The organism is uncultured Sphaerotilus sp. (genome assembly GCF_963924895.1).
Classification (GTDB): domain Bacteria; phylum Pseudomonadota; class Gammaproteobacteria; order Burkholderiales; family Burkholderiaceae_C; genus Sphaerotilus.
Window position 1 is genome coordinate 1 of sequence record NZ_CAWURG010000033.1, and the last position, 41,034, is coordinate 41,034.

Here is a 41,034-nt window from a genome sequence, read left to right on the forward strand (position 1 = left end):
GTCGTTGGTGAACTCGCGCGCCACCGTCTTGCCGCCCGCGCCCTTCACGCCCTTCTCGAACTCGTCGGCCACGCCCTGCCCGTACGCCGTGCGGTCATCGATCACCGCGATCGACTTGCCCTTCAGCTCCTTGGCCGCATAACGACCCAGCGTGCCGCCCAGGTGCACGTCGTCCGCCACCACGCGGAACGTCGTCTTGAAGCCCTGGCGCGTGAACTTCGGGTTCGTCGCCGACGGCGAGATCTGCGGAATGCCCGCGTCGCTGTAGATCTTCGAGGCCGGGATCGAGGTGCCCGAGTTCAGGTGACCCACCACGCCCGAGACCTTCGAGTCGACCAGCTTCTGTGCCGCGGCCGTGCCCTGCTTCGGATCGCCACCGTCGTCTTCGGCCAGCAGCTCGAACTTCACCTTCTTGCCGCCAATCGACACGCCCTTGGCGTTGAGTTCGTCGATCGCCATGCGCGCGCCGTTCTCGTTGTCCTTGCCCAGGTGGGCAATGCCGCCGCTGGTCGGGGCAACGTGGCCGATCTTGACAACCTCCTGGGCGCTGACCTGGGTGGCCGCTGCCAGTGCAACTGCGGCGATGACGACGTTGAGCTTGTGATTCATGGATGCAGACTCCGACTAGGAACTGGGGATGAGAGGAACCGGGGAACCGTCTGCCAGCGACCTGGGGCCTTGCGCTGGCAAGACCCTCAGTCTTTCAAGATGCGTGCCAGCTTGGCCTGAGGCTGGCTGATCCGGGTTTGCCCGTATCCGGTGTGCGGGTGTGTCGGTGCAGTTCTCTCCCTGATCTGTCCTGGCTTCTTCTGTGGCCCGGCTTTGCGTGTGCCCTGTCTTCCTGGTGTTCCGGTTCCGGCGGGTGTCTGTTCTGTCCTTCCAGACTTCTTGTTCTTCTCTTCTGTTATTTATCTTTTTATAGATAGTACATAGTAGTAGAGGGGGCTGTTTTTTGTGCACAACCCTGTTTTTCCTTTATGAATCAAGCACTTGAGCTGGTGAGAAGTCTGTGTGTGACCCAGTGGAGCAGCGCGGGAGTCAGAGGGATCAACTTTCCGGGAGGCCGGTTTTCCATGAACAACTCCACACCTGTTCAACGCTTCTCCACAGAGTTGTTCCGTGCAGCCGGTCACGGACCTTGTCCACAGCCGCGCGCGCGGCCCGGTGACGGCAACCCGTACCATCCACCGCTTTCACGATCGGGGATCCGTCCATGGGCACGCCTGCCAACCCTCAGAAGTACGCCGTCCTGGCCGCGCCCAGTCCGATCGAGGGCACCGGCGCCTTCGCCGGCGAAGCGATTCCGGCCCGCCGCAAGATCGGCGAGATCCGGGGCGAGATGATCAGCGTCCACGAGGCGTGGGAGCGCGTGAAGACGATGGAACGCATCATGATGGTGGAAATTTCGCCCAGAAGAGCGATTGATGCGTCCAGATCGAGCGATCCGCTGCGCTTCACGAACCACTCCTGTGCGCCCAATGCGGTGCTGCGCATCCGGCAGGGACGCATCGAGATCTACGCGATGCGGGCGATTCCCGTCGGTGAGGAGATCACCTGCAACTACGGGGAAACGCACCACGAAGGCCGGCTGGCCTGCCGCTGCGGGGCGGTCAACTGCGTGGGAAAGCTGTGAACAACCGGTGAGGTACCGGTGAACAGCCGGTGAACAGCCGGTGTGCAAGGCCGCAGGGCGGTGCACAGGGCTGTGGAGAGGCAGTGGATATCAGGTGCGCAGTTCGCGGCGCAGGATCTTGCCGACATTGCTCTTGGGCAGGTCGTCGCGGAACTCGATGAACTTGGGCCGCTTGTAGGCGGTGAAGTTGTCCCGGCAGTAGGCGGCGAGGTCCTCTTCGGCGAGGGCCGGGTCGTCCTTGACGACGAACAGCTTGACCGCTTCGCCGGTGCGCGCGTCCGGGATGCCGATCGCCGCACACTCGAGCACGCCGGGGTGCAGGTTGACCACCTGCTCGATCTCGGTCGGGTAGACGTTGAAACCGGACACCAGGATCATGTCCTTCTTGCGGTCGACGATGCGGACATAGCCGCGCTCGTCCATCACGCCGATGTCGCCGGACTTGAAGTAGCCGTCGGCGGTCATGACCTGGGCGGTTTCGTCGGGGCGCTTCCAGTAGCCGGCCATCACCTGCGGGCCACGGATGCAGATCTCGCCGGGCTGGCCGGTCGGCACGTCCTCGCCGTCGTCGTCGCGGATGGCGATGTCGGTCGAGGGCACCGGCAGGCCGATGGTGCCGGTGAACTCCTTCAGGTCGATGCGGTTGGCAGTGGCCACGGGCGAGGTTTCCGACAGGCCGTAGCCCTCGGCGATCGGGCAGCCGGTGACCTTGAGCCATTTCTCGGCGGTGGCCTTCTGCACCGCCATGCCACCGCCGTTGGAGACGACGAGCTGCGAGAAGTCGAGCCGCGCGAACTCGGCGTTGTGGGCCAGCGCGTTGTAGAGCGTGTTGACGGCCGGGAACATGTGGATGCGGTGTCCCTTGAGCGCGCCGATCAGCGCCGGCAGGTCGCGCGGATTGGGGATCAGGATCAGCCGGTGGCCCAGGCGCGCGCCCAGGAAGTAGGACACCGTCAGCGCGAAGATGTGGTAGAGCGGCAGTGCGCACACACTGGTCATCTGCTGGTCGCCGATGCGGCCGAGCATGGGCTGGAACCAGGCTTCGCTCTGCAGGATGTTGGCCACCACGTTGCGGTGCAGCAGGGTCGCGCCCTTGGACACGCCGGTCGTGCCGCCGGTGTACTGCAGGAAGGCGATGTCGTCGGGGCCGACCGCGCTGCGTGCAAGCTTCAGGCGGCTGCCTGCGGCGACGGCGTCGTTGAAGCGCGTGACGCTGTGCCCCTGGCCCTCCGGCAAACGGAACTCGGGCACCATCTTGCGCACATGGCGCACCACGAAGTTCACCAGGTGGCGCCGCCAGGGCGGCAGCATGTCGCCCATCGCGGCGAGCACGATGTGCTTGACCTGCGTCTGGCGGACCACCTCGGCCAGCGTGCCGGCGAAGTTCTCGAGGAGGACGATGGCCTCGGCGCCGGAATCGACGAGCTGGTGCTGGAGTTCGCGTGGGGTGTAGAGCGGATTGACGTTGACGACGATGTAGCCGGCGCGCAGCACGGCGGCAATGGCCACCAGGTACTGCGGCAGGTTCGGCATCATCAGCGCCACACGTGCGCCGCGGGCCAGCCCCCGGGCCTGCAGCCAGGCGCCCAGTGCGGCCGATTGTTCGTCGATGGTGCGGAAGCTGATCGGCTGTTCGAGGAACAGGGCGGCCTGCCGGCTGGCGTGCTGGCGGAAGCTGGTGTCGAGCAGATCGACCAGCGAGCGTTGCGTCCCGGCATCGATGGTGGCGGGCACCCCTTCCGGATAGCTCTGCAGCCAGGGGCGGGTGGTGGTGTGCATGGGGGGACTCCGGGTCGGGCGGTTCATCAGAGTCCCGATTGTTCAGCTGCGTGTCAGGTTCGGTGCTCGGTGCTTGCCCGTAGCCACAGCAGAGGATTGTCCCTGTTGCGACAGGTACGCACCGTGTGGCAGCCCTCAGCGCTGATTCAGGATGGTACTGATCATTCCTGCAATGATCTTTCGATGGACTCCGAATTGACGCTGGACGCCGTGGACCGGCGCATTCTTGCCGCGCTGCAACTGCAGGGACGCATCACCTATGACGAACTCGCCGCCCAGGTGCAGTTGTCAGCGTCTGCCGTGCTCCGGCGGGTGCGCCGGCTGGAAGACTCGGGGGTCATCGCCGGCTATGCCGCGATCGTGCCGCCGCAGAAGCTTGGCCTGGGGCTGTCCGCCTTTGTCGAGGTGCAACTGCAGCGGCCTGCCGACACGCCGGGGGTGCGGATCGTCGAGCGCTTCCGCGCTGCGGTCCAGGACTGGCCCGAAGTCATCGAGTGTGTCTGCCTGAGCACGGAGATGAGCTACCTGCTGCGGGTCGTGGTGACCGACATGGCGCACCATGGCCGGTTCATGATGGACACGCTGCTGCAGCACCCGGGTGTGCAGGAGTGCAGGACCAGTTTCGTGCTCGATCAGATCAAGCTCCAGCACGCCTTGCCGAACTGAAGCTATTGGCTCTGTGGCGGGCTGAATGTCCGCCACGCCCTGCCCCATTTCCGGGATGGACTCGCCATGTGATATTTTGTAACTTCCGTGTGAGGCGGCGATGTATACAAAATGACTTGGCTGAGCAATCTCCTGAAGTCGACCCTGGTGCTGGCACTGCTGCTGGTGCTGCTCGCCTACGCACTGCCGGACCGCCACCTGATCGAGCGGCAGAAACTCATTCCGGGTACCCCTGACCAGCTCTGGCCGCTGCTGGCCTCGCCGCGGCAGTGGGCGCGCTGGTCGCCCTGGCATGCCCGGGATCCGCAGATGCGCAACGGCTATGACGGACCCGAGTCGGGTCTGGGGGCCCAATGGTCCTGGGACAGTGCGGTGCTGGGACAGGGGCGCATGCGCTTCGATGAGGTCCAGAAGCCGACCCGGCTGGGCTACACGGTCACCTTCGAGGACCTGGGATCGGGAGCCCGTGGCGAGTTCCGGCTGGAGCCTTTGGCTGCGGGCACCCGGGTGACCTGGACCCTGGAATCGCAGGCCGGCTCGAATGCCCTGCTGCGCTGGCTCAGCCTGGTGAACGACTACCGGCTGGCGCGGGACTTCGATCTGGGACTGGAACGTCTGGCGGCGGCCGTGGACCAGCCTTGAGCGGCTCAGGCCAGGGTGTTGTCGATCAGGCGCTGCGCCGCGGGGGTCGACAGGGTCAGCAGCGTGGCGAGTTCTTCCAGTTCGTCCAGCGTCGGTGTGGCGGTCGGGCCCTCCTGGTCCAGCCGCTCGGCCAGCGTCAGCGCCAGGGTCAGCAGGCGGCGCTGGGGTTGCAGCAGCACCTGGCTGCGCTGGTCGTCGGGATCGGTCAGCCGCAGCAGCGTGGACGGCAGGCCCCAGTCCTGGGCCAGGCGGTGTTCCAGCGGCGCCAGGGCGACATTCAGCACCTCTTCTTCGAGCGCGGCCGCATCCCGTTGCGGATCCTGTTCGCGGCGCTCCTGCAGCGTCTGCGCCAGGGTCGGTGCGTGGCACCACAGCAAGATTTCCGCGTGGCCGTGCAGCAGCGCGGCCTTCTGCAGCGCGCTGGCATGGCTGTCGGCGTGCAGCAGGGCGAACTCGGTCACCAGACGGGCTGCGCAGAAGGAGCGTCGGATCCGCCGGTGGATGCTGGCGATGGCCTGCGGGTAGTCCTGCAGATGGTCGTCGAGCACGGGCAGCGGCAGGAACGTCCGGAAGAACGGGCCGATGCCCATCAGCACGACGGCGGCGGTCACCGTGTCCACATCGGTCACCTGGCGATCGGCCCGGTGCCGCGACGCATGGGTGAGCACCCGCAGGGTCATCAGCGGGTCGTCGCCGATGGCGTTGTTGATCAGATGGGCATCGACCGTGCCGTGTCGGGCCTCGATCTCGGCCAGCAGGCCCAGTTCTTCCTCCGTGTCGGACAGGACCGGGATCGGCCGGCTCGTGAGATACCGCGACCAGGCATCGAGATCGGGCAGGGGCTGCGCGAGCATGTTCGGCTCCGGGGAAGATGGATATCGGCCTTATCGGCAGCACCAGCGCGGGACTTGAGTCCTGCGCTGTCCGCCATCCCTGGCGCGGCCTGTCAGGGTTCCTGCGCCTGTGCCTGCACCTGGGGCTGCGGCAGCAGGCAGATCAGTTTGCCGTTCCGGTAGAGCGCCCCGTAGCACTGCCCGTCGAGTTCGACCGAACCCAGGGACACCTCGGCGCCTTCGTCCGCACAGGCTTCGAGTGCCGCCTGTGCGCGGTCGAAGTGCCAGCGCGCCCGGCGCTGGCGCAGCGTCTGCAGCCAGGTGCCGGACGCGGCGCCACCGGGCGGGCGCTTCATCAGCGTGGACAACGACGTCAGCGAGGTCAGCGACAGGTGAGCGAACAAGTGGGGCATGGCCGGCTTTCATCGAGAGATCAGGGGTCGCGGGGTCTCAGGCAATGGCGGTACATCGACCACCGGGGCAGTTTCTTCATGAGGGTCATTCCGTAGAGCAGGGAAGTCCATGCCGCGGCGCGCCTGGAGCGTCGGGGGCAGCACGGTCCAGGCGTGACACGGGTGGGTGTCGGGTCAGAGGGAATGTTGCTCAGATGATAAACGAATGTTTATCAATCTGTGAAGACCCTGCCGTTCGTTCTGTCGATCGGTCGGTCGATCGGCCGGGCCTGCGCGGTGTTCAGCGCTTCTTTTTCAGGGGCGCGATGCTCTGGCGGGTCTGCGCCCAGAGTGCGGCATCGGCCGCCGCTGCCGTGGGCAGCGGTGCGGGCGGTGGCGGCGGGGCTGGCACGGGCGCCAGCACCTCGCCCAGCAGATCCAGCAGCCGCTGGCGGGCGCGCTGCGGGTTGCGGCGGTAGTAGGTCAGCACCAGTTCGGTGATGAAGCGTTCGTCCTCGTCGCGTGGCTTGCCGGTGTCGGGGGCGCGCGTGGTGGAACTGGTCGGGTGCGCTGCCGCAGCCGGTGCGGCTGTTGTGGCTGGCGCGCCGTGCGGGTGGTCCAGCCAGCCCGAGGGCTTGCCGCAGCGCTGCTCGAACTGGCGCGCCAGCCGCTCGCCGATCTGGCGCGAGCGGCCCTTGATCTGGCTCCAGTAGCTGGGCTGGATCTCGATGCGCTCGGCGAAGCGCCGCTCCAGTCCCCGCAGGGCAGCGGCGTCGGGGGCAGTGCTGGCGGCGGTGCGCACGAATTCGTCGAAGAGGGCCAGCGCATTGAGATAACGCTGCGTGGCGGTGTCGTGGCCGGGGGAGATCATGCCGGGATGATATGTCCGCGGCGCCTCGGGGCTGGCACGGGTACCGCTGGAGCGCTTCTGGCTCTAGCATCGGGGGCATGAATGCGCACGCTGTTGTCCCCTCCGCCGTCCGGTTGCTGCGCCCGCTGCAGGCCATGACCTGGCTGGAACGTTCCTGGCATGACATCCGTCGGGTTCCGGGTGTGAGTTTTGGCCACGGGGCCTTGCTGGCGGGTCTCGGGCTGCTGCTGATGGTGTTCGCCAGGGACCGGTTCTGGGTGCTGGCGGGTTCGCTGTCCGGTTTCCTGCTGGTCGCGCCCATCCTGGCGACCGGGCTCTACGCCGTGAGCCGGGCGCTGGAGCGGGGCGAGGCGGCTGGATGGCCGACCGTGGTGGCCGTCTGGCGGTCGCTGGACCGGCGGCTGGTGGTGTTCGGCCTGCTGCTGGCGGCCGCTGGAACCTGCTGGGTGATGACCTCGGCGGCGCTGATCACGCTGCTGGCGCCGCACCGCATCGACACGCCGGTCGATTTCCTGCGCTACGTGGTGGCCAACCGGGACTCGTGGCTGTTCGAGCTGTGGCTGGCGCTGGGCGGGCTGCTGGCCGCACCGGTGTTCGCCTCCAGCGTGGTGGCGATTCCGATGATGCTGGACCGGCCGGTCGGTGTCTGGGAGGCCGTGCTGGCGAGCTGGCGCACGGTGCTCGACAACCCGCTGCCGATGGCGGTGTGGGCCGCGCTGGTGATGGGCTTCACGTTGCTCGGGCTGGGGGCGATGCTGGTCGGACTGGTGTTCGTCGTGCCGATGCTGGGCCACGCGAGCTGGTACGCCTACCGGGATCTGTACGCGGCACCTTGACCGTTGGCGGTGCGTGCGTGCGGGCCAGCGGGCTTGCGCTGGATCAAGTCCCCGGCCGTGGTGGCCGCGGTGTCGCCGAGGGCTCTGCGCTTAAGATCGCGGCGCCCTTCTCCCCTTCTCCCCTTCCCCCACTGCACCGCGTCCCGCACCCCTGCCCATGTTCGGCTACAACGAGGAACAACTGGCCCACTTCGGACTGACCGTCGGCGTCGGCTCGTTCATCCTCTACATGCTGTTTGTCATCGCGCAGCTGGCGCGCGAGGCGAAGGCCGGCCGCTTCGGCACCTTCGTGCTCTTCGTCGTGCTGGCCTTCGGCATGGTGGGCTTCGTGGCCAAGAGCGTGATCGCCTGGCTGCTCGACATGTGAGTTCAGAGCACCATCTTCACCATCGGGTGCGTCGTCAGCGTGCGGTACAGCTCGTCGAGCTGCGGCCGGCTGGTGGCGCGGATGGTGATGGTCACGCCGAGGTAGTTGCCCGCCTTGCTCGGGCGGGTCTCGATGGTGCTGGCGTCGAAGCCGGGGTCGAACTGCAGGGCCACGTGCGCGATGGCGGCTGCGAAGCCCTCCACGTTCGCGCCCATGACCTTGATCGGAAAGTCGCAGGGATATTCGATCAGCGACTGCTCGGGCGGAATGTCGTGCGGGCTGCTCATGTCCGGCTCCTGCTCAGCGCATCCACAGGCGCAGCGTGTCCCAGGCGCGGCCGAACATGCCCGCCTGCTCCACCGGCTCCAGCACGGTCACCGGAATCTCGCTCACCACCCGCGTGCCCGACAGCACCTTGAGCGTGCCGATCTGCTGGCCCTTGGTCAGCGGCGCGATCAGCGGGTCGGTGCGCACGAGCTGCGTCTTGAGCTGCCCGCCTTCGCCACGCGGCACCGAGACCACCACCGGCGCCTGCGTGCCGAGCTTGGCGGTGGCGGCTGCCCCCTTCCAGACTTCGACCTGCGTGATGACCTGGCGGGCGTCGTAGACCTTGACCGAGTCCCAGGCGCTGTAGCCCCAGTTCAGCAGCTTCTGGCTCTCGACGGCGCGGCCCTCCTTGGAAGACGCCCCCACGACCACGCTGATCAGGCGGCGCGGGCCGTTGGGGAAGTCGCGCTTGGCGGTGGCGATCAGGCAGTAGCCGGCGGCGTCGGTGTAGCCGGTCTTCAGGCCGTCCACGCTCGGGTCGCGCCACAGCAGCAGGTTGCGGTTCTGCTGCGTGATCTTGTTGAAGGTGAATTCCTTGAGGGCGTAGTAGCGCACGTCGCCGGGGAAGTCGACCAGCAGCCGCGTGGCGATGGTGCCGAGTTCGCGCACCGTGCTGACGTGGCCGGGTGCGGGCAGGCCTTCCGGGTTCTTGAACTGCGAGACCTTCAGCCCGAACGCTTGTGCCTGGCGGTTCATCATCGCGACGAAGTTTTCCACCGAGCCGCCGATGGCCTCGGCCAGCAGCACGGTGGCGTCGTTGCCGCTCTGCACGATCATGCCCTTGATGAGGTCTTCGACCTTCACCTTGTTGCCGACCTGGATGTACATGCGCGACGCGTCGGTCATGCCGGTGCGCCAGGCGCGCTCGGAGACGGTCAGTTCCTGGTCGAGGGTGAGCTTCTTGTCGCGCAGGGCCTGGAAGACCAGGTAGGCGGTCATCAGCTTGGTGAGCGAGGCGGGCTCGACCGTGGCATCGGGGTTGCGGCCGGCCAGGGCCTGGTCGGCGCTCAGGTCGAGCAGCACATAGGCCTTGGCGGCGATCTCGGGCGGCTGCGGCGGGGTCTGGGCCAGGGTATGCGGCAGCGCCAGGGCCAGCGCCAGGGAAGCAAGGAGTCGTTTCATCGGGGGAGTCGGTTCAGGTGCAGGGGTCAGTGCCAGCTGCGCACGATGAGCTGGCGCAGGCGGGGCAGTTGACCGTGGAAGAAATGGCCGACACCGGGCATCACGGTGACGGGCAGGTGTTGCGGGCGGGCCCAGTCGAGCGTGGCGGTCAGGGGCACGACGTCGTCGGTCTCGCCGTGGATGACCACGGTGTCCTCGGGCACATCGGCCGGCCGGGCGCGCTGCGTGGAGGGGCCGACCAGCAGCAGGCGCTCGGCCCGCTCGGGGCCTTCCAGCCGGGCCGCTGCCAGCGTGGTCACGTAGGCGCCGAAGGAGAATCCGCCGAGCACCAGCGGCAGGCCGGCGCTGCGCTGGGCGGCGACCACCGCGAGCAGGTCGTCGCTCTCGCCACGGCCCTCGTCGTGCACGCCCTCGGTGCTGCCGACGCCGCGGAAGTTGAAGCGCACCGTGCGGTAGCCCATCTGCAGGAAGGCGCGCGCCATGGTCTGCACCACCTTGTTGTCCATGGTGCCGCCGAACAGCGGGTGCGGGTGGGCCAGCACGGCCACGCCGCGCGGCGTGTCGACGCCCGGCGGCTGGTCGACGGCCACCTCGATGGCACCGGCCGGTCCGGCCACGTGCAGGCGTTCGGTCTGGGCGTTCATCGGCAGCCCGTCCGCTCAGCGGCCGACATCGGCTGGCAGCACCAGGCGTTCGACGACCTGGCCGTTCTTCAGGTGCGACTCGACGATCTCGTCGATGTCGCTGTCGTCGACGAAGGTGTACCAGGTGGCTTCCGGATAGACCACGGCGACCGGCCCGCCCGCGCAGCGGTCGAGGCAGCCCGCCTTGTTGACCCGGACCTGCCCGGGACCGGCCAGTCCGGCCGCCTTGACCTGCTGCTTGCAGCGGTCGAAGCCGGCCTGTGCCTGGTGGTCACCGCAACTGGACTGGCCGTTGTCGCGCTGGTTCAGGCAGAAGAAGATGTGGCGCTGGTAGTAACTGCTCATGCTGCTCATGCCGGGATTGTAGGAGTCAGGCTGTCGGGGGCATCGCTGGCGGGACATCCGGGGGGCGCGGCCGGGGGGGTGTGATGACCTGGATCATCAGGAATATCAAAGCCGCCAGCGGCCATACCCAGCCGATCCACTGCGCCAGACCATGGAAGCGGATGAAGCGTCCCTGCTCCCAGGCTTTCAGGCTGAGGGCGAAATACGGGTCTGCGCTGGTCTGGTTGATGAGCGCGATCAGGATGGTCAGCAGGACCAGCCCGATGGCCGCGACCACCCGGCGGTACATGAACGCCAGGGCGCATCCCAGGATCATCCCCATCAGCACGCCCGGAATCACCGGTGGCGCCAGCCAGGACATGGCGTGGTCCGGGCCGAAGTTCATCGCCGTGGACAGGGCCGTGGCGCTGATGCCCAGCACGCAGGCGCCGGCCAGCGTGACCAGCCGGTGGCGGGCGCGGCGCAGCATCACGAAACTCACCAGACACGGCGCCAGCAGGCCGAGTGCGGTCACCAGCGCTTCGATGCCGGGCGCGAGCGTGCTGCCGGGCGCTGGCAGCGGCACCCAGCCGGCGAAGAGCGTGTCGGCCAGCCAGCCGTCCACCAGCGTGGCCAGCCGCACGAGGCCCTGGCCCGGACTCAGCGGCACCGGCGTGGGGAACAGCAGCCCGATCGGCCAGGACAGCAGCAGCATCAGACCCAGCGTGCCGTGCGGCACGAAGAGCACGTCGCGCAGGCGTTGCCAGTACGCCAGCAGGCCCAGGCGCTGCAGCACCAGCGCGAGCACCGCCCCCGTCAGGGCGCCAGCGCTGTTGAGCCCCCAGTCCACCCGCGACGGCACGCGCAGCGGCAGGAAGTACTGCGTCCACTCCATCGCCAGCGACAGCCCCACGCCGACCAGCGTGGCCTGCAGACCGGCCCGCCATGGCGACATCCCTCCCCGCAGCCAGGCCAGCCCGAGCAGCAGTCCGAGCGGCTGGTAGGCCAGGTAGTTGGACCAGAAATCGAAGCGCGTGTAGCGCGACATCGGCAGCCAGAGCAGGTCGCGCCAGTCCTGTCCGGGCAGGAACACCGGCCATTGCCAGGGCCAGAAGGGGTGCAGGCTGGCGTAGACGATCAGGCCCGCCCACATCCAGGCAAGCGGCCAGGAAGAGGATCGGTAGGCGGGCATCGTCCGTGCGATGCGTCAGAACGGCTTGAACACCACCAAGGTGACGATGGCCGCGAAGAGCAGCACCGACACCTCGTTGTAGACGCGGAACCAGACGTGGCTGTGCTGGTTGGCGGCGTGTTCGAACTTGCGCAGCAGGCGCGCATTGACGTGGTGGAAGCCGATCACCGCGAGCACCAGCGCGAGCTTGGCGTGCAGCCAGCCGTTGCCGGGTCCGCGCCACAGACCGTAGCCCAGCCACAGCCACAGGCCGCTCGCCAGGGCGACGACCATCAGCAGCGTCGAGAAGCGCTGCAGCTTGCGCGCCATCAGCAGCAGGCGTTCGCGCTCGGCGTGGCTGTCGGGGGCGACCATCGCCAGATTGACCAGGATGCGGGGCAGGTAGAACAGCCCGGCAAACCAGCTGGCGATGAAAATGATGTGCAGGGTCTTGACCCCGAGATAGAGCGTGTCCATGGCGGCATCATAAGGACCGCCCGGCCCCGGCGCGGCCTGCACACCGGTCGAGAGGGGATCAGCCGGCGGCGGCGTCCTTCACGCACTTCTTCATGAAGCTGTTCTTGGCGGCACCCGCCAGCTTCTTCTCGGCGGCCTTGGTGTCGCAGGCGTTCTGCGCGGCGCCTGCACCGGCTTCGCGCTCGCACTTCTTCATGAAGCTGTTCTTGGCGGCCCCCGCCAGCTTCTTTTCGCCCGCCTTGGTTTCACAGGCAGCGTCCGCGGCGTGGGCTGTGGTGGCCAGACCGGCCAGGGCGAGGGCCAGCACGGTGATCAGTTTCTTCATGGTCGATTCCTTTGGCATGTTGAGCGGACAGCAAGTCGCCGATCGCGTTGTGCATTGAAACCGGACAGATCCCTTTCGGCAAGAGGGGATCAGAGGATGCGCCGCGGATGCGCCAGCGCCTCGTGCGCGGCATGCAGGCGCCGCACCAGCACGCGGATGAAGGCCTCGTCGAAGAGGTGGCGGGTCTGCGGGCTCAGCCGCGCCAGCGTCTCCGGGGTGAAGGAGATCGCGGTGGCGGACTCGGTGACGACGATGTCGGTGCTGTGGCGGCGCAGCTCCGGGTTGGGCGCGAGGTAGGCCATCTCGCCGACCGAGGTGCCGGCGCCGAGCTGCGCGACGCGGCGGGCGTCGCGGTAGACCTCGACCGCGCCGCTGGCGATGATGTGGAAGGTGCGCCCCTCCTCGCCGCGGTTGTAGAGCGCATGGCCGACCGGAAAGCGCTGCCAGCGCGCCCGGTGCACGACCTCCCACAGCGCCACATCGCCGAACTGGGTGAAGAACTCCAGCGTGCGCAGCAGCGTGAAGCGCTCCGAGTCGAGCACGCCCTGCGAGGTGCCGCGCGGCACGTGGTGCATGGTGATGAGCTGCGACAGCGCCTCGCCCACCGCGTCCCACGAGGAGTAGCGGTCGTCGGCCCGCTTGGCCAGACAGCGCTGCACGACCTGGTCCAGCGCCGGGGTCACGCCGGTGCGCAGCCCGACTAGGCTGGGCGCCTGCACATGGCAGATCTGGTGCATCAGGCTGGCCTGGCTGGTGGCCTCGAAGGGCGCGCGTCCGGCGATCAGGTGGTAGAGCACCGCGCCGAGGCCGTAGATGTCGGCCCGCGCGTCCAGCTCGCTGCCGTCGAGCTGCTCGGGCGACATGTAGGCCAGCGAGCCGACGCGGTGCACCTGCGTGGCGTCCGAGGTCAGGTTGAGCGCGCTGCCGAAGTCGGTCAGCTTGATGTCGTGGATCTCGGTGTCGTGGCCCTGGGTCAGGGTCAGGATGTTGGCGGGCTTGACGTCGCGGTGGACCAGGCCTTGCCGGTAGCAGTAGCCCAGCGCCATCGCGCACTTGAAGCCGATCTCGACGAGCTGCTCCAGCGGCAGCAGGTGGCCGGGCTGGCAGAAGGCGCGCAGCGTGGTGCCGGGCACGTACTCCATCACCACATAGGGGGCGACCGGGTCGGGCACGGCGTCGAAGATCTCGACCACGTTGGGGTGGTGCAGCCGGCCGGCCAGCGCCGCTTCCGAGGCGAAGAAGCGCGAGAACATGTGGCCGTCGTTGGTGTCGCTCAGCACGCTGGCGCGCACCTGCTTGACCGCGACGGGGCGGTCATTGAACTCGTCGTGGCACAGGAAGACCTCGCTCGTCGTGCCTTCGCCGAGGCGACGGATGACGCGGTACTTGCCGATGCGCTGGGGCAGAACCGGTGCGGTGCAGTCGATCATGGGAGGGTCAGAGGGCAATCGCCGATCTTTTCACTCCCGGGCTGCCGGAGCAAGTGCGGATTGCGCGCGGACCCGCCCCGTAGAATCCGCGCATGATTCAAGCCAAAGAGCAACTCCTCGCCGCGCTCGGCGACGCGCTGGCCGAGATCGCGCCCGGTGCGGCGGTCGAGCCTGCCTTCGAGAACCCCAAGCAGGCCGCCCACGGCGACCTCGCCTGCACGCTGGCGATGCAGCTCGCCCGCCCGCTGAAGCAGAACCCGCGCGCGCTCGCGCAGGCGCTGATCGCGGCCCTGCAGACGCGCCCCGCCGTGCAGCAGTGGGTCGAGGCGATGGAGATCGCCGGCCCCGGCTTCATCAACATCCGCCTCAAGCCCGCCGCCCGCCAGCAGGTGGTCGCGCAGGTGCTGGCCGAGGCCGGGCACTTCGGCGTGCGCCCGGACAACGGCCGCAAGGTGATGGTGGAGTTCGTCTCGGCCAACCCGACCGGCCCGCTGCACGTCGGCCACGGCCGGCAAGGTGCGCTCGGCGACGCGCTGTGCAACCTCTATGCCACCCAGGGCTGGCAGGTCCACCGCGAGTTCTATTACAACGACGCGGGCGTGCAGATCGGCACGCTGGCCACCTCGACCCAGTGCCGCCTGAATGGGCTGAAGCCGGGCGACGCTGGCTGGCCCGAGTCGGCCTACAACGGCGAGTACATCGGGGACATCGCCGACGCCTTCCGCCAGAAGGCCACCGTCCGGGCCGACGACCGCGCATTCACCGCGTCCGGCGATCCCGCCGACCTCGACAGCATCCGCCAGTTCGCCGTCGCCTACCTGCGCCACGAGCAGGACCTGGACTTGCGGGCCTTCGGCGTGCGCTTCGACCACTACTACCTCGAGTCCGGCCTCTACAGCAGCGGCCGCGTGGCCGAGGCGGTGCAGAAGCTGGTCGACGCCGGCAAGACCTTCGAGGAGGGCGGCGCACTCTGGCTGCGCAGCACGGACTACGGCGACGACAAGGACCGCGTGATGCGCAAGTCCGACGGCACGTTCACCTACTTCGTGCCGGACGTGGCGTACCACATCCACAAGTGGCAGCGCGGCTTCGACAAGGTCGTCAACGTCCAGGGCAGCGACCACCACGGCACCATCGCCCGCGTGCGCGCCGGTCTGCAGGCGGCCGGTGTCGGCATCCCCACCGGCTGGCCCGACTACGTGCTGCACAAGATGGTCACCGTGATGAAGGGCGGCGAGGAGGTCAAGATCTCCAAGCGCGCCGGCAGCTACGTCACGCTGCGCGACCTGATCGACTGGACCAGCCGCGACGCGGTGCGCTTCTTCCTCATCAGCCGCAAGGCGGACACCGAGTTCATCTTCGACGTCGATCTGGCGCTGCAGGCCAACGACGAGAACCCGGTGTTCTACGTGCAGTACGCCCACGCGCGCATCTGCTCGGTGCTGGCGAAGTACGCTGACGAGCACCGTGGCGATGTGTCCCCGGCAGCGCTGGCGGCGGCGGACCTGTCCGGGCTGACCGCGCCGACCGAGGTGGCGCTGATGAACAAGCTGGCCGAGTATCCGGAGATGCTGGGTCGGGCGGCCGCCGATCTGGCGCCGCACGACGTGGCGTTCTACCTGCGCGACGTGGCCTCGGCGTACCACAGCTATTACGCGGCGGTGCGCTTCCTTGATGGTGACGCTTTGGCGATGCCGGCGCGCATGGCGCTGCTGCAGGCCACCGCGCAGGTGTTGCGCAATGCACTGGCCGTGCTCGGCGTGAGCGCGCCGAGCAAGATGTAGGAGATTTTTGATGGCATCGAATGCAAAGACACAGCGCGGCGGCTTCGGCGTCGGCGTGGTCGTGGGGCTGCTGGTCGGCCTGGTGCTGGCGCTGGGGGTGGCGCTCTATGTGACCAAGGCGCCGATTCCCTTCCTGGACAAGGTGCCCCAGCGCACGGCCGATCAGGACGCGGCCGAGCTGGAGAAGAACAAGCACTGGGATCCGAACTCGCCGCTGCACGGCAAGAACCCGGCCAAGCCCGCGCCCGGACGCGCCGACAGCAGCGCCCCCAGCGCGGCGGTCGCGGCCCAGGATGCCGTGGCGAGCGCGGTCGCGAATGCAGCGGCTGCCGTGACCACGGCGCCCAGCGCGCCAGCGCGTTCGGCCAGCGCGGCGGCGGCCCGCGCATCGGCAGCGGCGGCCGCGTCAGCCAAGCCGGGGGCTGACGCGTTTGTGTATTTCGTGCAGGTCGGCGCCTATGTCAGCACCGACGATGCCGAGCAGCAGCGCGCCAAGCTGGCGATGGTGGGCCTGAAAGCCCGCATCACCGAACGCGAACAGTCCGGACGCCTCATGTACCGTGTGCGCCTGGGCCCGTTCGAGACGCGTGATGATGCCGAGCGGATGCGCGACCAGACGACGGCGTCCGGTTATGGCGAAGCGGCGCTGGTGCGCGTGCCGCGTTGAACCTTGCTGCACGGACCCACTCTGATCCGTCGTGATCATCGAAAGGAAACATTGCATGAAGCGTCGTGAGTTTGTCGTGGGCAGCACCGCCGCCCTCGCGCTGGCCGGTGTCAGCCCCCTGGTCTCGGCCCAGGGTGCGTTCCAGGAAGGCAAGCACTTCGTCCGCCTGTCCCCTGCGGTTCCGGTCTCGGCACCGGCGGGCAAGATCGAGGTGATCGAGTTCTTCTGGTACGGCTGCCCGCACTGCAATGCCTTCGAGCCGACGCTGGAGGCGTGGATCAAGAAGCTGCCGGCCGACGTGGCCTTCCGGCGCGTGCACGTGGGCTTCCGCCCCGCGTTCGAGCCGCAGCAGCGCTTCTACGCCACGCTGGAGGCCCTCGGTCTGGTCGAGCAGATCCACCGCAAGGTCTTCTACGCGATCCACCAGCAGGGCCAGCGGCTCGACAAGCCGGAGGCCCTGATCGAGTTCGCGGTGCAGAACGGGGCCGACAAGGCCAAGTTCACCGAGATGTACAACTCCTTCGGCATGCAGAACAAGGTCCGCCAGGGCAAGCAGCTCTCCGAGGCCTACAAGATCGACGGGGTGCCGGCGCTCGGCATCCACGGTCGCTACTACACCTCGCCGTCGCTGGCCGGCGGTGACAACACGCCCGAGCAGGAGGGCCAGGTCCGCGCGCTGGCACTGACCGACCAGCTCATCGCCAAGGTGCGCAAGGTCGGCTGAGCACGCGCCGCAGGCACCCAGGACCGACCACCGGGCCCGCGACAGAAGATGTCGCGGGCCCGGTCGCTTCTGGCTAGAATGAATGCAATTTCCATGCCTTGACCCCAGGGCTTTCCGGGGACCGTGTTCCATGCTGCCTGCCGTTTCCGTGCTGTTGTCCCGACATTCCGGCCTGATGCTCTTGCTGGGCGCCCTGCTGGCGGGGTTCGGCCTGCCGGCACATGCCGAAAAGGCCGACAGCGAGCAGGCGCTTGCTTTTGACGCAGGCCGCATGGTGCTGGACGGCAAGCGCAAGATCCGCACGCTCAGCGGCGGTGTCGAGATCACCCGCGGCACCCTCGTGCTCAAGGCGGCGCAGATCGAGCTGAAGGAGACCGCGCAGGGCCAGTTCGCCACGGCGACCGGTGCCGCCGGACAGGTCGCCACCTTCCGCCAGAAGCGCGAAGGGCTGGACGAGATCGTCGAAGGCCAGGCCCGGCGCATCGAATACGACACCGTCACCGAGACCGTGCGCTTCATCGACCAGGCGCAGGTGCGGGTGCTGCGCGGTGGCGTGCCGGCCGACCAGGTCACCGGCCAGACCATCGTCTACAACCATGCCCGCGACGTGTTCGAGGTGCAGGGCGGCGGTGTCGCTGGCGCCGCTGCGACGGCAGCGGGTGGCGGGCGCGTCAAGGGTGTGGTGACGCCGCGCAAGTCCAACAGCCCTACCAGCCCCGCCAGCCCGGCACCCGAGTCCACCAGCCCGGAGGCCCCCCGTTGACCGACACCCGCAGCTGCCTGGAAGCCGAGGGCCTGCAGAAGCGCTACGGCGCCCGGCTGGTCGTCAAGGACGTCCACCTCTCGGTGCGCAGCGGCGAGGTGGTCGGGCTGCTCGGGCCGAATGGCGCTGGCAAGACCACCAGCTTCTACATGCTGGTCGGGCTGGTGCGGGCCGACGCGGGCAGCATCCGCATCGACGGTGCCGAGGTGCAGCGCCTGCCCATCCACCAGCGGGCGCGGCTCGGGCTGTCCTACCTGCCGCAGGAGGCCTCGATCTTCCGGCGCCTCACGGTCGAGGAGAACATCCGCGCCGTGCTGGAGCTGCAGCACGACGAGAACGGCCGCCCGCTCGGCGCCGCGCGCATCGAGGTGCTGCTGGACGGCCTGCTCCACGACCTGTCGATCGAGCGGCTGCGCGCCAGCCCCGCCCCGGCCCTCTCGGGCGGCGAGCGCCGGCGGGTGGAGATCGCCCGGGCGCTGGCCACGCAGCCGCGTTTCATCCTGCTGGACGAGCCCTTTGCCGGGGTTGATCCGATTGCGGTGATCGAGATCCAGCGCATCATCGGATTCCTCAAGGCGCGTGGCATCGGCGTGCTGATCACCGACCACAACGTGCGCGAGACGCTGGGCATCTGCGACCGCGCCTACATCATCAGCGAGGGCCGTGTGCTGGCCGAAGGGACGCCGGCGGCGATCGTCGACAACCCGGACGTGCGCAAGGTCTACCTCGGCGAACACTTCCGCATGTGACTCCGACCCCGGTCCCGACCCCATGAAACCATCCCTGCAGGTCCGCCTGTCGCAGCACCTGGCGCTGACGCCACAGCTGCAGCAATCGATCCGGCTGCTGCAGCTCTCGACACTGGAGCTGCACCAGGAAGTCGAGCAGATGCTCGAAGCGAATCCCTTCCTGGAAGTCGATGAAGAGGGTGTTGCCCAGGACCGGCCCATGGCGGATGCCACCCTGGCTCCGCCCGAGCGCAGCGCCAGTGCCAGCGACGACTGGGATGGCGGCGACAGCACAGCCACCGCGACCAGCACGACCTCCGAGGCCGAGACGCCCGGCGTCGACCAGCTCGACTTCAACAGCAGCGCCAGCGACAGCAACGACTGGGACTCCGGCAGCGAGCGCGAAGACTACGACAGCCTCTCGGACGTGTCCGGTGCGCGCAGCAACGGCGTCGAGGACGAGGACGGCGACTGGAGCGAGCGCTCCAGCCTCACCGAAAGCCTCAACGACCACCTGCGTGGCCAGCTGCTCGGGATGCGGCTTGCGAACGAGGACATGCTGCTGGTCGAAGCGCTGATCGACTCGCTCAACGAGGACGGCTACCTGGCCGACGCCCTGGAAGACATCGCCGAGCGGCTGGCCATCGAGCTGTCGATCGGCGACACGCCCGGCGACGAGGAAGCCGCTGCGCTGCGCGAGGAGCTGATCGACCGGCTGCGCTGCGCCCTGGGCTGGCTGCAGAACCTGGAGCCCTGCGGTGTCGGGGCCCGCGATCTGGGCGAATGCCTGGTGCTGCAGCTGCGCGAATGCGACCGCACCGAGGCGCAGCGTGTGGCCATGCTGATCTGCCAGGGCCACCTGGAGCTGCTGGCGCGGCGCGACATGAAGAAGCTCACGGCCGCCACCGGCGCCGACGAGGACGACATCCGCGACGCCCAGTCGCTCATCCTCACGCTGGAGCCCAAGCCGGGCCGGCGCTTCGCCCGTGCCGAGGCCAACATCGTCGTGCCGGACGTGATCGTGCAGAAGGCCGGCCGCGGCTGGCGCGTCGTGCTGAATCCGGACGTGATGCCCAAGCTGCGCATCAACGACCTCTACGCCCAGGTCCTGCGCCAGCACCGCAGCCAGCGCCAGGGCGACGCCGGCGGCGCGACCCTGGCGGTGCGCCTTCAGGAGGCGCGCTGGTTCGTCAAGAACATCCTGCAGCGCTTCGACACCATCCAGCGCGTCTCGCAGGCCATCGTCGAGCGCCAGAAGGGCTTCTTCACCCACGGCGAGATCGCGATGAAGCCGCTGGTGCTGCGGGAGATCGCCGACGAGCTGGGCCTGCACGAGTCCACCATCTCGCGCGTGACCACCGCCAAGTACATGAACACGCCCTTCGGCACCTTCGAGCTGAAGTACTTCTTCGGCTCCTCGCTGAACACCGAGGCGGGCGGCAATGCGTCGAGCACGGCGGTGCGCGCGCTGATCAAGCAGTTCGTTGCCGCCGAGGACCAGAAGAAGCCGCTCTCCGACAGCCAGCTCAGCACGATGCTGGAAGAACAGGGCATCCAGGTCGCACGCCGCACGGTGGCCAAGTACCGCGAGGCGCTCAAGATCTCGCCGGCCAATCTGCGCAAGGCGATCTGACCGGACGGTTGCTGCCCGCGCACCAATCCGGGGCGGCCTGAAGCGGCGCTGCGCATGTCTGCGGGCGGGGTCCGGTAGTTACCCCGACAGACCTTGGTGCGTGGCGGTGGCGGGTGGCTCCGGGGGCGTGATCGAATCTGCGATCTGGCCGGCACGGCCCATGCAATGGAGGTACACCTAGGAGACCGCCATGCACGACCCAGTCCGCCACCAGATTGCCAGCCGCATCCACGATCTGCTCATGCACGAGATGGGCGAGGATGTGGACATCCACCTGATGCTCGGCCCGCCCGAATACGCCCGCGCGGTGCTCAGCCTGTGCCGGGCCTGCGGCAGCGCAGAGCTGGGCCGGTTGGCCGAGCAGTTCCTGATGACCCAGACGCCGCTGGCGCCTCTGCGGGCGGCCGCTGTCAGTCCTGCGCTGTCGACACGCCGCTGAAACGCTGCACCAGCCCCCGCAGCAGCGCCCGCACGTGGCGCAGCAGCCAGAAGGTCAGTCCCAGCATCACCACCACGGCCACGCCGAGCCCGACCGCGGCCCACATCGGCTGGACCCACGACAGCCACAGCATCGCCGGCACCGCAGCATCCCCTGCCAGCGACAGCCCCCAGTTGCTGAAGGGTTCGGGCGAGGTGTTGAACGCCGCCCGCGTCGTCGTCTTGGCCACATGCGCGGTGGCCGCCAGCGAGCCGCCGAGCACGGCCGCGGCCATCGACCAGCTGCCTTCGTCGCCACCAAAGACCGACGCCGCCAGCGCCGCCCCCGCCGGGATGCGCACGAAGGTGTGCAGCAGGTCCCAGAAGGAGTCGAAGCCGGGGATCTTGTCGGCGAAGAACTCGGCCGCCAGCATCAGGCCGCTCGCGCCCAGCACCACCGGCTGCTGCAGCCAGAGCAGCCCGCCCGGCAGCGGGATCCAGCCCAGGTGCCCGGCCAGCCCGGTGCAGAAGAGCACGGCGTACAGCCGCAGCCCGCTGGCCCAGCCCAGCGTGGCGGCGATCGACATCAGCTCCGGGGTGCCGAGGGCAGCGGTCATGGCGGCGTTCCTGTGGTGGAGAAAATCGCCGCGATGGTAGCCGGGTGCTGCCGCGGGTGCAGCGCCCGGCGGGCCGTGCTCAGCCCGGGTTCAGCGCGGTCGGATCGACCAGCGCGGCCAGGGCGCGCAGGAACCGCGTCAGCCGCGGGCCTTCGAGGAAGACGTCGGCGTTCGGCCCGTCGACCAGGCCGACGAAGCACTCGCGTCCGGCGTCGGTCTGCTGGGCGTCCACCAGACGCGACTCGATGCTGTCGTCCACCAGCACGTGGTGCACGGCCACCAGCCGCACGCGGTCGGTGCGGTGCACGCGGCTCAGGCGCTGCATCAGCAGGGCCGGGTTCCACGGGCGGTCGAGGTGGACGATCGCCGTGGCCGCGTGGCGCAGGCCAAGCTGCCCACCGCGGTCGTCGTCGTTGCACAGCAGCACGCGCAGCTCCGGCGCCTGCTGGAACTCGCCGATCAGCGCCCGCCGGGCGTCGCCGACCAGCTCGGGATGGAGGCGGCGGAAGGTGGTGCCGCGCGCCTCCAGAGCCGTGCCCAGCGCGTCGAGCGCCGCCGGCCATTGGCTGAACACGACCACCTTGGTCTCGGGCGTGCCCAGGGCCATGTCGATGGCTTGCAGGGCGGCGTCGATCTTGCCGTCCTGGCCGCACTGGCGCAGCGCGTGCAGCGTGCGCAGCAGCTGGCGCTGCTCGCTGCTGCCGAGGAACTGGCTGCGCTGCCAGCGCTGCACGCTGCGGCGCACCTGGCCCAGCAGCGTGTCGTGGGTGGCGCGCAGGTCCGGCGGCAGCGTGACCCGCGTGGTCTGCTCGACCGTCTCGGGCAGCTGGCGCAGCACGAAAGTGCGCGAGCGGCGCAGCATCCACGGCGCCAGCGCGTCGAAGTGACCGCCCTGCAAGGCGGCGACGGCGCCAAACCGGCTGCCGTCGATCCAGTCGAGCATGGCCTGCCAGGCGTCCGGGCGGTCGTCCAGCGGCGTGCGGGCGAGCACGAGGGCCCAGGGGCTGCCGGCGAGCGATTGCAGCCGGGCCACGCTGTCGGGATGGGCCCAGAGGGAGGCGGTCGCGTCGGCGGGCTCGTCGATGACCACCACGTCCGCGTCCAGCGCCTGCAGACGGTCGAGGTCGCCCGCGAGGCTGTCCAGATCGGCGATCACGGCGGTGATCGGTGCGTCGGTGTCCGTGGATGGGGCGGTTGCGGCGGACAGCGTGTCCAGCGTGACGGCGGCGGTGCCGGTCCACTGCTGCCACTGCGCGTGCCAGTGCGCCAGCCGCTCGGGCGGGCACAGCACCAGCGCCCGCGCCGCGCCGAAGCTCTGGCCGATCAGCCGCAGGGCCGCGATGGCCTGCACGGTCTTGCCCAGGCCGGCGTCATCGGCCAGCAGGCTGCGGCCGGCGCAGGCGGCGTAGAGCGCGCCTTCGGCCTGGTAGGGGCGCAGCGTGCCGGTCACCAGTGCCGCCAGCGCGGGGCTGAGCGGGCCGGCCGGGTGGCCCGCCTCCAGGTGCGCGACGCGGGAACGCATGTCGCGGGCCTGGGCCAGCCAGTCCCACACGGCCTCGTCCACCTGCAGCGTGTGGCGCCGTTCGCGGGCCAGGCGCACCAGATCGACCAGCGCCAGGTCGTTGACCAGCGGGGCGGCGTCGGTGGGCATGCCCAGCGCCTGCGCGGCCGCATCCAGCTCCGGCGGACAGCCGCGGCCGGCCACCCAGTGCAACTGCTGGCGCACGCCCGGCAGCAGCGTCACGCTGCTGTGCGGCGGACGCAGGTCCGGCGGCGGGGCGGCGGGTGCTTCCACGGCAGGGATCGGCTCGGCCTCGGGCACCGGAGCCGGCTCAGCCGCCGGGGTCGGCGCGGGCACTGGCTCGGGCTCGGGCAGCGGTTCCGGTGCGGACACCGGTTCTGCCACGGCCACCGGTTCGGTGACGGGGGCCGCAGCCTTCTTGCGCGCAGGTGTGCGGCGTGCGGCTTTTTTGGCCGGTGCGGTGACGGCGGGTTCTGCCGGAGCCGGAGCTGGGGCTGCCGGCACTTCGACCGGCGCGGCGGCCACCACTGGGGCGGCTTCGGCTTCCACCGGCTGCGCGGCGGCGCGGACGGGGGTCTTGCGCGGTGCGCGCTTGCGGGCCGGTGCTGCTGCGGGGGCAGCGACCGTGTCGGGGGTGTGGTCGGGGACCGTGTCGGGCGTGGCCGTCACCGGGGCCTCGACGAGGTCGGACGCGGTGGTCGGGCGGGGGGCTGCACGCTTGCGGGCAGAGGGGGTCTTGCGGGGGGAGGAAGTTGACGCCATGGGGAGGGCAATGCCGGCCGTGATTCGAAGTCCTGGAATTTGCCCGGGACTGTAGCCGGTATGGCCACCGCTGCTTCGTCGGATATCCGGCGTGTCGGGTCGTTTCAGTTTCATTCGTGTCCGAGTGCGAAGTCCGGACGGCCTGCCAGCCTTGACTGGCGTCATCCCGGCCCCGCGAAGCACCCGATACGATCACCGGATGACCCTGGATCTCCTGCTCGCCGTGGCGGCACTCGTGGTGGCGCTGGCGCTGCGGCCCTGGCGTGCGGCGCGGGCCGAGGGGCCGCCGTGGGCGTGGCTGGCGTGGTGGTCGGCGATGCCGCTGTTCTGGGGCACCGACCGCTATGTGGCGATGGCCGTCGTGCAGCCGCTGTCCGGCGCAGTGCTGCTGATGCTGCTCACCGGCTGGCCGATGGCGGTGCTGGCGATGGTGCCGGTCGCCGTGGCCACCGCGCTGATGGCCGGTCTGGACACGGCCGAGGCGCTGCACCGGCTGGTCTGGCTCGGCATCGTGCCGGCGACGCTGGCGCTGGGACTGGGTGCAGCGGTGCGGCGCTGGCTGCCGCACCACCTGTTCGTCTACATCCTCGGCCGCGGCTTTGTCGTCACCGCCCTCAGCCTGGTGCTGAGCGGCGCGCTGTCGATGTGGCTGCATGGCGGCACCGCGGGGCTCGACCCCGGCGAGCAGATGATCGGCCGCTGGCTGGCGGCGTGGGGCGATGCCTTCCTGACCGGCATGGTCGTGGCGGTCTTCGTGGCCTTCCGGCCCGAGTGGCTGGCCACGTATTCCGACCAGATCTACCTGCCGGACGACCGCACCGACCCCCGGTCCTGAAGCGGCAGAGTCGGCAGAGTTGTCCGGCGCGTCTAAGATGCGCCGCATCATGAAAACTGTTCTCAAGCTGCTGCTGTCGGTCGTGGTGGCCCTCGTGCTGTCGGCCGTGCTGCTCGCCTGGCTGGCGATGCACGACCGGGCGCTGGTCGAGCGCGATTCGGCGATGACCGCGGCGGACGTCGCCCGCGTGCGGGACCTGCTCAGCGCGGCGGACCCGCGCAAGCACCCGCAGGAGGGCGAGGTGGTGCGCACCTTCCACGCCGATGGCCGCGACCTGGACCTGATCGTCCACGACGCCGCCCGGCGCCTGCTGCACGGGGCCGGCCGCGTCGTGCTGGAAGACCAGGCGGCACGGGTGCAACTCAGCCTGCAGGTGCCGCGCAGCCCCTTCGGCCGCTGGCTGAACGTCGAGGCGCGGGTGCACCAGACGGCCGGCTGGCCCCAGCTGGAGCAGCTGCAGATCGGCCGCATTCCGGTGCCGACCGGGCTGGCGCGCTGGCTGCTGGTGCAGGGCATCGCGCATTACCAGCTCACCGAGCAGGTGCAGACGGTGGTGGGCATGGTGCAGCGCATCACGCTGCAGCCGACCGAGATCGTGCTGGACTACGTCTGGCGGCCGGAAGGCCTGCGTGCGGTGATGCTGCCGCCGGTGGACCAGCAGCGGCTGCGCGCCTACGTCGACCGGCTGGCGCCGCTGGTGCGCCCGGCGCATGACACGGTGCCGCTGGCCGGCCTGCTGCCACCGATGTTCGAGCTGGCGCGGGTGCGCGCGGCCGCCGCGGGCGGGGACGATGCGGCGGCGGCCCTGGAAAACCGCACCGCGCTGATCGCGCTGGCGCTCTATGCCACCGGCCAGAGCCCGTCGCGCTTCGTGCAGGAGGCGCGTGGCTGGGCCCAGCCCGTGCCGCACCCGGTGCTGCTGCGCGGGCGCGAGGATTTTTCGATGCACTTCCTCGTGTCGGCCGTGCTCGCGGCCGAAGGTGGCGGCCGGCTGGCGGACGCCATCGGGCTGTACAAGGAAATCTCCGACTCGCGCGGCGGCAGCGGCTTCAGCTTCAACGACATCGCCGCCGACCGCGCCGGCACCCGCTTCGGCCAGATCGCCGTGAACGACCCGAAGCGGCTGCAGGCCGAACTCTCGAAGGGCGTGACGGACGAGGACTTCATGCCCGGCGTGGCCGATCTGCCCGAGTTCCTGAGCGAGGCCGCGTTCAAGGCGACCTATGGCGGGGTTGGCGCGCCGGCCTATGAGCGCATGAAGGCCGACATCGAGCGCCGCGTGGCCTCCCGACCATTGCTGCGCTGACAGGCCGCGCCGGTCAGGCTGGCAGCGCCAGCGGACGCCGGGCGCCGAGCAGCCCGGCCAGCGGCTCGGGCCGGTGCACGAGGTAGCCCTGCGCGAAGTCGATGCCGATCTCGCCGAGCTGGGCCAGCACCGCCTCGGTCTCGACAAACTCCGCCACGGTGCGCACGCCCACCACGCGCGCCACGTCGCGGAAGCAGCGCACGGCGGCCAGGTCCAGTGCGTCATGGGGCAGGTCACAGATGAACTGGCCGTCGATCTTGAGCACGTCCACGGGCAGCGTCTTCAGGTAGCCGAACGACGAGGTCCCTGCCCCGAAGTCGTCGAGCGCGATGTGGAGGCCCAGCGCCCGCATCTCGGACATGAAGACCGCGGCATCGCCGAGGTGGGTGATCGCGGCGGTTTCCGTGACCTCGAAGCACAGGCGGGTCACATCGAAGCGTGCCTCGGCGACCAGGTCGGCGACGTAGCGGTGGAAGCTGCGGTCGCCCAGCGACTGGCCCGAGAGGTTGACGGCGATGACATCGGGCATCACGTCAACCTCCGCCAGCTCGTCGAACACCCGGCGCAGCACCCAGCGGTCGATGCGCGTGGCCATCTGGAAGCGCTCGGCCGCCGGCAGGAAGGCGCCGGGCAAGACCAGCGTGCCGTCGGATTCACGCAGGCGCAGCAGCACCTCGCAGTGCAACCCGGCGGCGGCGGTGCCGACCGGCAGGATGCGCTGGCCGTGCAGCTCGAAGCGGTCTTCATCGAGCGCCTGCTCCAGCCGGTTGATCCACTCCATCTGGCCGTGGCGCTCGCGCAGCGCCTCGTCGGTGTCGTGCCAGGCGTGGACACGGTTGCGGCCGGCCTCCTTGGCGGCGTAGCACGAGGCATCGGCCGCCTGCAGGACCGCCGTGGCACCGACCCAGCGCGCATCCACCGGCACCAGCCCGATGCTGGCGCCGATCCGGAAGCGCCGCTCCCCGTGGTGGAAGCGGAACTCGTCCATCTGGTCGCAGACCTGCTGCGCCACCCGCAGCGCCTGCTCGGTCGTGCAGTGTTCGAGCAGGACCCCGAACTCGTCGCCGCCCAGCCGCGCCAGCGTGTCGCGCGTGCGGACCGTGCTGCGCAGCAGATGGCTGATCTGGCGCAGCAGCTGGTCGCCGGCGGCGTGGCCGCAGGCATCGTTGACCAGCTTGAACTGGTCGAGGTCGATGTAGAGCAGTGCGTTGTCGCTGCGGTCGAGCTGTGCCCGCGCCAGCACCCGGTGCAGGCGCAGGTCGAACTCGCTGCGGTTGACCAGCCCGGTCAGCGCATCGTGGCTGGCGCGGTGGTTCATCTCGTGGCTGAGGCGGCGCTGCTCGGTCACGTCGTGGAAGACGAGCACGACGCCGTGCATCGTGCCGTTGGCATCGCAGATCGGCGCGGCCGAGTCCTCGATGCCGCGCTCGCTGCCATCGCGCGAGATCAGCACCGTGTGGTCGGCCAGTCCGGTGGTGCAGCGCTCGTGCAGGCTGGCGCGCACCGGGTTGGGCGCCGTCTGGCGGGTCTCATCGTGGACGATGCAGAACACGTCCTCGATCGCCCGGCCCTGCGCATCGTGGTTGCACCAGCCGGTCATGCGTTCGGCCACCGGGTTCAGCCAGGTGACCGCGCCCTGGGCGTCGGTGGTGATCACGGCGTCGGCGATGGAGCGCAGCGTCACATGCAGCATCTCGCGGCTGTCGTGGAGCGCGTCGAGCGCATCGATCGCCCGCACCCGCATTTCCATCGCGTGCACCGCCACCGCCGCGAGTTGCTGCAGCGTCTCCAGCTGGTGCGCATCGAGCTGCCCCGGCTGGCGGTCGACGACACACAGCGTGCCGACGCGGTGGCCGTCCGACAGCGTCAGCGGCGCGCCGGCGTAGAGGCGGAAGCCCGGCTCGCCCAGCACCATCGGATGGTTCTGGAAGCGGGGATCGATCCGCGCATCGCTCACCGACATCACCGCGTCGTTGCGGATCGCGTGAGAGCAGAAGGACGCGTCGAGGGGCGTCTGCGTCACGCCCGGCATGCCGACACTGGATTTGAACCACTGCCGGTCGCCGTCGATCAGGCTGAGCAGCGCGATCGGCGTGCCGCAGAGCCGGGACGCCAGCTGGGTGAGGGTGTCGAAGATCGGCTCGGCCTCGCTGTCAAGGATGGCGAGCGCACGCAGGCGGGCCAGGCGTTCGGTGTCGTCTTCGGGGATTGGTGCAGGCATCATCGTGTTCGCGACTCTTCTGGGCGGGGCGGGTGCTGGTCGGTACAACCGGCGCGGATGGTTGCACGATTTTTCAGATTCGACCGATCTCCAGCTTTTCCGACCGTCCACTTCCCTGTCACTACATGGCATTTCCATGCATTCCCTGACATCCCTGCGCCGCGGTGAACTCGCCGGCGCCCGCCGCCTCGACCTCGCCTGCGGCCTGACCGAACTGCCGCGCGAGGTCTTCGACCTGGCCGACACGCTCGAAGTCCTGAACCTGACCGGCAACCGCCTGTCCGCCCTGCCCGAGGACCTGCCGCGGCTGCACCGGCTGCGGGTCATCTTCTGTTCGGACAATGCCTTCACCACGCTGCCCCCCGTGTTAGGAAGCTGTGGACAACTGGAGATGGTGGGCTTCAAGGCGAACCGGATCGCCCACGTGCCGGCCGAGTCCCTGCCCCCGCGGCTGCGCTGGCTGATCCTCACCGACAACGCGGTCGAGACGCTGCCCGACAGCCTCGGTGCGCGCCCGCGGCTGGAGAAGCTGATGCTCGCCGGCAACCGCCTGAGCGCACTGCCCGATCTGTCCGGCTGTGGAGAACTGGCGCTGTTGCGGCTGGCCGCGAACCGGCTGGAAACACTGCCCGACTGGGTGCTGTCCATGCCCCGCCTGGCTTGGCTGGCGGTCGGTGGCAACCCGGTTTTCCACAGTCTTTCTCACAGCCTTCACAGGACGAATATTCCACAGATCCCCTGGGAAAACCTGTGCATCCACCGAGTGCTGGGCGAAGGCGCCTCCGGTGTTATCCACAAGGCGACGTGGACAAGCAGTGAATTGTTATCCACAGAGGTAGCGGTGAAACTGTTCAAGGGTTCGGTGACCAGCGACGGCCTGCCGGACAGCGAGATGGCGGCCACCATCGCCGCCTCCGGACACCCAGGGCTGGTCGGTGTGGAGGGGCTTGTCCACAACCCGGACGACCCGACGCCGGGCCTGGTGCTGCCGCTGCTCGACCCGTCGTTCCAGCCGCTGGCCGGGCCGCCGAGCTTCGCCTCGTGCAGCCGGGATGTCTATGCCGACGGGTTTGACATCTCTGTGGACAAGCTGTTGATAATCGCCTCTTCCGTGGCGAGCGCAGCCGCGCATCTGCACACCCGAGGGTTGCTGCACGGCGACCTGTACGGCCACAACATCCTGTGGAATACACGCGACCGTGCCCTGCTCAGCGACTTCGGCGCCGCGTCGTTTTTCGATCCGGACGACCGCGCGACGGCGGTGGCGCTGCAGCGGCTGGAGGTGCGTGCCTTCGGGTGTCTGCTGGAAGAACTGCTGGCCGCTGTGGACAACCCGGCCGACCCTCGGTGCGCCGCGCTTGCCACGCTGCGCGACGCCTGCCTGCAGCCGCAGGTGGCGCAGCGGCCGCTGTTCTCAGACCTCGTCGCCGCGCTCGCCGGTCTCGGCTGAAGCGGTTCCCGCCTTGGCGGTCACTGCGAGGTGGCTGACGAATCCGCTGAACGCGGACAGCAGCGGCGCGTAACGCTCGGGCGCCGATTCGAGTTGCGCCAGCGCGAGGCAGGTCGCCTCCAGTGTGGACAACTGGTCCGGTCGGTGCGCTTTGCGGATCGTGTACTGCGAGGGCGGCGGCTCGGCCAGCGCGAGCCGTGGCAGCCGCTGCAACGCCAGGTTCAGGTGCAGTAGCTTGCGGCTCTTGCGCCAGGTGCCGTCGAGCACGACCAGCCGCAGGCGCCCTGCTTCGGCGGGAATGGGTGGCTGGATGGGCGGGTTATCCACAGCCGGTGCGGTTCCAGGATCGTCCGGATACAGCAGCACGCTGGTCCGGCCGCCCGCGTGCAGCAGGGTGTCCAGCTCGGCGGCGTCGAACTGCTCGCCTGTGGACAAGTGGCTGTTCCGCAGGCTGCGCTGCAGCAGCACGGCGCTGCCCTTGGCCTGTCCGACTTCGAGCGGATGCTGCAGGATCAGCACCTCGACCCCGTTGTCCACCGGCGTGACCCAGCGGCACAGGCAGGTGCGCAGCGGGCGGGCGCACTGTGGACAAGTCGGGCGGCGGGGGTGTTCCATGGCGGACAGCGGGGCGAGGTGGATTGCGCGAAGATGCGGCCATGATCGCCGTTTCCGTCCTCGACCTCGCCCCCATCGCTGCCGGCAGTGATGCCGCCACCGCGCTGCGCCACGCCCTCGACCTCGCGCAGCACGCCGAACGCTGGGGTTACCGCCGCTACTGGCTCGCGGAACACCACAACATGGCGGGCCTCGCCTGCTCCGCCACCGCGGTGCTGGTCGGGCACATCGCGGGTGGCACCTCGACGATCCGCGTCGGCTCCGGCGGGGTGATGCTGCCGAACCATGCGCCGCTGGTCGTGGCGGAGCAGTTCGGCACGCTGGCCACGCTCTACCCCGGCCGCATCGACCTCGGCCTTGGTCGCGCCCCCGGCACCGACCAGGCCACCGCGCGCGCCATGCGCCGCCACCAGCACAGCAGCGACGAGGACAGTTTTCCACAGGACGTGATGGAGCTGCAGCGCTACCTCGGCGAGCCGGAAGCCGGCCAGGCCGTGCAGGCCATTCCCGGCACGGGCACGCACGTGCCGATCTGGCTGCTCGGATCGTCGCTCTACGGCGCGCAACTGGCCGCTTACCTGGGCCGTCCGTTCGCCTTCGCCTCGCATTTTGCGCCGGACATGCTGATGCAGGCGCTGGACATCTACCGCAGCTCCTTCCGCCCGTCGGCCAGTTATCCACAGCCCTACGCGATGGTCGGCACCAACGTGATCGCCGCGGACACCGACGCTGAAGCACAGAAGTTATTCACATCGATCCAGCAGCGCTTCCTCGGGATGGTGCGCAACCAGCGCGGGCCGCTGCCGCCGCCTGTGGACAACATGGACGCGCTGTGGAGCCCGGCCGAGCGGCGGCAGGTCGAGCGGATGCTGTCGGTGGCGGTGGTCGGCTCGCCCGCGACGGTGCGCGACGGGCTGCGGGCACTGGTCGAGCGCACGGGGGCGGACGAACTCATCATCGCCGGCGCCACGCACGACCACGCGGCGCGGCTGCGCTCTTACGAGCTGATCGCGCAGTGCGCCGCCTAGACGGTGGTGATGGCGACGGACACTCCCGATGCCACCGGGCGCCGCTGAAGGCCTTCGGGATCGATGTGCTGCGGGCTTGAAGTCCGTGGGTCAGGGGATCAGCGCGGCCAAGTCGCGCGCCCACGCTTGGCGCACCGCCCGATCGCGTTCCTGCAGATCACCGGGCTTGTGCAGCACCAGCTTGTGCGGCGAGCCTTGCCGCAGCGTGGTCGCGGTGAGCGGTGCGCCCGCGGTCTCGAACTGTGACTGGACATGCTGGCGGCGCGGCTCGGCCATCGCCAGCACGAGGGGCTCTGCGCTGGTGGACTCGGCCCAGGGGATCATGCCCAGGCAGTCCTTGCAGCGGCAGACCCACTCCACGCCGCGCAGGTGGTGGTCCGAGATGTCGCGAAGAGGCTCGGTCAGAGCAGTGCGCAGCGCCTCGGTCACGCGGGCGTGCAGGGGCTGGTCCTGCGGCCACTGGTGGGACAAGGCGCCGATGGACTGCGTGAAGGATGCCAACTGCGTGCGGGGATACAAGCCCGGGTGTGCGAGCACATGGTCGATCAGGACTTGCAGATCCTCCACGCCGTCGTCCGCCCGCAGCACGAGGGACTGCGCCAGTTCGTCCACCGCCTGCAGCAGTCCGGGTTGCAGTTGCATCCGGTTGGCCGGCTTCGCCTGCACGCGGGCCTGATCGAATCGTTTCAGTGCTGCCAGGCAAGTGTCGAACCAGTCGTCCAGCAACTCCAGACTCCAGCCCGCGTCCAGGGCGGCCTGCGTGAACGCCGGCAGCGGTGTCGGCCACAGCGCCGTCATGGACAGGTTCGAACCCCATTGCGCACGCCACCCGGTCACGGCGGCGAATCGCCGCGCCTGCGGATCGCTCCAGCGCTGCAGCACGGTGCGCAGCCAAGGGGTGCCTCGCTCGCGCTGCAGTCGCGCCAGGACCGCGGCATCTTCTGGCAGGAAACCACTCGGATCGAAGCCCGCCAGCAGTGCCGTGGCGGCTTCGGGGTCGGGCAGGGCGGCGGCGATCTCGGCACAGGCGTCGAGCAAGGTGCGACCACGGGCGCTCACCTGATAGGCCAGCGTGCGTGCCGCCACCTGCACGCGACTGGCCAGGGTGGCGGATTCTGCGGGCAGTCCGGCCAGCCGCTGCAGGTCTGCCAGGGCCGCGTCAAAGTCGAGTTCGAACCGATCCCGCTCGGCCGCCAGCGGTGACTGGATCACCAGCGCTGCGCGGCGGTACCAGTAGTCCAGCGTCTCGCCGTAGTTGCCCATGTAGCCTTCGTACTGCTCGTCCACGAGGTGCGCGCGGCCGGTCTCGGTGAAGCTGGTGGTGTCGTCGAGTTTCACGGACAGGCTGCTGCGCGGGCCGACCTTGTCGTCTTCATCGACCCAGAAGTCCAGCGACAGCGACTCGTCGATCAGCTCGCCCGGTTGGGGATCTCCCGCGTCGTCATGGCGGCCCCAGCGTGACCGGGGGGCGGGCTCGGCGCTCCAGGTCTGGTGCAGCTCGGCCAGCGCCAGGTGCAGGCGCAGCCCGAGCGCCTCGGCCGCCGCACGCAGCGCCGCCACGCGCCAGCGGTCCTCCCCCTTGAGCAGCGGCCAGCGCAGGCCGTGTTCGGTGTACTCGTGGTCCAGCAGCAGCACCCACGGGGCCATGCTCGGCGTGTCGCTGTCCAGCGCGAACTGCTGCCGCAGCCCGTGTTCCAGCGCCGTCTGCAGCCCCGCAGGGACGGCCGGCCGCTCCGCCTCGGCGGGCAGCACCAGATCGAAGGTCAACGCGACGCGCCAGCCCTCCTGCACGGGCAGCACCTCGTGCCGGCAGTCGGCATAGAACGCGAACCAGCGGATGTCCTGCGCCTGCAGGTGCTGCGACGACAGGACGGTTTCCTGCGGTCCCAGTTGCACCCGCAGCGTCCCGCCGAGGTGCGGCGACGGCCAGACCAGCACCAGCGTGGCGACCATGCCGGGGTGTTTCTCGGTGTCCTGGTGCGGCTTGAAGAACTGGCCGGGGCCGTAGATCAGCAGGTTGTGCAGCCAGGCGTCGAGCTGCTCCACGCCGAGCGCCTGCGCGACCGACTGCTTCAGCGCGGCGAAGGCGCCGGGCTGCCAGTCGAGGCTGAGCAGGTCGGCGCTGACCTCGCCGGTGTGGCGCACGGTGGGGTCGAGCAGGGTCTGGTCGCGCAGGCCGAATTGCGCGGGTTCGCTGAGGTCGTGCAGCGCCTGGGCTTGGGCGGGCGGCAGGGGCTGGGGCAGCGGGCCGAGTCCTTCGACCTCGATGGACAGGTGCTCGGCGGGCAAGCGGCCTTCTGCCCAGAAACGGTCGGGGGCGTTCGGGGTTTCCGGGGAAACGGGGTGAAGGCCGGGTGGCTGGCGCAGCAGGTCGAGTAGATGGTTCACAGCTGTTCTTCCGCGGCCTTCTGCAGCAAGGCCAGCCCACGGGCTTCCTGTCCCTGACCACGTTCGGACCTGAGCGCAAAGCGGGTCTCCGCGTCGAACTCGGCCAGCATCAGCGTGGTCATCTCGTCGATCAGGCGGTTGATGCTGGTGCCGCGGCGGCGGGACAGCGCCTTCAGGCGTTGGTGCTGGTCGTCGGGCAGGCGGATGGTCAGGGCGGTCATGGGGTCTCCTCGCGCAGAAGGGCTTCGGGGGTGACGATGCGAAGGTCGGGGAATTTCAACTGGTGGGCGAGCAGATCTTGTGTTCACTTGGATGCTGCACTTGGGCAAACCAACTCGCTGGATTCGTCTGGCGCTGTGTGCGGAAGCGCAGCCATTGCGTGCGTTGTGGTCCTCTCCCCGACGTTTGATCCACGGTGACGCCGTGCAACGATTTTGCGTGCGCAGAGGAACGCCGTTCAGGCAGCGCCAAGCGTTCGGAGAAAGCGATTGTTACAACATGAGACCAAGTGGATCCGGTCGATCCGACATGTCGAACGCCGCTGCCATCCCGTCGATCTCGGCGCTTGCGATGCCCGCACGCACCGCCGCTTCCCGCCACGGCCGTGTGACCGCCAACACCTCGGCGACAACAGCCCGTCCCTGCGCCTCGGTCAACCCGTACCACGGTGCCGTCGAGAGCACGCTCCGCACGCTCGGGCGGGGGTCGTCCAGATCGAGGTTCAGCACGTGCTCCGCCTTGTCCACGTTCGGGTTCACATCGAACGCCGGGGCGAGCCGCCAGCCGGCCGCGGTCAGGATGAAGCCGTGGTTGCGCAGGTGATCGTCCCGGTTCCCCACCGCCACATTGAAGACCACGCGCCGGAACAACTGCGCCAGATCGGCCTTGATGTGCCCGGCCGCGCCGTTCTGCTGGAGGAACTCGGCCAACTCGACGTAACTGCTGCCTTCGCTGGCATCCTTCTGGAGCAGGGCCATCGCCGATGCGTAAAACCGGCGCCGTCCGCCCACACGGTCGAACCGCTTCACCAGGAACGTGGCGTGTCCCCGAGAACCTAGCCTCAGCACACGCGCTTCGGGCACGTCGATCCCGGCCTGTTCCGCCAGCGTGTGCGTGAGGTGCTCCCAGGCGCCGATGTCGCGGTCATCGTCACGTGCGGGGAACTTGGCGATCCACAGGCTGCCGTCGGTGTCGGTGATGTTCGCCTTGGGGCGCGCTCCACCCAGCGATGCACCAGGCGCCACCAGCACCGACAGCCAGCGGCGCAGCGCGTCGGCGTTGTCGATGCGCGTGCTGGTCAGTTCGTAAGCGACCGCTTCCAGCTCACGCAGGCTTGTGACAGGCGGCGCTGGTAGCGGATGCGACGCCAGAAAACCCGCGGTCGGGTCCGACACCGCCAGATCGCGGAATCGCAGCGCCCCTTGCCGCGTCTGGTCCTGGACGCCCAGCAGGAAATCCCAGGCGTGCAGCACCCGCGCTGGACGCTGTGCATCCTTGGCATCCAGCGCCTCGCGGCGCTTCATCAGCGTCTGTCCCCAGCGGTCGGGCGCTGAGTCATCGAAGACCCGGAAATTGCCTTGGTCCGGTCTAGGAAAGTGTGCGCCACGCGCCAGCATCAATTCGGGATCGACCGCAAAGCTCGTCGGTGAGCGCAGCCAGTCCGGTGTGTACTCGAAGCGCAGTTGTCCGCGGTCGTGGTGCAGCGTCCCTACGCGCCGCATCTGCGGGTCGAAATCGGCGTCCAGCCAGACCTCGACCGCGGCGCTCACGTCGGCTCCTCGGGTGCTGGCCGACGCCTGCGACGCGGCGGCAGTGCCAGATCCTGCAGCGTCCGCCCGAGCACGTCATCCCGCGCCAGCAGGTCCAGATCCCCATCGAGCTTCAGCGCCGACAGGATGCGCAGGTAGGTGCCGAGCGCCACGGCGGGGCTGCCCTCCTCGGCGCGGTACAGCGTCATGCGCGAGAGGTCGGCGCGTTCGCACATCGTCTCGACGCTCATCTGGCGGCGCAGCCTCGCCAGCCGCAGGCGCTCGCCCAGCGCGGTGAGCCGCTGGGTTTGTTTGGGGAACATGGGAGGCTGTTTGGTGGGCATCTTGTATCGCATTATGGATATCTTCGATTGAAGAATCCAGTTTGCGATACAGGTGACGCACAGGCTCAGCCGCCCGCCCCCTCCGCCTTGAACATCGCCTTGATCCCCCGCACCGCCTGCCGTATCCGCCCCTCGTTCTCGATCAGCGCGAACCGCACATGGTCATCGCCGTGGTCGCCGAAGCCGATGCCGGGCGAGACGCAGACCTTGGCCTTCTCCATCAGCAGCTTGGCGAATTCCAGCGAGCCCATCGCCGCATAGCGCTCGGGGATCTTCGCCCAGATGTACATCGACGCCTTCGGGCATTCGACATCCCAGCCGATCTCGCGCAGGCCCTTGACCAGCACGTCGCGGCGCTTCTGGTAGGTCGCGGCGATGTCCTTGACGCACTGCTGATCGCCTTCCAGCGCGGCGATGGCGGCGACCTGCAGCGGCGTGAAGGTGCCGTAGTCGTGGTAGCTCTTGATGCGTGCCAGCGCCGCGACGAGGTCCGGGTTGCCGACCATGAAGCCGATGCGCCAGCCGGCCATGTTGTAGCTCTTGCTCAGCGTGAAGAACTCCACCGCGATGTCCTTGGCGCCGGGCACCTGCATGATCGACGGCGCCTTCCAGCCGTCGAAGCAGATGTCGGCGTAGGCCAGGTCGTGCACGACGAGGATCTCGTGTTTCTTGGCCAGCGCGATGACGCGCTCGAAGAACTCCAGCTCGACGCACTGCGCCGTCGGGTTGCTCGGGAAGCCGAGCACCATCATCTTGGGCTTGGGGTAGCTGCCGCGGATGGCCTTTTCCAGCTCGGCGAAGAAGTCCACGCCGGGCACGTTCGGCACCGAGCGGATGTCCGCCCCCGCGATCACCGCGCCGTAGATGTGGATCGGGTAGCTCGGATCGGGCACCAGCACGGTGTCGCCGCGGTCGAGCGTGGCGAGCATCAGGTGCGCCAGCCCTTCCTTGGAGCCGATGGTGACGATGGCCTCGCTGTCCGGGTCGATGTCGACGGCATAGCGGTCCTTGTACCAGTGCGAGATCGCGCGGCGCAGGCGCGGGATCCCCTTGCTGGTGGAGTAGCCGTGGGTGTCGGGCCTTTGCGCGACCTCGGTGAGCTTGGCGACGATGTGCGCGGGGGTGGCGCCGTCGGGGTTGCCCATGCTGAGGTCGATGATGTCCTCGCCACGGCGGCGCGCGGCGAGCTTCAGCTCGGCCGTGATGTTGAAGACGTAGGGGGGAAGGCGATCGATGCGCGCAAAGCGGCGCTTGCCCGAAGTGGAGGCAGGGGAAGACATTGGCAGTGGCTTTCACGTGAGCGCCCGGAACCGTCCGAGCGACGTTGGCTGCTGGGCAGCCTGAAGGCATGTTAGCAGTGCAGCGGAATGCGGTGGGCGAGAGACAGGTCGCGCAGTTCCTGGGCCACACCCCCTGTTGGTGGATTGACGTGAACCGATGCGGTCGTTACTCTTGAATCAAATTGTAACAATTACACCAATGCCCATTCCAACGACAGCGCCCTCCCCGCCGCGCCGGCCGGCCGATTCCAGCAAGCTGTCCGGACTGGAAATCATCCGGTTCATTTCTGCCATTGCGGTGCTGGTCTGGCACTACCAGCATTTTTATTATGTTGCGGCGCAGCCGGTCGGTTTTGTCCGGGAAGACCAGCCGTTCTATGCGGCGCTCCGGCTTTTCTATGACTATGGATTCAGCGGCGTCCAGGTATTCTGGTGCGTCAGCGGATACATCTTCTTCTGGAAATACGGGTCGTCGATCCACCGCAAGGAACTCGACTTCCGGAAGTTTTTCCTGTTCAGGTTCTCGCGTCTGTATCCCCTGCATCTGGTGACATTGATGCTGGTCTGGGCGATGCAGGGCATCTATTTCAGTACACATCAAAGCTACTTTGTCTACGCGGACAATGACCTGCACCACTTCGTGCTGCAGTTGTTCATGGCCAGTGACTGGGGTTTTCAGAAGGGCTACAGCTTCAACGGGCCGATCTGGTCGATCTCGCTGGAGATCCTGGTCTACCTGCTGTTCTTTCTGACGGTGAGAACCTTCGGCCCATCACCGCTGGTGAGTCTCGTGCTGGTGGCCGTTGGTGGCGCGGCCGTGGTGACGAAGGTGGCGCATCCCGTGTTCGGCTGCATCGCATCGTTCTACCTCGGGGGACTCACGGCGACCGTGAGCCGGTCCGCGTTCGCCAAGGCCCATCAGAAGCCGGTGAAACTCCTCCTGCTGACGTTTCTGACCGCGTCTCCCGTCATCGTGCTGACGACCGGACTCTCCGAGTCCAGATACATCAAGCATCTGTTCATCCTGCTGTATACCCCTGCCCTGCTGTATTTCATGGCGGAGTTCTTCAAGGTGCCGACCCGCATCGAGAAAACCGTCCTCATGCTGGGCAATGTGACTTACTCCAGCTACCTCATTCATTTTCCGATCCAGCTCGCGACGGCGCTGGTCTGTTTCTACCTCGGACGCCCCATTCCCGCCGGAAACCCCCTGTTCTTTCTGGCCTTCCTCGGGTTCACGCTGGGCCTCGCGGTGCTGACTTACCGACATTTCGAGATGCCGGCACAGGCCGAAATCAGACGGGCATGGATGCCGAAGGTGTCAGCCAGGGCGATGCGCAGGGCCTGATACCAGGGCAAGCGTCACGCCCCGGTGTCGATGGCAAGGAAGGCCCCGGGCGCTTCATGCCCACTTCATCTCCCCGCGGCCCACTCTGGAAAAACCACTGGCGCCTCCGCATGCCCCCGCTTTCCTGCACCCTTCCCCGCGCTGCGCTGCTGCTCGCCAGCGCCTTGGCCCTGTCCGGCTGCAACAACCTGTCCGACTGGGACCGCGAATACGCTTGCGGCGGCCAGGAGGAGTCGAGCGCCTGGTTCACGGCCGAGCCGGTGCCCCAGGTGGCGCGCAAGCTGTACGCGACCAGCATCGACCTGCACCTGCGTGCCGATCAGGTGATGGTGCGCAGCTACCTGACCCCGGTGATCCGGGAGGGCCAGACGATGCGCTTCAGCGCCCGCTCCGAAGCGGCATGGATCAGCGGCAAGTTCGACCGCGCCAGCGGCGACCTGTCGCTGATCGAGGAGCGCACGCTGGAGATCATGGGCCGGGCGCAGCAGATCCGCACCAGCGGGCACTACCGCTGCCAGCCCGTCACCGCGGCGCCCAGAACGACCTGAGCGCTGACCGCCGCCACCTTCAGCGCACGTGGTGGCTCGGCGCCGGCTTGTACACCGGCGTCGCAATGCTCTCCATGCGCGCCTTCAGCTGCAGCGACAGGAACTGCGAGTAGTGGCGCGACTGGTGCAGGTTGCCGCCGTGGATCCACAGGTGATCCACAGGCGTGGGTTTCCACATGTTGCGCAGCTCGCCCTCCCACGGCCCCGGATCCTTGGTCGTCGCCGAGCCCAGACCCCAGCACTTGCCCACCCGGTCCGCCACCTCCGGCGACACCAGATCGGCCAGCCAGTTGTTCATCGAGCCGTAGCCGGTGGCGTAGATCAACAAGTCGCAGGGCAACTCGCTGCCGTCGGTCAAGGTCACCGAGGTCGGGTTGACGCGCGCGATGTCCACGCGGCTGCGCAGGTGGACGCTGCCGTTGGCGATCAGCTCGCTCGCGCCCACGTCGATGTAGTAGCCCGAGCCGCGGCGCAGGTACTTCATGAACAGCCCCGAGCCGTCCTCGCCGAAGTCGAGCATGAAGCCGGCTTCTTCCAGGCGGCGGTAGAGGTCGGCGTCGCGCTTCTTCATCTCCTCGTACACGGGGATGTGGAAGGTGTGCATGATCTTGTACGGCACCGAGGCGAAGACCAGGTCGGCCTTGTGGTGGTCGATGCCGCTGGCCACCGCCTGCTCCGAGTACAGGCCGCCGAGTGCCAGCTCCATCAGCGAGTCCGACGGCGCGATGTGCGTGGACGAGCGCTGGACCATGGTCACGTCGGCGCCGTTTTCCCACAGGTCGGCGCAGATGTCGTGCGCCGAGTTGTTCGAGCCGAGCACGACCGCCTTCTTGCCGCGCCAGGCGTCGCCGCCAGGGTGCTTGCTGGAGTGGTGCTGCTGGCCGAGGAAGGTCTCGGCGCCGGGGATCTTCGGCACGTTGGCATAGCCCGACACGCCCAGCGCGAACACGAGCTGCTTCGGCCGCAGCGTCACCGGCTGGCCGTCGCGCACGACGCGCACCTCCCAGCGCTGCGCGTCCTCGTCCCAGCGCGCCTTCTCGGCGACGGTGCTGCTCCAGTAGTTCAGCTCCATCAGCTTGGTGTAGCTCTCCAGCCAGTCGCCGACCTTGTCCTTGGGGCAGAACACCGGCCAGTCGTCCGGAAACGGCAGGTAGGGCATGTGGTCGTACCAGACCGGGTCGTGCAGGCACAGGCTCTTGTAGCGGTTGCGCCAGGAGTCGCCGGCGCGGGCGTTCTTCTCGATGATGATCGTCGGCACGCCCAGCCGCCGCAGCCGCGCGCCCAGCCCGATGCCGCCCTGCCCGCCGCCGATGATGACGACCTCGGGTTGTTCGGTGTAGCCGAGCGTGGCGGCCTCGTGCTGGCGCTCTTCCAGCCAGGTGTGGCGGCCGGGGTGGACACCGTGCTCGGCGCCCTTGATGCGGCGTGTTCCCTTCTTCTCCTCATGGCCCTTCAGCTCGACCATCGTGGTCAGGAAGGTCCACGCCAGCCCGTTCATGAGCCGCAGGTGCCCCAGGCCGCGCGCCACGGCGGTCTCGAAGGTGAACCATGCCTCGGTGATGCCGCCGGCCTCGGTGGCGTCGCCTTGAAGCTGGAAGTTCGACGGCTGCACATCGGCCAGCCGTGCGGTCAGCATCTCGCGGATCGCGCCGCGGCCTTCCTCGGTACGGAGGTTCCAGGTGAAGCTGACGAGGTCGCGCCAGTAGCTGTCCTCGCCGAACAGCGCGGCGGCGGTGTCGGCCTGTCCGGCGGCGAGCGCGGCGCCGAAGCGGGCGAGCCAGTCGGCGGCCTGCTGCGTGGGGGTAGTCGTGGTGACGGTGTCTGTCGATGTCATGGGCTTGTCTCCGTTCTGGTGGGTCGGAGACAGGCTTTGCGCAAGGGCTGTGCCCGTCTGGCATGTTGCGACGCAGCATCGTGCAAGTGCTTGATGGCGCTGGGATTTCTGCGTGTGGCGGTGGCCGGTTGTCCGTCCATTCGGGCGGTGACACCTGTCACAGCGAGACAGGTGTGCGGCGTGCACCTGAACCTGAATCTGATCCTGTTGTGGAGACATTCCAATGAATACTAGAATGTTCGGATGACGGCACACAGAGCGATCAAGAACCACCTCTACGAGCAGGTTGCCCGCATCGGCAAGGCCATGGCCAGCCCGAAGCGGCTGGAATTGGTCGAATTGCTGTGCCAGGGGGAGAAGACCGTCGAGACCTTGGCAGCGCAGGCCGACATCAGCGTCAAGCTCACCAGCGCACACCTCAGGGAGCTGCGGCTGGCCCGCCTCGTCGAGACCCGCAAGGATGGCAAGTACGTGCTGTACCGCCTGAGCAGTACCAGCGTGGCCGACCTGTGGGTGGGCCTGCGTACCGAGGCCGAGGCACGGCTGGCGGAACTCCAGGTGGCGCTGGCGAATGTGCTGGCACATGGCCAGGAACTCGAAGGCATCGACCGCCAGTCCCTGCTGCAGAAGGCG

Annotated in this window: 42 protein-coding genes; 19 read left to right on the forward strand and 23 right to left on the reverse strand. The window is 68.6% G+C overall.

Annotated features, from left to right (window positions below; all coding sequences use genetic code 11):
* Nucleotides 1–609 (reverse strand): branched-chain amino acid ABC transporter substrate-binding protein (locus AABN02_RS12645; RefSeq protein WP_338415286.1); only part of this gene is annotated, 609 nt, incomplete at its 3' end.
* Between the two features lie 604 nt (nt 610–1,213).
* On the opposite strand from AABN02_RS12645, the gene AABN02_RS12650 reads away from it, so the two are divergent.
* A complete protein-coding gene (locus tag AABN02_RS12650; protein ID WP_338415287.1) occupies nt 1,214–1,633 on the forward strand; it encodes an SET domain-containing protein in 420 nt (139 codons plus the stop codon).
* A gap of 90 nt (nt 1,634–1,723) precedes the next feature.
* Here AABN02_RS12650 and AABN02_RS12655 read toward each other — a convergent pair whose 3' ends face one another.
* Complete coding sequence (locus AABN02_RS12655; protein WP_338415288.1) at nt 1,724–3,412, reverse strand: long-chain-fatty-acid--CoA ligase; 1,689 nt, start codon at nt 3,410–3,412, stop codon at nt 1,724–1,726.
* A 183-nt stretch (nt 3,413–3,595) separates the two neighbouring features.
* Here AABN02_RS12655 and AABN02_RS12660 point away from each other — a divergent pair, with 183 nt between their 5' ends.
* A complete protein-coding gene (locus AABN02_RS12660) occupies nt 3,596–4,078 on the forward strand; it encodes an Lrp/AsnC family transcriptional regulator (protein WP_338415289.1) in 483 nt (160 codons plus the stop codon).
* 111 nt (nt 4,079–4,189) lie between these two features.
* Entirely contained in the window at nt 4,190–4,720 is a 531-nt protein-coding gene (locus AABN02_RS12665) for an SRPBCC family protein (RefSeq protein ID WP_338415290.1), read from the forward strand.
* 5 nt (nt 4,721–4,725) lie between these two features.
* Here AABN02_RS12665 and AABN02_RS12670 read toward each other — a convergent pair whose 3' ends face one another.
* The 3 genes from AABN02_RS12670 to AABN02_RS12680 all read right to left on the reverse strand — a co-directional run bounded on the left by AABN02_RS12670 (nt 4,726) and on the right by AABN02_RS12680 (nt 6,816).
* Nucleotides 4,726–5,574 carry an HDOD domain-containing protein gene (locus tag AABN02_RS12670; RefSeq protein ID WP_338415291.1) on the reverse strand — a complete coding sequence of 283 codons (849 nt, stop codon included), beginning with the start codon at nt 5,572–5,574 and terminating at the stop codon, nt 4,726–4,728.
* Nucleotides 5,575–5,666: 92 nt separating this feature from the next.
* On the reverse strand, nt 5,667–5,966 hold the full coding sequence (locus AABN02_RS12675; protein WP_338415292.1) for a hypothetical protein: 300 nt from the start codon (nt 5,964–5,966) through the stop codon (nt 5,667–5,669).
* A gap of 280 nt (nt 5,967–6,246) precedes the next feature.
* Nucleotides 6,247–6,816: a hypothetical protein gene (locus AABN02_RS12680; RefSeq protein ID WP_338415293.1), complete on the reverse strand. Its 570-nt coding sequence runs from the start codon at nt 6,814–6,816 to the stop codon at nt 6,247–6,249.
* A 77-nt stretch (nt 6,817–6,893) separates the two neighbouring features.
* Here AABN02_RS12680 and AABN02_RS12685 point away from each other — a divergent pair, with 77 nt between their 5' ends.
* Both AABN02_RS12685 and AABN02_RS12690 read left to right on the forward strand, forming a co-directional pair.
* Nucleotides 6,894–7,652 (forward strand): DUF2189 domain-containing protein, encoded by a 759-nt coding sequence (locus tag AABN02_RS12685; RefSeq protein WP_338415294.1) that lies wholly within the window; start codon nt 6,894–6,896, stop codon nt 7,650–7,652.
* A 157-nt stretch (nt 7,653–7,809) separates the two neighbouring features.
* Nucleotides 7,810–8,019 (forward strand): DUF2788 domain-containing protein, encoded by a 210-nt coding sequence (locus AABN02_RS12690; RefSeq protein ID WP_338415295.1) that lies wholly within the window; start codon nt 7,810–7,812, stop codon nt 8,017–8,019.
* Nucleotides 8,020–8,021: 2 nt separating this feature from the next.
* Here the strand turns inward: AABN02_RS12690 and AABN02_RS12695 are convergent, their stop codons facing one another.
* From AABN02_RS12695 to AABN02_RS12730, 8 genes are all read right to left on the reverse strand, one after another.
* A complete protein-coding gene (locus AABN02_RS12695; protein WP_338415296.1) occupies nt 8,022–8,306 on the reverse strand; it encodes a DUF493 family protein in 285 nt (94 codons plus the stop codon).
* A 13-nt stretch (nt 8,307–8,319) separates the two neighbouring features.
* Nucleotides 8,320–9,468 (reverse strand): D-alanyl-D-alanine carboxypeptidase family protein, encoded by a 1,149-nt coding sequence (locus AABN02_RS12700; protein WP_338415297.1) that lies wholly within the window; start codon nt 9,466–9,468, stop codon nt 8,320–8,322.
* Between the two features lie 26 nt (nt 9,469–9,494).
* On the reverse strand, nt 9,495–10,112 hold the full coding sequence (locus AABN02_RS12705) for an alpha/beta fold hydrolase (RefSeq protein ID WP_338415298.1): 618 nt from the start codon (nt 10,110–10,112) through the stop codon (nt 9,495–9,497).
* A 15-nt stretch (nt 10,113–10,127) separates the two neighbouring features.
* Nucleotides 10,128–10,466 carry a (2Fe-2S) ferredoxin domain-containing protein gene (locus tag AABN02_RS12710; protein ID WP_179633473.1) on the reverse strand — a complete coding sequence of 113 codons (339 nt, stop codon included), beginning with the start codon at nt 10,464–10,466 and terminating at the stop codon, nt 10,128–10,130.
* Between the two features lie 16 nt (nt 10,467–10,482).
* Nucleotides 10,483–11,628: a VanZ family protein gene (locus tag AABN02_RS12715; RefSeq protein ID WP_338415299.1), complete on the reverse strand. Its 1,146-nt coding sequence runs from the start codon at nt 11,626–11,628 to the stop codon at nt 10,483–10,485.
* 15 nt (nt 11,629–11,643) lie between these two features.
* Nucleotides 11,644–12,084 carry a CopD family protein gene (locus AABN02_RS12720; protein ID WP_338415300.1) on the reverse strand — a complete coding sequence of 147 codons (441 nt, stop codon included), beginning with the start codon at nt 12,082–12,084 and terminating at the stop codon, nt 11,644–11,646.
* A gap of 58 nt (nt 12,085–12,142) precedes the next feature.
* Complete coding sequence (locus AABN02_RS12725; RefSeq protein WP_338415301.1) at nt 12,143–12,409, reverse strand: hypothetical protein; 267 nt, start codon at nt 12,407–12,409, stop codon at nt 12,143–12,145.
* A gap of 89 nt (nt 12,410–12,498) precedes the next feature.
* Nucleotides 12,499–13,839 (reverse strand): serine/threonine-protein kinase, encoded by a 1,341-nt coding sequence (locus AABN02_RS12730; protein ID WP_338415302.1) that lies wholly within the window; start codon nt 13,837–13,839, stop codon nt 12,499–12,501.
* Between the two features lie 92 nt (nt 13,840–13,931).
* Between AABN02_RS12730 and argS the strand changes: the two genes are divergently transcribed.
* The 7 genes from argS (at nt 13,932) to AABN02_RS12765 (ending at nt 20,577) form a co-directional block, all read left to right on the forward strand.
* Nucleotides 13,932–15,623: an arginine--tRNA ligase gene (argS, locus tag AABN02_RS12735; protein ID WP_338415303.1), complete on the forward strand. Its 1,692-nt coding sequence runs from the start codon at nt 13,932–13,934 to the stop codon at nt 15,621–15,623.
* 10 nt (nt 15,624–15,633) lie between these two features.
* Nucleotides 15,634–16,290 (forward strand): SPOR domain-containing protein, encoded by a 657-nt coding sequence (locus AABN02_RS12740; RefSeq protein WP_338415304.1) that lies wholly within the window; start codon nt 15,634–15,636, stop codon nt 16,288–16,290.
* 55 nt (nt 16,291–16,345) lie between these two features.
* Nucleotides 16,346–17,014 (forward strand): thiol:disulfide interchange protein DsbA/DsbL, encoded by a 669-nt coding sequence (locus AABN02_RS12745; protein WP_338415305.1) that lies wholly within the window; start codon nt 16,346–16,348, stop codon nt 17,012–17,014.
* A 130-nt stretch (nt 17,015–17,144) separates the two neighbouring features.
* Nucleotides 17,145–17,777, forward strand: coding sequence for a lipopolysaccharide transport periplasmic protein LptA (gene lptA, locus AABN02_RS12750; RefSeq protein WP_338415306.1), 633 nt, complete (start codon nt 17,145–17,147; stop codon nt 17,775–17,777).
* A complete protein-coding gene (gene lptB / locus AABN02_RS12755) occupies nt 17,774–18,526 on the forward strand; it encodes an LPS export ABC transporter ATP-binding protein (protein WP_338415307.1) in 753 nt (250 codons plus the stop codon). Before lptA ends, lptB begins: the two co-directional genes overlap by 4 nt.
* A 22-nt stretch (nt 18,527–18,548) precedes the next feature.
* Nucleotides 18,549–20,138: an RNA polymerase factor sigma-54 gene (locus AABN02_RS12760; RefSeq protein ID WP_338415308.1), complete on the forward strand. Its 1,590-nt coding sequence runs from the start codon at nt 18,549–18,551 to the stop codon at nt 20,136–20,138.
* A 190-nt stretch (nt 20,139–20,328) separates the two neighbouring features.
* Entirely contained in the window at nt 20,329–20,577 is a 249-nt protein-coding gene (locus tag AABN02_RS12765) for a hypothetical protein (RefSeq protein WP_338415309.1), read from the forward strand.
* On the opposite strand, the gene AABN02_RS12770 is transcribed toward AABN02_RS12765, so the two are convergent.
* Together AABN02_RS12770 and AABN02_RS12775 are read right to left on the reverse strand one after the other, a co-directional pair.
* Nucleotides 20,549–21,172 carry a DUF4126 domain-containing protein gene (locus AABN02_RS12770; RefSeq protein ID WP_338415310.1) on the reverse strand — a complete coding sequence of 208 codons (624 nt, stop codon included), beginning with the start codon at nt 21,170–21,172 and terminating at the stop codon, nt 20,549–20,551. The two genes, AABN02_RS12765 and AABN02_RS12770, sit on opposite strands and share 29 nt — an antisense overlap.
* A 79-nt stretch (nt 21,173–21,251) precedes the next feature.
* Complete coding sequence (locus AABN02_RS12775) at nt 21,252–23,456, reverse strand: DEAD/DEAH box helicase (protein ID WP_338415311.1); 2,205 nt, start codon at nt 23,454–23,456, stop codon at nt 21,252–21,254.
* 199 nt (nt 23,457–23,655) lie between these two features.
* Here AABN02_RS12775 and AABN02_RS12780 point away from each other — a divergent pair, with 199 nt between their 5' ends.
* Both AABN02_RS12780 and AABN02_RS12785 read left to right on the forward strand, forming a co-directional pair.
* Nucleotides 23,656–24,291, forward strand: coding sequence for a hypothetical protein (locus AABN02_RS12780; protein WP_338415312.1), 636 nt, complete (start codon nt 23,656–23,658; stop codon nt 24,289–24,291).
* A 49-nt stretch (nt 24,292–24,340) separates the two neighbouring features.
* A complete protein-coding gene (locus tag AABN02_RS12785) occupies nt 24,341–25,597 on the forward strand; it encodes a hypothetical protein (protein ID WP_338415313.1) in 1,257 nt (418 codons plus the stop codon).
* Between the two features lie 13 nt (nt 25,598–25,610).
* Here AABN02_RS12785 and AABN02_RS12790 read toward each other — a convergent pair whose 3' ends face one another.
* Nucleotides 25,611–27,818, reverse strand: coding sequence for an EAL domain-containing protein (locus AABN02_RS12790; RefSeq protein WP_338415314.1), 2,208 nt, complete (start codon nt 27,816–27,818; stop codon nt 25,611–25,613).
* Nucleotides 27,819–27,954: 136 nt separating this feature from the next.
* Here AABN02_RS12790 and AABN02_RS12795 point away from each other — a divergent pair, with 136 nt between their 5' ends.
* Nucleotides 27,955–29,268, forward strand: coding sequence for a protein kinase (locus AABN02_RS12795; protein ID WP_338415326.1), 1,314 nt, complete (start codon nt 27,955–27,957; stop codon nt 29,266–29,268).
* On the opposite strand, the gene AABN02_RS12800 is transcribed toward AABN02_RS12795, so the two are convergent.
* Entirely contained in the window at nt 29,233–29,883 is a 651-nt protein-coding gene (locus AABN02_RS12800) for a tRNA-uridine aminocarboxypropyltransferase (protein ID WP_338415315.1), read from the reverse strand. The two genes, AABN02_RS12795 and AABN02_RS12800, sit on opposite strands and share 36 nt — an antisense overlap.
* A 41-nt stretch (nt 29,884–29,924) precedes the next feature.
* Between AABN02_RS12800 and AABN02_RS12805 the strand changes: the two genes are divergently transcribed.
* Nucleotides 29,925–30,911, forward strand: a complete 987-nt coding sequence (locus tag AABN02_RS12805; protein ID WP_338415316.1) for an LLM class flavin-dependent oxidoreductase — start codon at nt 29,925–29,927, stop codon at nt 30,909–30,911.
* 90 nt (nt 30,912–31,001) lie between these two features.
* Here AABN02_RS12805 and AABN02_RS12810 read toward each other — a convergent pair whose 3' ends face one another.
* From AABN02_RS12810 to alaC, 5 genes are all read right to left on the reverse strand, one after another.
* Nucleotides 31,002–33,299: a 2OG-Fe(II) oxygenase gene (locus AABN02_RS12810; protein ID WP_338415317.1), complete on the reverse strand. Its 2,298-nt coding sequence runs from the start codon at nt 33,297–33,299 to the stop codon at nt 31,002–31,004.
* Entirely contained in the window at nt 33,296–33,520 is a 225-nt protein-coding gene (locus AABN02_RS12815; RefSeq protein WP_338415318.1) for a ribbon-helix-helix domain-containing protein, read from the reverse strand. The genes AABN02_RS12810 and AABN02_RS12815 overlap by 4 nt, the downstream gene beginning before the upstream one ends.
* A gap of 270 nt (nt 33,521–33,790) precedes the next feature.
* Nucleotides 33,791–35,068: a type II toxin-antitoxin system HipA family toxin gene (locus AABN02_RS12820; RefSeq protein ID WP_338415319.1), complete on the reverse strand. Its 1,278-nt coding sequence runs from the start codon at nt 35,066–35,068 to the stop codon at nt 33,791–33,793.
* Nucleotides 35,065–35,370, reverse strand: coding sequence for a helix-turn-helix domain-containing protein (locus tag AABN02_RS12825; protein ID WP_338415320.1), 306 nt, complete (start codon nt 35,368–35,370; stop codon nt 35,065–35,067). The genes AABN02_RS12820 and AABN02_RS12825 overlap by 4 nt, the downstream gene beginning before the upstream one ends.
* 86 nt (nt 35,371–35,456) lie before the next feature.
* A complete protein-coding gene (gene alaC, locus AABN02_RS12830; protein WP_338415321.1) occupies nt 35,457–36,671 on the reverse strand; it encodes an alanine transaminase in 1,215 nt (404 codons plus the stop codon).
* Between the two features lie 199 nt (nt 36,672–36,870).
* On the opposite strand from alaC, the gene AABN02_RS12835 reads away from it, so the two are divergent.
* On the forward strand, nt 36,871–38,019 hold the full coding sequence (locus AABN02_RS12835) for an acyltransferase (protein WP_338415322.1): 1,149 nt from the start codon (nt 36,871–36,873) through the stop codon (nt 38,017–38,019).
* Between the two features lie 110 nt (nt 38,020–38,129).
* Nucleotides 38,130–38,567, forward strand: a complete 438-nt coding sequence (locus AABN02_RS12840) for a hypothetical protein (protein WP_338415323.1) — start codon at nt 38,130–38,132, stop codon at nt 38,565–38,567.
* Nucleotides 38,568–38,586: 19 nt separating this feature from the next.
* On the opposite strand, the gene AABN02_RS12845 is transcribed toward AABN02_RS12840, so the two are convergent.
* Nucleotides 38,587–40,401 (reverse strand): NAD(P)/FAD-dependent oxidoreductase, encoded by a 1,815-nt coding sequence (locus AABN02_RS12845; RefSeq protein ID WP_338415324.1) that lies wholly within the window; start codon nt 40,399–40,401, stop codon nt 38,587–38,589.
* Nucleotides 40,402–40,644: 243 nt separating this feature from the next.
* Here AABN02_RS12845 and AABN02_RS12850 point away from each other — a divergent pair.
* Nucleotides 40,645–41,034: metalloregulator ArsR/SmtB family transcription factor (locus tag AABN02_RS12850; RefSeq protein ID WP_338415325.1), on the forward strand; the 390-nt coding region annotated here is incomplete at its 3' end.

What these genes read in the sequence shown, in the direction of transcription:
- AABN02_RS12650 (WP_338415287.1), top strand. Translation starts at nt 1,214, where the DNA reads ATGGGCACGCCTGCCAACCCTCAGAAGTACGCCGTCCTGGCCGCGCCC.
- AABN02_RS12690 (WP_338415295.1), top strand. Translation starts at nt 7,810, where the DNA reads ATGTTCGGCTACAACGAGGAACAACTGGCCCACTTCGGACTGACCGTC.
- AABN02_RS12725 (WP_338415301.1), bottom strand. Translation starts at nt 12,409, where the DNA reads ATGAAGAAACTGATCACCGTGCTGGCCCTCGCCCTGGCCGGTCTGGCC.
- AABN02_RS12705 (WP_338415298.1), bottom strand. Translation starts at nt 10,112, where the DNA reads ATGAACGCCCAGACCGAACGCCTGCACGTGGCCGGACCGGCCGGTGCC.
- argS (WP_338415303.1), top strand. Translation starts at nt 13,932, where the DNA reads ATGATTCAAGCCAAAGAGCAACTCCTCGCCGCGCTCGGCGACGCGCTG.
- AABN02_RS12770 (WP_338415310.1), bottom strand. Translation starts at nt 21,172, where the DNA reads ATGACCGCTGCCCTCGGCACCCCGGAGCTGATGTCGATCGCCGCCACG.
- AABN02_RS12655 (WP_338415288.1), bottom strand. Translation starts at nt 3,412, where the DNA reads ATGCACACCACCACCCGCCCCTGGCTGCAGAGCTATCCGGAAGGGGTG.
- alaC (WP_338415321.1), bottom strand. Translation starts at nt 36,671, where the DNA reads ATGTCTTCCCCTGCCTCCACTTCGGGCAAGCGCCGCTTTGCGCGCATC.
- AABN02_RS12710 (WP_179633473.1), bottom strand. Translation starts at nt 10,466, where the DNA reads ATGAGCAGCATGAGCAGTTACTACCAGCGCCACATCTTCTTCTGCCTG.
- AABN02_RS12845 (WP_338415324.1), bottom strand. Translation starts at nt 40,401, where the DNA reads ATGACATCGACAGACACCGTCACCACGACTACCCCCACGCAGCAGGCC.
- lptA (WP_338415306.1), top strand. Translation starts at nt 17,145, where the DNA reads ATGCTGCCTGCCGTTTCCGTGCTGTTGTCCCGACATTCCGGCCTGATG.
- AABN02_RS12675 (WP_338415292.1), bottom strand. Translation starts at nt 5,966, where the DNA reads ATGCCCCACTTGTTCGCTCACCTGTCGCTGACCTCGCTGACGTCGTTG.
- AABN02_RS12740 (WP_338415304.1), top strand. Translation starts at nt 15,634, where the DNA reads ATGGCATCGAATGCAAAGACACAGCGCGGCGGCTTCGGCGTCGGCGTG.
- AABN02_RS12800 (WP_338415315.1), bottom strand. Translation starts at nt 29,883, where the DNA reads ATGGAACACCCCCGCCGCCCGACTTGTCCACAGTGCGCCCGCCCGCTG.
- AABN02_RS12785 (WP_338415313.1), top strand. Translation starts at nt 24,341, where the DNA reads ATGAAAACTGTTCTCAAGCTGCTGCTGTCGGTCGTGGTGGCCCTCGTG.
- AABN02_RS12720 (WP_338415300.1), bottom strand. Translation starts at nt 12,084, where the DNA reads ATGGACACGCTCTATCTCGGGGTCAAGACCCTGCACATCATTTTCATC.
- AABN02_RS12805 (WP_338415316.1), top strand. Translation starts at nt 29,925, where the DNA reads ATGATCGCCGTTTCCGTCCTCGACCTCGCCCCCATCGCTGCCGGCAGT.
- AABN02_RS12790 (WP_338415314.1), bottom strand. Translation starts at nt 27,818, where the DNA reads ATGCCTGCACCAATCCCCGAAGACGACACCGAACGCCTGGCCCGCCTG.
- AABN02_RS12835 (WP_338415322.1), top strand. Translation starts at nt 36,871, where the DNA reads ATGCCCATTCCAACGACAGCGCCCTCCCCGCCGCGCCGGCCGGCCGAT.
- AABN02_RS12660 (WP_338415289.1), top strand. Translation starts at nt 3,596, where the DNA reads ATGGACTCCGAATTGACGCTGGACGCCGTGGACCGGCGCATTCTTGCC.
- AABN02_RS12795 (WP_338415326.1), top strand. Translation starts at nt 27,955, where the DNA reads ATGCATTCCCTGACATCCCTGCGCCGCGGTGAACTCGCCGGCGCCCGC.
- AABN02_RS12680 (WP_338415293.1), bottom strand. Translation starts at nt 6,816, where the DNA reads ATGATCTCCCCCGGCCACGACACCGCCACGCAGCGTTATCTCAATGCG.
- AABN02_RS12730 (WP_338415302.1), bottom strand. Translation starts at nt 13,839, where the DNA reads ATGATCGACTGCACCGCACCGGTTCTGCCCCAGCGCATCGGCAAGTAC.
- AABN02_RS12745 (WP_338415305.1), top strand. Translation starts at nt 16,346, where the DNA reads ATGAAGCGTCGTGAGTTTGTCGTGGGCAGCACCGCCGCCCTCGCGCTG.
- AABN02_RS12775 (WP_338415311.1), bottom strand. Translation starts at nt 23,456, where the DNA reads ATGGCGTCAACTTCCTCCCCCCGCAAGACCCCCTCTGCCCGCAAGCGT.
- AABN02_RS12780 (WP_338415312.1), top strand. Translation starts at nt 23,656, where the DNA reads ATGACCCTGGATCTCCTGCTCGCCGTGGCGGCACTCGTGGTGGCGCTG.
- AABN02_RS12665 (WP_338415290.1), top strand. Translation starts at nt 4,190, where the DNA reads ATGACTTGGCTGAGCAATCTCCTGAAGTCGACCCTGGTGCTGGCACTG.
- AABN02_RS12815 (WP_338415318.1), bottom strand. Translation starts at nt 33,520, where the DNA reads ATGACCGCCCTGACCATCCGCCTGCCCGACGACCAGCACCAACGCCTG.
- AABN02_RS12685 (WP_338415294.1), top strand. Translation starts at nt 6,894, where the DNA reads ATGAATGCGCACGCTGTTGTCCCCTCCGCCGTCCGGTTGCTGCGCCCG.
- AABN02_RS12760 (WP_338415308.1), top strand. Translation starts at nt 18,549, where the DNA reads ATGAAACCATCCCTGCAGGTCCGCCTGTCGCAGCACCTGGCGCTGACG.
- AABN02_RS12825 (WP_338415320.1), bottom strand. Translation starts at nt 35,370, where the DNA reads ATGTTCCCCAAACAAACCCAGCGGCTCACCGCGCTGGGCGAGCGCCTG.
- AABN02_RS12715 (WP_338415299.1), bottom strand. Translation starts at nt 11,628, where the DNA reads ATGCCCGCCTACCGATCCTCTTCCTGGCCGCTTGCCTGGATGTGGGCG.
- AABN02_RS12700 (WP_338415297.1), bottom strand. Translation starts at nt 9,468, where the DNA reads ATGAAACGACTCCTTGCTTCCCTGGCGCTGGCCCTGGCGCTGCCGCAT.
- AABN02_RS12695 (WP_338415296.1), bottom strand. Translation starts at nt 8,306, where the DNA reads ATGAGCAGCCCGCACGACATTCCGCCCGAGCAGTCGCTGATCGAATAT.
- AABN02_RS12670 (WP_338415291.1), bottom strand. Translation starts at nt 5,574, where the DNA reads ATGCTCGCGCAGCCCCTGCCCGATCTCGATGCCTGGTCGCGGTATCTC.
- AABN02_RS12840 (WP_338415323.1), top strand. Translation starts at nt 38,130, where the DNA reads ATGCCCCCGCTTTCCTGCACCCTTCCCCGCGCTGCGCTGCTGCTCGCC.
- AABN02_RS12765 (WP_338415309.1), top strand. Translation starts at nt 20,329, where the DNA reads ATGCACGACCCAGTCCGCCACCAGATTGCCAGCCGCATCCACGATCTG.